The sequence below is a fragment of the Mycobacterium sp. C31M genome, from assembly GCF_053345865.1.
On record NZ_JBKFAX010000022.1, the window covers coordinates 55403 to 110922 of the forward strand.

General features: G+C 66.4%; 62 protein-coding genes. 33 read left to right on the forward strand and 29 right to left on the reverse strand.

Features of this window, described 5'->3' with window-relative positions:
- Positions 1-722 precede the first annotated feature (722 nt).
- The 8 genes from ACLBYA_RS27205 (at position 723) to ACLBYA_RS27240 (ending at position 11071) form a co-directional block, all read left to right on the forward strand.
- Positions 723-1832 (forward strand): tyrosine-type recombinase/integrase, encoded by a 1110-nt coding sequence (locus tag ACLBYA_RS27205; protein ID WP_447712580.1) that lies wholly within the window; start codon positions 723-725, stop codon positions 1830-1832.
- The gene (locus ACLBYA_RS27210) at positions 1829-2164 is read left to right on the forward strand and encodes a helix-turn-helix domain-containing protein (protein ID WP_447712581.1); all 336 of its coding nucleotides are present in this window, start codon (positions 1829-1831) and stop codon (positions 2162-2164) included. The genes ACLBYA_RS27205 and ACLBYA_RS27210 overlap by 4 nt, the downstream gene beginning before the upstream one ends.
- Entirely contained in the window at positions 2154-3641 is a 1488-nt protein-coding gene (locus tag ACLBYA_RS27215; RefSeq protein ID WP_447712582.1) for a recombinase XerD, read from the forward strand. Before ACLBYA_RS27210 ends, ACLBYA_RS27215 begins: the two co-directional genes overlap by 11 nt.
- A gap of 91 nt (positions 3642-3732) precedes the next feature.
- A complete protein-coding gene (locus tag ACLBYA_RS27220) occupies positions 3733-4470 on the forward strand; it encodes a hypothetical protein (protein WP_447712583.1) in 738 nt (245 codons plus the stop codon).
- 162 nt (positions 4471-4632) lie between these two features.
- On the forward strand, positions 4633-7200 hold the full coding sequence (locus ACLBYA_RS27225; protein ID WP_447712584.1) for an AAA family ATPase: 2568 nt from the start codon (positions 4633-4635) through the stop codon (positions 7198-7200).
- 147 nt (positions 7201-7347) lie between these two features.
- Entirely contained in the window at positions 7348-8826 is a 1479-nt protein-coding gene (locus tag ACLBYA_RS27230; RefSeq protein ID WP_447712585.1) for a hypothetical protein, read from the forward strand.
- Positions 8827-8853: 27 nt separating this feature from the next.
- Positions 8854-9837 carry a restriction endonuclease gene (locus ACLBYA_RS27235; protein WP_447712586.1) on the forward strand — a complete coding sequence of 328 codons (984 nt, stop codon included), beginning with the start codon at positions 8854-8856 and terminating at the stop codon, positions 9835-9837.
- Between the two features lie 256 nt (positions 9838-10093).
- Complete coding sequence (locus ACLBYA_RS27240; protein WP_447712587.1) at positions 10094-11071, forward strand: hypothetical protein; 978 nt, start codon at positions 10094-10096, stop codon at positions 11069-11071.
- Positions 11072-11431: 360 nt separating this feature from the next.
- Here ACLBYA_RS27240 and ACLBYA_RS27245 read toward each other — a convergent pair whose 3' ends face one another.
- Both ACLBYA_RS27245 and ACLBYA_RS27250 read right to left on the reverse strand, forming a co-directional pair.
- Positions 11432-11731 carry a type II toxin-antitoxin system PemK/MazF family toxin gene (locus tag ACLBYA_RS27245; RefSeq protein WP_447712588.1) on the reverse strand — a complete coding sequence of 100 codons (300 nt, stop codon included), beginning with the start codon at positions 11729-11731 and terminating at the stop codon, positions 11432-11434.
- Positions 11728-11964: a YlcI/YnfO family protein gene (locus ACLBYA_RS27250; protein WP_447712589.1), complete on the reverse strand. Its 237-nt coding sequence runs from the start codon at positions 11962-11964 to the stop codon at positions 11728-11730. Before ACLBYA_RS27250 ends, ACLBYA_RS27245 begins: the two co-directional genes overlap by 4 nt.
- A 130-nt stretch (positions 11965-12094) precedes the next feature.
- Between ACLBYA_RS27250 and ACLBYA_RS27255 the strand changes: the two genes are divergently transcribed.
- The 8 genes from ACLBYA_RS27255 (at position 12095) to ACLBYA_RS27290 (ending at position 17621) form a co-directional block, all read left to right on the forward strand.
- Positions 12095-12328: a hypothetical protein gene (locus ACLBYA_RS27255; protein WP_447712590.1), complete on the forward strand. Its 234-nt coding sequence runs from the start codon at positions 12095-12097 to the stop codon at positions 12326-12328.
- A gap of 105 nt (positions 12329-12433) precedes the next feature.
- Positions 12434-12592: a hypothetical protein gene (locus ACLBYA_RS27260; protein WP_447712591.1), complete on the forward strand. Its 159-nt coding sequence runs from the start codon at positions 12434-12436 to the stop codon at positions 12590-12592.
- Positions 12593-12634: 42 nt separating this feature from the next.
- The gene (locus tag ACLBYA_RS27265) at positions 12635-14305 is read left to right on the forward strand and encodes a GMC family oxidoreductase (RefSeq protein WP_447712592.1); all 1671 of its coding nucleotides are present in this window, start codon (positions 12635-12637) and stop codon (positions 14303-14305) included.
- A gap of 58 nt (positions 14306-14363) precedes the next feature.
- Entirely contained in the window at positions 14364-14660 is a 297-nt protein-coding gene (locus ACLBYA_RS27270; protein WP_447712593.1) for a nuclear transport factor 2 family protein, read from the forward strand.
- Positions 14661-14746: 86 nt separating this feature from the next.
- Positions 14747-15556, forward strand: coding sequence for an LLM class F420-dependent oxidoreductase (locus ACLBYA_RS27275; protein ID WP_447712594.1), 810 nt, complete (start codon positions 14747-14749; stop codon positions 15554-15556).
- 50 nt (positions 15557-15606) lie between these two features.
- A complete protein-coding gene (locus ACLBYA_RS27280; RefSeq protein ID WP_447712595.1) occupies positions 15607-16173 on the forward strand; it encodes a dihydrofolate reductase family protein in 567 nt (188 codons plus the stop codon).
- Positions 16174-16288: 115 nt separating this feature from the next.
- A complete protein-coding gene (gene thiD / locus ACLBYA_RS27285; protein WP_447712645.1) occupies positions 16289-17077 on the forward strand; it encodes a bifunctional hydroxymethylpyrimidine kinase/phosphomethylpyrimidine kinase in 789 nt (262 codons plus the stop codon).
- A gap of 121 nt (positions 17078-17198) precedes the next feature.
- On the forward strand, positions 17199-17621 hold the full coding sequence (locus ACLBYA_RS27290) for a hypothetical protein (RefSeq protein WP_447712596.1): 423 nt from the start codon (positions 17199-17201) through the stop codon (positions 17619-17621).
- A 54-nt stretch (positions 17622-17675) separates the two neighbouring features.
- On the opposite strand, the gene ACLBYA_RS27295 is transcribed toward ACLBYA_RS27290, so the two are convergent.
- Entirely contained in the window at positions 17676-18143 is a 468-nt protein-coding gene (locus tag ACLBYA_RS27295) for an SRPBCC family protein (protein ID WP_447712597.1), read from the reverse strand.
- 279 nt (positions 18144-18422) lie between these two features.
- Here ACLBYA_RS27295 and ACLBYA_RS27300 point away from each other — a divergent pair, with 279 nt between their 5' ends.
- Both ACLBYA_RS27300 and ACLBYA_RS27305 read left to right on the forward strand, forming a co-directional pair.
- Positions 18423-18731, forward strand: a complete 309-nt coding sequence (locus ACLBYA_RS27300) for a DUF732 domain-containing protein (RefSeq protein ID WP_447712598.1) — start codon at positions 18423-18425, stop codon at positions 18729-18731.
- 65 nt (positions 18732-18796) lie between these two features.
- Positions 18797-19678: a sialate O-acetylesterase gene (locus tag ACLBYA_RS27305; RefSeq protein ID WP_447712599.1), complete on the forward strand. Its 882-nt coding sequence runs from the start codon at positions 18797-18799 to the stop codon at positions 19676-19678.
- A gap of 1 nt (position 19679) precedes the next feature.
- On the opposite strand, the gene ACLBYA_RS27310 is transcribed toward ACLBYA_RS27305, so the two are convergent.
- Together ACLBYA_RS27310 and ACLBYA_RS27315 are read right to left on the reverse strand one after the other, a co-directional pair.
- Complete coding sequence (locus ACLBYA_RS27310; RefSeq protein WP_447712600.1) at positions 19680-19973, reverse strand: hypothetical protein; 294 nt, start codon at positions 19971-19973, stop codon at positions 19680-19682.
- On the reverse strand, positions 19973-20839 hold the full coding sequence (locus tag ACLBYA_RS27315) for a hypothetical protein (protein WP_447712601.1): 867 nt from the start codon (positions 20837-20839) through the stop codon (positions 19973-19975). Before ACLBYA_RS27315 ends, ACLBYA_RS27310 begins: the two co-directional genes overlap by 1 nt.
- A gap of 130 nt (positions 20840-20969) precedes the next feature.
- Between ACLBYA_RS27315 and ACLBYA_RS27320 the strand changes: the two genes are divergently transcribed.
- Positions 20970-21821: a phosphotransferase family protein gene (locus ACLBYA_RS27320; RefSeq protein WP_447712602.1), complete on the forward strand. Its 852-nt coding sequence runs from the start codon at positions 20970-20972 to the stop codon at positions 21819-21821.
- Between the two features lie 4 nt (positions 21822-21825).
- Here the strand turns inward: ACLBYA_RS27320 and ACLBYA_RS27325 are convergent, their stop codons facing one another.
- The 3 genes from ACLBYA_RS27325 to ACLBYA_RS27335 all read right to left on the reverse strand — a co-directional run bounded on the left by ACLBYA_RS27325 (position 21826) and on the right by ACLBYA_RS27335 (position 23989).
- The gene (locus tag ACLBYA_RS27325; RefSeq protein ID WP_447712603.1) at positions 21826-22659 is read right to left on the reverse strand and encodes an alpha/beta fold hydrolase; all 834 of its coding nucleotides are present in this window, start codon (positions 22657-22659) and stop codon (positions 21826-21828) included.
- Positions 22660-22717: 58 nt separating this feature from the next.
- On the reverse strand, positions 22718-23446 hold the full coding sequence (locus ACLBYA_RS27330; protein ID WP_447712604.1) for a cutinase family protein: 729 nt from the start codon (positions 23444-23446) through the stop codon (positions 22718-22720).
- Positions 23447-23560: 114 nt separating this feature from the next.
- A complete protein-coding gene (locus ACLBYA_RS27335; RefSeq protein ID WP_447712605.1) occupies positions 23561-23989 on the reverse strand; it encodes a type II toxin-antitoxin system Rv0910 family toxin in 429 nt (142 codons plus the stop codon).
- A gap of 528 nt (positions 23990-24517) precedes the next feature.
- On the opposite strand from ACLBYA_RS27335, the gene ACLBYA_RS27340 reads away from it, so the two are divergent.
- On the forward strand, positions 24518-25162 hold the full coding sequence (locus tag ACLBYA_RS27340; protein WP_447712606.1) for an FKBP-type peptidyl-prolyl cis-trans isomerase: 645 nt from the start codon (positions 24518-24520) through the stop codon (positions 25160-25162).
- A gap of 6 nt (positions 25163-25168) precedes the next feature.
- Here ACLBYA_RS27340 and ACLBYA_RS27345 read toward each other — a convergent pair whose 3' ends face one another.
- Positions 25169-25843, reverse strand: a complete 675-nt coding sequence (locus tag ACLBYA_RS27345; RefSeq protein ID WP_447712607.1) for a Crp/Fnr family transcriptional regulator — start codon at positions 25841-25843, stop codon at positions 25169-25171.
- A 210-nt stretch (positions 25844-26053) separates the two neighbouring features.
- Here ACLBYA_RS27345 and ACLBYA_RS27350 point away from each other — a divergent pair, with 210 nt between their 5' ends.
- Positions 26054-26731, forward strand: a complete 678-nt coding sequence (locus ACLBYA_RS27350) for a cutinase family protein (protein WP_447712608.1) — start codon at positions 26054-26056, stop codon at positions 26729-26731.
- An 87-nt stretch (positions 26732-26818) separates the two neighbouring features.
- A complete protein-coding gene (locus ACLBYA_RS27355; protein ID WP_447712646.1) occupies positions 26819-27490 on the forward strand; it encodes a nitroreductase in 672 nt (223 codons plus the stop codon).
- A 146-nt stretch (positions 27491-27636) separates the two neighbouring features.
- On the opposite strand, the gene ACLBYA_RS27360 is transcribed toward ACLBYA_RS27355, so the two are convergent.
- A complete protein-coding gene (locus tag ACLBYA_RS27360; RefSeq protein WP_447712609.1) occupies positions 27637-27924 on the reverse strand; it encodes a putative quinol monooxygenase in 288 nt (95 codons plus the stop codon).
- 143 nt (positions 27925-28067) lie between these two features.
- On the opposite strand from ACLBYA_RS27360, the gene ACLBYA_RS27365 reads away from it, so the two are divergent.
- From ACLBYA_RS27365 to ACLBYA_RS27375, 3 genes are read left to right on the forward strand one after another with little or no spacing between them, the layout of a single operon-like run.
- Positions 28068-28799, forward strand: coding sequence for a cutinase family protein (locus ACLBYA_RS27365; RefSeq protein ID WP_447712610.1), 732 nt, complete (start codon positions 28068-28070; stop codon positions 28797-28799).
- 60 nt (positions 28800-28859) lie between these two features.
- Positions 28860-29510, forward strand: a complete 651-nt coding sequence (locus tag ACLBYA_RS27370) for a cutinase family protein (protein WP_447712611.1) — start codon at positions 28860-28862, stop codon at positions 29508-29510.
- Positions 29510-29890: an RNA-binding S4 domain-containing protein gene (locus tag ACLBYA_RS27375; protein WP_447712612.1), complete on the forward strand. Its 381-nt coding sequence runs from the start codon at positions 29510-29512 to the stop codon at positions 29888-29890. Before ACLBYA_RS27370 ends, ACLBYA_RS27375 begins: the two co-directional genes overlap by 1 nt.
- 3 nt (positions 29891-29893) lie before the next feature.
- On the opposite strand, the gene ACLBYA_RS27380 is transcribed toward ACLBYA_RS27375, so the two are convergent.
- Positions 29894-30541: a hypothetical protein gene (locus ACLBYA_RS27380; protein WP_447712613.1), complete on the reverse strand. Its 648-nt coding sequence runs from the start codon at positions 30539-30541 to the stop codon at positions 29894-29896.
- Positions 30542-30729: 188 nt separating this feature from the next.
- Here ACLBYA_RS27380 and ACLBYA_RS27385 point away from each other — a divergent pair, with 188 nt between their 5' ends.
- Positions 30730-31857 carry a TIGR03364 family FAD-dependent oxidoreductase gene (locus tag ACLBYA_RS27385; RefSeq protein ID WP_447712614.1) on the forward strand — a complete coding sequence of 376 codons (1128 nt, stop codon included), beginning with the start codon at positions 30730-30732 and terminating at the stop codon, positions 31855-31857.
- A gap of 3 nt (positions 31858-31860) precedes the next feature.
- Here the strand turns inward: ACLBYA_RS27385 and ACLBYA_RS27390 are convergent, their stop codons facing one another.
- From ACLBYA_RS27390 to ACLBYA_RS27415, 6 genes are all read right to left on the reverse strand, one after another.
- The gene (locus ACLBYA_RS27390) at positions 31861-33444 is read right to left on the reverse strand and encodes a threonine/serine ThrE exporter family protein (protein WP_447712615.1); all 1584 of its coding nucleotides are present in this window, start codon (positions 33442-33444) and stop codon (positions 31861-31863) included.
- 49 nt (positions 33445-33493) lie between these two features.
- Positions 33494-34714: a serine hydrolase domain-containing protein gene (locus ACLBYA_RS27395; RefSeq protein WP_447712616.1), complete on the reverse strand. Its 1221-nt coding sequence runs from the start codon at positions 34712-34714 to the stop codon at positions 33494-33496.
- Between the two features lie 47 nt (positions 34715-34761).
- Positions 34762-35406 (reverse strand): dihydrofolate reductase family protein, encoded by a 645-nt coding sequence (locus tag ACLBYA_RS27400; RefSeq protein ID WP_447712617.1) that lies wholly within the window; start codon positions 35404-35406, stop codon positions 34762-34764.
- A gap of 133 nt (positions 35407-35539) precedes the next feature.
- Positions 35540-35743, reverse strand: coding sequence for a cold-shock protein (locus ACLBYA_RS27405; protein WP_447712618.1), 204 nt, complete (start codon positions 35741-35743; stop codon positions 35540-35542).
- A 168-nt stretch (positions 35744-35911) separates the two neighbouring features.
- Positions 35912-36346 carry an SRPBCC family protein gene (locus ACLBYA_RS27410; protein ID WP_447712619.1) on the reverse strand — a complete coding sequence of 145 codons (435 nt, stop codon included), beginning with the start codon at positions 36344-36346 and terminating at the stop codon, positions 35912-35914.
- The gene (locus ACLBYA_RS27415; RefSeq protein ID WP_447712620.1) at positions 36343-36675 is read right to left on the reverse strand and encodes an ArsR/SmtB family transcription factor; all 333 of its coding nucleotides are present in this window, start codon (positions 36673-36675) and stop codon (positions 36343-36345) included. Before ACLBYA_RS27415 ends, ACLBYA_RS27410 begins: the two co-directional genes overlap by 4 nt.
- An 81-nt stretch (positions 36676-36756) precedes the next feature.
- On the opposite strand from ACLBYA_RS27415, the gene ACLBYA_RS27420 reads away from it, so the two are divergent.
- Both ACLBYA_RS27420 and ACLBYA_RS27425 read left to right on the forward strand, forming a co-directional pair.
- Positions 36757-37458 (forward strand): DUF899 domain-containing protein, encoded by a 702-nt coding sequence (locus tag ACLBYA_RS27420; RefSeq protein WP_447712621.1) that lies wholly within the window; start codon positions 36757-36759, stop codon positions 37456-37458.
- 10 nt (positions 37459-37468) lie between these two features.
- On the forward strand, positions 37469-38923 hold the full coding sequence (locus tag ACLBYA_RS27425) for an AMP-binding protein (protein ID WP_447712622.1): 1455 nt from the start codon (positions 37469-37471) through the stop codon (positions 38921-38923).
- On the opposite strand, the gene ACLBYA_RS27430 is transcribed toward ACLBYA_RS27425, so the two are convergent.
- Entirely contained in the window at positions 38924-39286 is a 363-nt protein-coding gene (locus tag ACLBYA_RS27430; protein ID WP_447712623.1) for a DUF188 domain-containing protein, read from the reverse strand.
- Between the two features lie 31 nt (positions 39287-39317).
- Between ACLBYA_RS27430 and ACLBYA_RS27435 the strand changes: the two genes are divergently transcribed.
- Both ACLBYA_RS27435 and ACLBYA_RS27440 read left to right on the forward strand, forming a co-directional pair.
- Positions 39318-41702, forward strand: coding sequence for an ATP-binding cassette domain-containing protein (locus ACLBYA_RS27435; RefSeq protein ID WP_447712624.1), 2385 nt, complete (start codon positions 39318-39320; stop codon positions 41700-41702).
- A gap of 23 nt (positions 41703-41725) precedes the next feature.
- Positions 41726-42280: a DUF4334 domain-containing protein gene (locus tag ACLBYA_RS27440; protein WP_447712625.1), complete on the forward strand. Its 555-nt coding sequence runs from the start codon at positions 41726-41728 to the stop codon at positions 42278-42280.
- A 7-nt stretch (positions 42281-42287) separates the two neighbouring features.
- On the opposite strand, the gene ACLBYA_RS27445 is transcribed toward ACLBYA_RS27440, so the two are convergent.
- From ACLBYA_RS27445 to tpx, 4 genes are all read right to left on the reverse strand, one after another.
- Positions 42288-43115 (reverse strand): SAM-dependent methyltransferase, encoded by an 828-nt coding sequence (locus tag ACLBYA_RS27445; protein ID WP_447712626.1) that lies wholly within the window; start codon positions 43113-43115, stop codon positions 42288-42290.
- Positions 43112-44158, reverse strand: coding sequence for a M48 family metallopeptidase (locus ACLBYA_RS27450; protein ID WP_447712627.1), 1047 nt, complete (start codon positions 44156-44158; stop codon positions 43112-43114). The genes ACLBYA_RS27445 and ACLBYA_RS27450 overlap by 4 nt, the downstream gene beginning before the upstream one ends.
- A 46-nt stretch (positions 44159-44204) precedes the next feature.
- Positions 44205-44837, reverse strand: coding sequence for an NlpC/P60 family peptidoglycan-binding protein RipD (ripD, locus tag ACLBYA_RS27455; RefSeq protein WP_447712628.1), 633 nt, complete (start codon positions 44835-44837; stop codon positions 44205-44207).
- A gap of 247 nt (positions 44838-45084) precedes the next feature.
- On the reverse strand, positions 45085-45579 hold the full coding sequence (tpx, locus tag ACLBYA_RS27460; protein WP_447712629.1) for a thiol peroxidase: 495 nt from the start codon (positions 45577-45579) through the stop codon (positions 45085-45087).
- Positions 45580-45629: 50 nt separating this feature from the next.
- On the opposite strand from tpx, the gene ACLBYA_RS27465 reads away from it, so the two are divergent.
- Positions 45630-46523 carry an aminoglycoside phosphotransferase family protein gene (locus tag ACLBYA_RS27465; RefSeq protein WP_447712630.1) on the forward strand — a complete coding sequence of 298 codons (894 nt, stop codon included), beginning with the start codon at positions 45630-45632 and terminating at the stop codon, positions 46521-46523.
- Here the strand turns inward: ACLBYA_RS27465 and ACLBYA_RS27470 are convergent.
- Genes ACLBYA_RS27470 through ACLBYA_RS27480 form a run of 3 tightly spaced genes read right to left on the reverse strand, consistent with a single transcriptional unit; the run spans position 46520 to position 49877 of the window.
- Positions 46520-47770 carry a cytochrome P450 gene (locus ACLBYA_RS27470; RefSeq protein ID WP_447712631.1) on the reverse strand — a complete coding sequence of 417 codons (1251 nt, stop codon included), beginning with the start codon at positions 47768-47770 and terminating at the stop codon, positions 46520-46522. The two genes, ACLBYA_RS27465 and ACLBYA_RS27470, sit on opposite strands and share 4 nt — an antisense overlap.
- A gap of 4 nt (positions 47771-47774) precedes the next feature.
- Positions 47775-48701, reverse strand: coding sequence for an enolase C-terminal domain-like protein (locus ACLBYA_RS27475; RefSeq protein ID WP_447712647.1), 927 nt, complete (start codon positions 48699-48701; stop codon positions 47775-47777).
- Positions 48702-48722: 21 nt separating this feature from the next.
- Complete coding sequence (locus tag ACLBYA_RS27480; protein ID WP_447712632.1) at positions 48723-49877, reverse strand: alkaline phosphatase family protein; 1155 nt, start codon at positions 49875-49877, stop codon at positions 48723-48725.
- A 22-nt stretch (positions 49878-49899) separates the two neighbouring features.
- Between ACLBYA_RS27480 and ACLBYA_RS27485 the strand changes: the two genes are divergently transcribed.
- Complete coding sequence (locus tag ACLBYA_RS27485) at positions 49900-50559, forward strand: MOSC domain-containing protein (RefSeq protein WP_447712633.1); 660 nt, start codon at positions 49900-49902, stop codon at positions 50557-50559.
- A 121-nt stretch (positions 50560-50680) separates the two neighbouring features.
- On the opposite strand, the gene ACLBYA_RS27490 is transcribed toward ACLBYA_RS27485, so the two are convergent.
- The 4 genes from ACLBYA_RS27490 to ACLBYA_RS27505 form a co-directional block, all read right to left on the reverse strand.
- Positions 50681-51988 (reverse strand): DUF222 domain-containing protein, encoded by a 1308-nt coding sequence (locus ACLBYA_RS27490; protein ID WP_447712634.1) that lies wholly within the window; start codon positions 51986-51988, stop codon positions 50681-50683.
- Positions 51989-52232: 244 nt separating this feature from the next.
- On the reverse strand, positions 52233-52943 hold the full coding sequence (locus tag ACLBYA_RS27495) for an Rv0518 family GDSL lipase (protein WP_447712635.1): 711 nt from the start codon (positions 52941-52943) through the stop codon (positions 52233-52235).
- A 69-nt stretch (positions 52944-53012) separates the two neighbouring features.
- Positions 53013-54200: an acyltransferase family protein gene (locus tag ACLBYA_RS27500; RefSeq protein WP_447712636.1), complete on the reverse strand. Its 1188-nt coding sequence runs from the start codon at positions 54198-54200 to the stop codon at positions 53013-53015.
- 176 nt (positions 54201-54376) lie between these two features.
- A complete protein-coding gene (locus tag ACLBYA_RS27505; RefSeq protein ID WP_447712637.1) occupies positions 54377-54976 on the reverse strand; it encodes a hypothetical protein in 600 nt (199 codons plus the stop codon).
- 267 nt (positions 54977-55243) lie between these two features.
- Here ACLBYA_RS27505 and ACLBYA_RS27510 point away from each other — a divergent pair.
- Positions 55244-55520, forward strand: a 277-nt coding sequence (locus tag ACLBYA_RS27510) for an MmpS family transport accessory protein (RefSeq protein ID WP_447712638.1), incomplete at its 3' end; no start/stop codon positions are given.

Here is a 55520-nt window from a genome sequence, read left to right on the forward strand (position 1 = left end):
GCGATGAACCGGCTACAGCCTCAAGGCCGCCGGAGCGAACATTCGGACAGCTCCCAGGTATTTCTGTCTCAGACGAGTTCGATGAACCACTCCCAGATGTGGAAGTCGCTTTCTGGGAAGCTGATTCAACAGACTGACTCGACTCGAACGCGCGCAAACTATTGGGGGAAGCAGAGGCAGGCAATCGTCAATACGTCACAGTGACGAAATATGTCGGCGGCGGGGAGGGTTGGGTAAGTGCGCCGAAAGTGAGCGTGCTGCTGTCGGACTCGGCACGAAAGCCGATCACGCCACAAGCGCGGAAGCGTCACGAGAAGTACAACTTGGTAGGCGAAAGACTGAAAAGCTCTGTGCGCTGGTTAGCGGACTGGTGAAAAAGTCGGAGATCAACTGCAAACCGACAACAGTGTCCGATCCGGGCGGCAGCCACTTCAACCCCAGGTCAACATTTCGCCGATAATCTACATTATGTCAGGTGAAGTACTGCATATTGCATCAGGTGAATCAACGCCGGGCCGCTTGCCGGCCACCACTCCTCCCGTCGTTTTCGGCAGCGTCGCAACACTTTCCGCCCACCGTCCCCCCTCTGCGGACTCGTATCGGCAGCCATCCCCGCTACGCCCGTAGCCGCTCCGGCGACACGCTGACCTGGGGTCTTGACTTGATGATGCAACAGATGAATCATTGATTCATCTGTTGATACCAGATGGCAGGAGTTTTGGGTGGCAGTCGACGACGTCGGACGTGCATATCTCGTTGACGCGGTCAGGCCCCTGCACCCCGAAGAACAGACAGTCGCCGAAATGCTCCAAGGCTGGCGCAACCAGCAGCTCAGCCGCAATCTGCAGTTCGAGACTATCGACGCCCGCATCAAGCAGGTGCAGCGCTTCATCGAGCACTCGAACGAGTTCCCATGGACCTGGACCGTCGCCGTGGTCGACGAGTTCTTCGGCGATCTTCGCAGTATCCACAAACTCGCCCAGTCGTCGATCCGTTCGTATCAGGTCGGCCTGCGACAGTTCTGCTCCTATGTCAGCAGTCCGGACTACGGCTGGGACCGCGTCTGCGAAGCACTATTCGGGACCCACCCATCCCAAGTCTTCTTCGACTGGAACACCGCTCGACACGTCCAGGAGAACGAGGCCCAACCCGAGAAACGCGCATTCACCAAGCGCGAACTGCAAGACTTCTTCGATCATGCCGACGAGCAGGTATCTGCCGTCGTAGCTTCGGGCAGAAAGGGTTGGCTGCCCGCATACCGCGACTCCGTGATGTTCAAGATCGCCTACTCGTATGGGTTGCGGTTCAACGAACTGGCCCACTTGCAGACGGTCGACTTCGCAAGGAACCCCCACGCTAAGGAGTTCGGAAAGTTCGGCCTGGTTCATGTGCGGTACGGCAAAGCGAAGAAGGGCTCCCCGCCAAAGCGGCGCAGCGTCCTGACAGTCTTCGACTGGACGCCCGAAGTGCTGGTCGACTGGCTGGAGAATGGTCAGCCCCATATGGACGACGGGATCGACCTGTTCCCCAGCGAACGCGGAAATCTCGTCTCGGAAACCACACTCATCAGGCGGTTCCGCCGCTACTGTGACGATCTCGACCTCTCGCCCGGCCTCGATCTCCACTCGTTCCGACGGTCCTATGCGACGCACTTGCTCGAAGCCGGCTGGGATGCGATGTTCGTTCAGCACCAAATGGGTCATGAGCACGCGTCGACCACAGCGATCTATAGCTGTGTCAGCAGCGACTACCGCACCCGGACACTGCGAAACGCGCTCGACGCCACCATCGCTGCCGCGCTGTCTCCGACGCAGAACGGTGGCGCCGGATGAAACGCGATGTCGATTACCAATGGCGCCTCGCCGAGCTCATGGCAAGCGCCCAGATGCACAACAGCACCGATCTCATGCCTAGGCTGAACGAACGCGGGATCACGCTGTCACGGCCACAGGTCTACCGGCTCGTCCACCAACGACCCGAACGAGTTTCTCTGAAGCTCATCGCCGCGCTCTGCGACATCTTCGACTGCGGCCCAGACGATCTCGTCACGGTTACCGCTGCGGACGCTCGCAAGAAGGCCGCCAGCGCTGGCCGAGAAAACGTCGTAGAACTTAATAAGGCCATCCGCCCCAAGCGTGCTCGGATTCTCAGCGATGACGATTGAGCCGCAACGCCGGAATACCGTCCGCGGACGACCAAAAGTCACCGACGGATCAATGGAGTGCGCTCGCTGCCACCGCGAGATGCGGCGCACGGCAGCAACATGGCCAGACGGCCGCATCTGCAATTCCTGCTACTACGAAGCAACCATCCTCTATGGCGACTGCCCCAGCTGCGGATTCCACCGCCTCCTGCCCGGCCGACTGGACATCGGCGATCAAGCGGTGTGTCGAGACTGCGCCCGTATCCGCCAGAACTTCTATTGCACGTCATGCAACGAGGAGCGACGACCCTACCGCGGCAACGTATGCGCACGTTGCCGCGTCCGCGAAGACCTTGAGCGGGCGTTCCTCCACCCGGACTCTCCCACGAGCTTCACGCAACTCATCGACGCCCTGTGCGCAGCTGATCGCGCCGAGAGCATCATCACGTGGAAGCGATCGGACAAGGTTCAAGGACTCCTACGCTCTCTCGGAGATGGCACCACTCCCCTCACCCACGACGGCCTGGACCAGTACGAGCCCGCGGGCCGGCACGTCGACCACCTACGGGCTATCCTGCAGCACCATGACGTAATTCCCGCACGTGACAAGTATCTCGCCTACTTCGAGCGGTGGATCGAGGACAAGCTCCACCCAGTCTCAGATCCCGAGATTGCCACGCCATTAAGGCAATTCGCCACATGGCACCACCTCAGGCGGATCAACGACTTGGCACTTTCTGGGGTTTCAACCCGAGGGCCCGTTCACGCCTCGAAGCAGGACATCACAGAAGCACTGAAGTTCCTCGAGTGGCTTCGCGCCGAACACGGACGAACGATAGCCAACTGCACACAGCAAGATGTGGACCTCTGGGTCACCACCGGTCCAACAACGCGGCACCTCATCCGGACGTTCATCATTTGGTGCCAAAAGATGCGGGTGAACCGATCAATCACGCTCGGACATCGTCAGGCAAAATTGGTCCGGGTTCTCACGCAGGACCAGCGACTTGAGTGGATCCGCGAGCTTCTGTCCGGCGACAGCGAATCACTCCCCTATCGCGTAGCAGGAACGCTGCTACTGCTCTACGCCCAGCCACTCGTGAAGATCGCAGCCATTCCGATGAGCAAGGTGCTCGTCGCTCCCGATGGACTGTCGATTGAGCTCGGCGTCACGCCGTCGCCCGTTCCCGAGCCATTTGCTGAACTAGTCAAGAGCCACATCACCAACCGGCCGAATCTCCGCACAGCAGGCGCAGACAATCCCTGGCTGTTTCCGGGATATCGATCTGGCGAGCATCTGCACCCCAACACACTGATGGATCGTCTTCGGTGGCTCGGCATCGACCTATTGGGGGCGCGTAACACTGCACTGCAAGAACTGGTCACCCAGGTGCCTCCTCCTGTCGTGGCCGAAATGCTTGGCTACAGCGACCAGGTGGTCCATCGGCACGCAACGTTGGCCGCACAGCCATGGGGCCACTACGCAGCCGGCAATTGATGAACCCGCGGACACCGCAGTCGTCTGAAACCAGAACTGTCGGTGCCCGTGGCTAACGTGTTGAGTCCCGAGAACGGAGCAGGAGCTACAGATGTTCGATGCCGAGGTCGATTACCCCACGGCTGTGGCCAGCTATGACGACAACGGTGTAGGTGAAGCCATTCGCTGGTGCGCGTCTCATATGGAAAAAGGCGACACCCTCACAGTGTGGACCAAGCTGAAGTCCAACCTGCGAAACTGCAACGCACTGGACAGACTCGTTAGCCGCCACTCCTATGTCGAGCACGTGACCGGCAGAGGCGGCGCGTACGTGCCTGGCCATGGTCCCGTGTTGATGGCCTGGCCGGACATGGACGACATCGGCGAGCTGCTCCGGTTCAGCAGCCACATGATCCGGGGCCTGTGTGTAATCACTTGGAACGCCGACCGGATTAGGCCGTGGGTGACACAGATGCGGCCCGACGTCCTCGGCGACGGTTCCGAGTGGGAGGACCTCACACCGCGGCTGAACCCCGTGGTTATCGAGGCGATGAAGAGCGTCACGCTGACGATCAACCACAACAATACGATCGGGGCGGGCTATGAGAAGGACGACGTCGTTAGCGTGCTCCTCGCGCTCCACGACGCGAGCATCCCCATGAACGCTGATGCTATGCAGGGATGGGCGCTTGCCAATGGCTGGTCCGGCCAGAACCCGGCCTTGCTAGCCAAGTACGTCAAGGACATCAACAGCGGCAAGCGTCCTCGCTGTAGCCGAGTGATCAACTCCGACTACGTCGATCACCTGAGGGAACAGGTGGCCGGAGGCTTCGAGGACGGAGAAGCGTGAGCGACTTGATACCGAATCTGGAGGACCTCCGCGCGCAGTTGCCAACTGATGGCACCGCGGAGGACGCCCATCAGTTCGTTGCAGAGTTGGCAACAGTGGCGTCCGCCGAAGACGTGAATACGAGTATCGACGGCCTAGTGGATCGTTGGTTGGAGGTGCCCCATGGCCACAGGGTGTGAGGGCGGGGACGGTGACCCAGTTCGGATTCTCCGCCTACGCATCCGAGGGTTCCGGTCGTACGGCACTGAAGTGCGCGAGGTCGAACTCGACACACCGCTCACTGTCATCAAGGGTGACAACAGTCAGGGTAAGACTGCAACCGCGGAGGCGCTCGAGTTCCTCTTCACTGGATGCAGCAGTCGCAGGGACCTCTTCGGTGGAGCAAAGGCGGAGTATGACCGAATGCTCGCCAACGTCCACCTGCCGGCGGGGGATGCCGAGGTCTGGGTAGAGGCGGACATACGGTGCGCCGATGGCGCCGTGCGGACCGTGCGGAGGGTACTCACCGCCGACTACTCGGCGACTTCTGACTGTACGAGCGACCTGACCGTTGACGGCCAACGGGCAGCGGATCTCAACGGCCTGGACATTCCCTTTGGTGACCCGCCGCTCGCGGCCCCGGTGCTGCTGCAACACAATCTGCGCTACGTGCTCTCAACCGAACCGAACAAGCGGGCGGCATATTTCCGTTCTTTGCTCGACCTGACGGATCTCGACATCGTTAGAAGTGCTGCAACACGAGCGAAGGAGCGAGTGGCGAGCCTGCCCCCGCTGCCTAGAATCACAAGCTTGGCGACCCTGGGCAGCCTCGCCGAGGGCAACGTAGGTGCTTCGGCAGCAATCAGCAAGGCATCCAAGGCCGATGACCAGCAGACGCTTACCGGGGCTGTCGTTTCAGCGGCCACTGCCCTGATTCCGGAAGTGCCCGGTACGACGGCTGAGGAAGCGATCGCTGCCTTGCGGCGTGTCATCGCTCGTGCAGAGGAACAGGTCTTTCCGATCGGCGCGCTTACCCCCGACCTGGAACGGTTGCCTGAGGCTGTAGATGCCAACGAACTGACGCAGAGCATCACCTCGTACGTGGAGTTGCTCGCAGCCGTGGATGCCGAGGTCGCACGACTGACTCCGATCTTCGCCGCTGTCCTCAACCACCAACACTATTCCGACCTCACGGAGCCAGCGCCGTGTCCTGTTTGCGACGAAGGAACCCTTAATCCGGACCGCATAGAGCAGATCCGCATGCAGCTTGGGGCTTCCTCGGATGTGCAGGAAGCAGCTCGGACAGTCATTGCGCGATTGAACGCCGCCCTCACCGCCGTGGATCGAGTCGGTACAGCGCTGCGAACTGTCCTTCCAGATGCTCAGCGTTGGCAGGACCAACGATGGGCAGACGTGTCGAGGCACCGCGAAGTTCTCACTACGGCCGAGCACAACGATGGACCGGCTCTGGATTCCAACGACTCAGCTCGTGGGTATGTGGCGCGAGCCGAAGAAGCACTGCAGCAGCTGGAAGAGACCCGGATGAACATCAAGGTCTCGATCGACACAGCAGTGCGAAAGGTCGAGCAGCGCGTGGCAATCCAGGACGACCTCCCGTCGCTGCTTAAACAGGTCAGCGACTGCGGTGCCGTTGTGTCGAAAGAAATGCATGGGCTGAAGAAGCTGGTCGAAGAGTTACATGAGGAGCTCGGCGAGAAGCTGCAAACCGCAGTACTGCCAGTCGGGACGCGCGAGGTACTCAATCTTCTTGAGCATCGCGAAGACCTGCTTCACGAACAGCGAGTTCAGGCTCAGCGGAAGAAGGTCAAGCAACGGGTAGATGCAGTCGGCCGGGCCATCCAAAAAGCAGAGCAGGCGCTCCTCGATGACCGTTTCGAGACTATGGGCACTGAGATAGGGCGATGGTGGGCAACGCTCCGCCCCAACGAACTTGTACGATTTGGTGGCGTCGACCGCCGCGCATCAGGCCGGCGATTCGTGAACCTCACTGCAAAACTTGCGGTATCGGAAGAAGCGTTGCCGCAAGTGCGAGACGCCGTCGGGGTGTTCAGCGATAGCCAACTCAACGCACTAGGACTATCTGCTTTTCTTGCTCGCCAGCAGCTTCTTGGCAGTCCGTTCGTCATCCTGGACGACCCCCTGCCGGGCTACGACCCAGACCACCAGGTCACATTTGCCGCGAACACCATCGATACGCTGCTTGACGAGGGAGTGCAGGTCATCCTGCTCACCCATGACCCAAAGGTCGAGGCTGAGTTAATAGGACGACATCAGCACCGCGAGCCGCTCCACTATCGGGTTGAGCTACCTCCCGGCCTGGAAGGTAGCCAAATCACTAACCAGCACGACTTCGTTGGTCGCAAACTGGCCGAGGCTAAGGCACATCTGACGAACACGTCCGTCGCAGGCCGCAAAGCGGCAACAAGCGCACTCCGCGATGCAGCAGAGCGTCTAGGCAAGCAAATCGTCGCTGCGGCACGGACCGCGAATGGCACGCCGACCACTGTGGTATCTCTCGGCGGCAAGATGCTCGGCGACCTCATCCCAGAGATCTCGGCCCATGTTCAGTCCCAGGACGAGGCTGGCAAGTGGCAGTCAATCAAGGGGATTCTCAACCCGGGATCACACGACGATGAAGTCGCCTCGACGCAGTCGCTCGGGGTAGCAGTCGGAGACCTCAGGAGGATCCGTCAGAACCATGAGAAGGGGTGGGGAGGGCTACCCAGGTGAGAATTCCATCAATCGAAGCAGACCATCCATCATGACGACCTCATCCCAGGGCGCCATCGACGACCTCTACGCGCCGGCTTTGAGCGGGATCCCGCGTTGGTTCGCTAGCCAGGCTAACCGAAGCTCGTATGAAAGCGACGGGCCAGCATGAGGATTTCTGTCCCGCAAGAAATGTTCGGCAACAATCCAGAAGGATTCATCGACCACTTGGGCCTCGTTGTCCAACAGCGCCCCTCCGGTGTGGATACGGAATGGGAGGTTTCCGCCAAAAACACGGACCTGGTCTACGCACAGACGCTGCATGGTCCGGCTCTAAAACGCAGCAGGTTCGATGTATCGCCCGCGCCTACCCCCGAGGTGCCGGGTGGAATGCCGGTCAGCATGTTCGAAGCCTTCGAAAAGATTACCCAAACCCTAGACGCGAATCCCACTCTGGCGGCGCGTCTTGACCGCATCATCACCACGCTGATTGCCGTGCCCGACAACCAACTCCCTGCCGCGGTCCAATGGGGCAGCACGGTGCTCTCCGCTATACCGTTGGAGCGGGCCGATGGTACGACTGAGCCGCTGTTCCCCCGCCACTCCGTCCACGACGTGCGGATTGCCCCTCTCGCCTATCGCTGGTCCAAATTGCCTCAAGTGCTTCTGCGTCTTAGACACACAACCGCCGCCGAGCTAGTCGAGGAGTCCAAGAAGGATCCCGACAAGGCGACATTTCAGTCGTCGGGAGCGCTCTTGGAAGGCACCGTCTTTGGGGGCCTTTACTTCGCTCCGCTACTTGGCAGTCAAAGCCCATCAATGTGGGGAATCGGCGTACCACGAGTCGGACAGGTCATCGTCTACACCTTCGGCCGGCTGATTAGTGGACGAGGATTCGACGCAAGCCGCGATCAACTCGACTGCCTACAGGTGCTAATCCATCACTCTCCCACCCACGACTTCGCCGCAAAAATTGCCGATGCGTCCACCATGCACAAGGCGGTCTTCTCCGAGACCATCGACTGGTGGGCCTCGCGTGTAGATAAGACGATACGCGATATCTTCTCTCCCACAACATATCTCGATGGCAACAACTACTACGTCCCGGAGGCCCATCAACGCTGGATGCTGAACCTGGAACAACTCTTTACCCGTATCGGGGCGATCGTCAACCATCCCCGCGACCGGTCAGCACAACTCATGCTTATGTTCCCAGCCATGGACATACTTGCTGACAGTTTCACCGGCGCCAACGGCATCGGCCAGCTCATGACACCGGCGCGAATCCGAAAGCGCATCAAAGCAATCGAAGAACGTGTACCCACTCGGATCCAACCGCTAGTCATGGCTCCGGCCTATCGCGCACTGGCAGCAGCGCAACAAGTTGCCGACGAGTTCTTCGCTCCCAGCCCGAACCCCGACGCGACAATCGAGTCGCGACTCATTCACCTATGGAATGCTCGCCGCAATACTACCCACGGGTTCAATGAAAACGCAGAGATCCTCGCGGAACATACCGGCCGTCTACCTGCGGACATCGTGATGATTCCCATGGTGTATCTGCTCGACATCCTGACTGACCGCGACCGGTTATTACAGCGCATCGCGCGAAGTTGCCGCACCGCCCACCCCGGCCGCACAAGCTAGTTGAGTCGACATGAGATCCTCGCGGTTATGACCTCGGTACTCAATTGGCGCGCAGAATTTGCTGATCTCGATGCGCTGCCCCCTGACTCCACCCCGGCGGAGAAAGCCAAGCGGGGGCGCCGGCTCGAAAAGATCCTGCACGCGATGCTCGACGACGCCGGACTGTCTCCCCGCCTCGCGTATCGCCCGAAGGGCGAAGAGATCGACGGCTCCTTCGTCATCGCCGAGCGGACCATGCTTCTAGAGGCGAAATGGACTTCGGACCCTCAGCCGGCCTCCGCGCTCTACCAATTTACCGGGAAGATCAGTGGCAAACTCGTTGGGACCGTTGGGCTCTTCGTCAGTATGAGCGGAGTATCTCCCGACGCAATCGACGCCCTCATCGCAGGCAAGCAACTCAACCTCATCCTCATGGATGGCGACGATCTGCGGGCTATCGTGCGTGACGACATCACCATCGACGCGGCAATCCGCGCCAAACTGCGCGTGGCTGCGGAAACCGGAGCGCCGTTCTTTGCGGTCGACCCGGGAGTGCAGCGTCGTCGGGCCGAAGACACTCGTGAACTTGTCCTCGTCGAAGGTCGTATAGATGAGAGTATCCTGTCCGCCGTAATCGGGTCTTGGGGTACCCGGGCCGAGCGTCAGAGTGTCGTGCCCGTGGGCGGACCATCGAACTTCGCGCGAACCGCCGAAGCGCTGCTGGCACAATCGGATAAGGCTCAAGAACTCTTCGTCATCGCGGACGGCGACCAGAACCTGGTAAGACCGCGAATCCAGCAAGGCCTGGACGAACGTGGGATCAAAGCGAAAATCGTGATAGTCCAGCCCAGTCTGGAAGCCGCCCTCGGCATCCTTGAACCGGGTACCGAACAGCTACAGCGGCGGAGGCTCCTAATTCTCGAGGATCAGGAGATACTGTCGCGCATTCAGTACTCCCTCGGAGCAGGGAACGTCCCCGAACAGGTAGATAAGTTGTTCTCCCTCCTCGGCATCAGGATGCCCCGGGCGTAGCGACTGGCATGATCCGTCGCTCCCAGCGCTGAGGAATATGCAGGAATCGAATATGCAGGGTTACCAGTAAACCACATCGCGCCGATGTCGATCGCACTCGTTCCCGTCCGCCGTTCATGCAGCGCCACCGACACCGCGGTTTCGATACGATGAGAACTCCCCCATGCGGCGAAGCGCCGGGCGGAGCGCGGCAAAACCAGGCTCCTCTGCATCTCAACCCCGGCGATAGGCGGCAGCGACAGCACTTGGAGCGCACATGGACCGACTCGTCGGCAAGCGCCCCATCCTAGAATCCGACTCGCCAGAAACACTCAAGGTCATCGCGTACTTTGACGGACTCGCTGTGGCCCGTGTCAGCCTCGAAGGGCTTTTACGTGCAGCATCCGCGCTTGCTGATGCAGTCGCCGGCGCAGAGCGGCACGGTCACATCAGCCGATATGATTCTGTCGGAAAGCGTCTGGACGCCGATGAAGCGGCGACGAGGTACCCTGAGCGCACCTGCGGCGATACACGGGTATGGCTCGAGAGGCATGGTGAGCCGCGCGCCAACGACGAGATCATCGTCGAGCGTCTGGCTTTGGCGGTCGAGCTCCTAGAGATCCGACGATGGGCCGGCTGCGGCCTGGACATCGCGATCGACGCCGCAACAGAGCGAGACACGCGCAAGCAGTCACTTGCCCTTCTCGGCATCGACACCACCGCACGGATCCGTATCCTCGCCACGAGCGTCGGGCAGCCGGCACCCGACGCAGTGACGACCGCCGTACCCACGCGCTACGGGATGATGCGCGCGACGGTCGACACGTCCGGAGACATCTATCCCTCGAGCCGCACCGGTCTTGGCACCTGGGTGCGCGCGGATCGTGCACCAGAGTCATGGGAAGCAGCTCTCATCGCCTATCGCCTCACCGATTCGGCCGATCCTGTCGTCGATGCGACCGATCTCGGCGCCGCGTTGCTGGTGGTTCGTGCCCACGATCCCGACCTTCCGCATGACGACGTGACGAAACTCGCCAACTTGGACGCTCTCGGATCGCGGGTCCTACGCACCCTGGTCGAAGCGGACAGCATTCGATCCGCTGCATCGCGCCTCGGTATGCATCACTCCAGCATTCAAGCCCGATATGAGGCACTGATCGGGGAAATCGGCTATGACCCACGCACTCCCCTCGGCCGACTCCGGTATTCCGCCGCCGTGCTCCTGCTGCGTCTGCAACACGCTGACGACCAGTAAGCGCTCAGACCGCCGTGCCACCTCCCCCTGACCCAGATGTGGCCTAGGAATACGACGGAATCGAATACTGAGGGTTACCGGTATCCCATTGCATATTGCTCTGCGCAGCAAAGGGTTTCAATCCCACACCGTGACCTGACCTAACTGATACTGCCCCGTTCCCACGCCCGACGGCCGGTTAGAAGTAGTGGTGCGCGGCCGTGACGAATACAGCCTCGCGGGAGAACTTGCCTGGCTCGCCGAATCGCTCGAAATCACTGCAACGCACGGCGTTCGCGACCACCTCGCTTCGATCGGCGCTGCGCTGGTACTGCGGTACGGCTGAGCCGAACGCCAATCGCGCGGGCACGGCATTGCTTGTCAATCCAGATCGAAGGCGTGACGGATCGCCGTTGTCAGCATTTCCTCTTGGTCAGGAAGAAAGAACCCGATCTGACGCCCCAACGCTGAAACCGGGATCGTCACAATGCTGTCCACGCTGACGACGGAACCTTTCTCGAGCCCGTTTCGCTCACCCACGGGAACTTCAGTCGACAGCCCGCGAACTGTGCCGGTGATCGGTGCCACCGTCACTCTGGTCAGGTGGGGCCGCACGAGTTCCCGAGTGAGGATCAGAACCGGTCGCGCCTTATCGAGTCGGGCGACGTGAATCGGTCTCAATCGATATCCAGTTCGAGGCTGGAAACATGGTCCGCAAGCGCATTGAAGTCATCGTCTTCTGGAGTCGACTTGGCGAGAATCGCCGCGTCGCGGGCAGCGATCAGCCGGCGTCGCTCACGTTCAAGCGCCTTCAGCACGAATGCTGCCCGGCTCTCGACGTGCCGCTGATCCACTTCCCGGTCGATGAAGTCAACGACCTCCTCTGGGAGGCGGACGGCGATCTGCTTGCTCACAGCGAGTACGGTACTGATCTGGGATGCGAAACGCTACCACCTGTTGGCGACGCCGCGACGTGGCCCGCGGCAAACGGAAAACATGGCCCAACCAGGTTTGAGGAACCACCCCGTCGGGCAAGATCAACCTATGCAAAAGATTCTGGTCCGCTCGACCATCGCCATCATTGCCGCCGCTCCCATCGCTGCCGCGTCGTTGTTCGGTGCCGGCATCAGCTCAGCGGAGCCCCTCAACTGCGTCAACGGTCAGTTCTGGGACCCGATCACGAACACCTGCCAGACACCGCGTCCGGCGGAGGCCTGTGCGCCCGGCCAATACTGGAACGCACTGTCCAATGTCTGCCGACCGCTGGGCATGCTCTAACTGCTCTGCACCCCAGCAGTTTTGGGCGAGTGCATGTCGGCCTCAGAACCGGCCGATCGATCGATTTCCCCCCAGACTGCTTGCCCGCAGGCGGACAATGGTCGTATGTCCACTGCGCTCTGGATCCTCGTCGGCCTGCTCGCCGTCGGCACCATTGCCGGCGGCCTGGTTCGGATGCGGGCCTGGCTGCAGAAACCGGCCCCGCCGGAGGTGATCGAGGCCGCGCGTCGCCGCAACGAGGAAGATGAGAACTCCCCCGATTGACACTGGACGCGCGACCGACGCCTTGGAGGACCGATCACACAGATGAGCCCCGCCGCCGAATTCGACTTCGTCATCGTGGGGGCAGGCAGCGCGGGGTGCCTGCTGGCCAATCGCCTCAGCGCCAATCCTGATCACCGGGTGCTGCTGATCGAGGCCGGTGGTAAGGACAACTGGTTCTGGATCAAGGTGCCGGTGGGCTACCTGTACACCATCGGCAATCCCCGCACCGACTGGTGCTACACGACCGAACCGGACCCCGGACTCGCCGGCCGCAGCATTCTCTACGCGCGCGGCCGAGTCATCGGCGGGTGCTCGTCGATCAACGCCATGATCCACATGCGGGGCCAGGCCAGCGACTACAAGCTGTGGGCCCAAGCCACCGGCGACGACCGCTGGCTCTGGGACGGCGAGACACTGTCCATCTACAAGGAGTTGGAGGACTACTTCGGCGGTGCCGACGAGTGGCACGGCGCCGACGGCGAGATCCGCGTCGAACCGCCCCGGGTGCGCTGGAAGATCCTGGATGCCTGGCAGGCTGCCGCAGCCGCGGAGGGCATCGAGCCGATCGACGAGTTCAACCGCGGCGACAACGCCGGTAGCTCGTACTTCCACGTCAACCAACGCCGCGGCCGACGCTGGTCGATGGCCGATGCCTACCTGCATCCCATCGCCCACCGACCCAACCTCACGGTCTACACCCACACCCAGGCCCTGAAGCTGTTGATGGACGATCAGGTCGCCGAAAGTCAACGCCAGGGTGCGTGGACCACGGCCGCACACCGCGCGAGCGGCGTGCGACTGCTCAAGGACGGTCAGGTCGTCGATGTCCGGGCCCGGCGCGAGGTGATCCTGAGCGCCGGAGCAATCGGGTCGCCGCATCTGATGCAGACCTCGGGCCTGGGCCCGGCCGCGCTGCTCACCGAGCATCAGGTGCCCGTGACCGTCGACCTGCCGGGAGTGGGTGAAAACCTCCAGGACCACCTGCAGCTGCGGACGGTCTTCAAGGTGCGCGGCGCCCGAACCGTCAACACCCTGTACCGGAACTGGATCACCCGGGCGGGCATGGGAATTCAGTACATGTCGACGCGTTCCGGACCGATGACCATGCCGCCCTCGACACTGGGAGCCTTTGCCAAGAGCGACCCCACACTGGCCAGCCCCGACCTGGAATGGCACGTGCAGCCCTTGTCGCTGGCCAAGTTCGGCGAACCGCTGCACCCCTTCGGAGCGATAACACCCTCGGTGTGCAATCTGCGTCCGAGCTCACGCGGGCACGTACAGCTGGCCGGTGCTGATCCGCTGACCTACCCGAAGATCTCCTGCAACTATCTGTCGACCGAGGCTGATCACCTGGCCGCCGTTCGGGGCCTGCGGATGACGCGGCAGATCATGGCGGCCGCTCCCCTGGCCCGGTACCACCCCGAAGAATTGCTTCCCGGCCCGCAGCTGGTGAGCGACGACGATCTGCAACAGGCGGCCAGTGAACTCGGCACCACCATCTTTCATCCGGTGGGCACCTGTGCCATGGGAGCTTTCGACGCACACGGTGTGCCGCAGTCGAAGGCCACGGTGCTCGACACCGACTGCCGGGTGTACCGCGTCGCCGGCCTTCGTGTGGTCGATGCCTCGGCGATGCCGACCATCACGTCCGGGAACACCAATGCGCCAGTCATGCTGATCGCAGAGCGGGCGGCGCGGGCGATCCTGCGATAGCAACGATGACCTCGCAGGTAATGGCTCGGCGCACCGCGGAATGCCAAACTCACGTCGTGTGTACGCGGAGGTACTCCCCTGGATTCAGCAGCGCATCACCCGCGCCGGCGTCGAGGATCACTTTCGCCTGATCGCCGACAATCACGTGGCGAAACTCAGTTCCGCGCAGGTCAATTGCGTGTTGGTGGACGGCGCTGACGCCGTCGTCCGCGGCGAGCTGCACAACACCGCCGGATCCACCGGGCGTAGCTACGACGCCGCCTTTGCCTTGCATCTAACGGTTGCGGACGGGCTCATCACCCGACACCACGTCTACGAGGACAGCCTGTCGGTCTTTCGAGCGTTCACCGGTTGAAAGACCGAGAATCGCCGCCGCGGAATAAACTCGCACGCGACGAACTTGGCTCAGAAGTCGCCCTTTCCACGACTCAGGAGCTTCCAATGACCCGTCCCGTCCGCGTCGCCGTCCAGATCCAGCCCGGCGGCACGCCCGACTACGCCACCTGGCGCGACGCCGTCCTGGCCGCCGATGACCTCGGCGTCGACGTGATCTTCGGTTACGACCACTTCCACCGCCCGGCCATGAAGGGCATCGTCGACGGCAAGCCTGTCATGTACGACGAGCAACCCGATGTCGCCAACTTCGAAGGCTGGACGGCACTGGCCTCGTGGGCCGAGATCACCTCACACGCCGAAATCGGCCTACTCGTCACCGGTGTCGGCTACCGCAACGCCGACCTGCTCGCCGATATGGCGCGCACCGTCGACCACATCAGCGGTGGCCGGTTGATCCTCGGACTCGGGGCCGGCTGGTATGAAAAGGATTACACCACCTACGGTTACGACTTCGGCACGTTCGGCTCCCGCTTCGATCTGTTTGACGAGAGCCTGATCCGCATCGAGAACCGGCTTGCGGCACTGATTCCACCGCCCGTACGCAAACTGCCGATCCTCATCGGCGGCACCGGCCCCAAGCGTTCCCTGCCCGCGGTGGCCCGGCACGCCGACATCTGGCATGCGTTCCAGGAACTCGACGCCTTCCGCAAGTCCAGCGATCGCGTCGACGAGTTGGCCGCGACGTTCGGCCGCGACGGCGCCGATATCGAGCGCTCGACACTCTGGGAGAACGCGCAGAGCGCCGATGCTTTCCGCGAGGCGGGCGTGACGCTGTTCCAGACCGAGCTCACCGCCGACAACAACTACGACCTGGGTTCACTGAAGGAGGTCATCGCCTGGCGGGACAACAGCTGATCGGCTGACAACACGCGATGAGTCCTGCCCACTGATGCAGTCTGATCTGCATGGGCAGACTCATCTACGGTTTCAACGTCTCGGTGGACGGATACATCGCCGACGCACAGGGCAATATCGACTGGTCGGATCCGAGCGAGGAACTGCACCAGTACTGGAACGACTTCGAGCGGGACACCGCCCTATCGCTTTACGGGCGGCGACTCTACGAGCTGATGTCTGCGTACTGGCCGACCGCCGATCAGGCGCCGGATGCCACCCCGATGATCGTCGATTACGCCCGCGTCTGGTGCAACATGCCCAAGGTGGTGTTCTCGCAGACCCTGGAATCGGTCGACTGGAACTCCCGTCTGGAACGCGGCGACCCGGTCGCGGTGGTGTCGAAACTGAAGGTCGAAACCGACGGCCAGCTGGAGATTGCCGGCGCGACGCTGGCCGCACCGATCGTCCAGGCCGGCTTGGTCGACGAGTTCCGGATCGTGATCGCACCCATCGCGGTCGGCGGCGGCCTGCCGTTCTTCCCCACTCTGCCGTCCTGGATCTCGTTGCGGCTGCTGGAGAACCGCACCTTCCCCGGCGGAACGGTCCTGCTGCGTTACGAGGTCAAGCACGACTGATCAGGCAGGTGCGGGCCAGCGGTACCATTCTGCCAACCGCATACCGCCGACAGACAACGGAATCGTGACCGACAACCTGCCCCTGGCACCGCCCGGCGATACCCCGCGCCGGGTCATGACGATCGCCGGCTCCGATTCCGGTGGCAGCGCAGGTCTGCAGGCCGATATGCGTGCCTTCGCGATGCTCGGCGTGCACGCCAGCGCCGCGGTGACCGCCGTGACCGTGCAGAACTCTTTGGGCGTCAGGGCTTTCCACGAGGTGCCGGTGGAGTTCATCGCCGGGCAGATCAGTGCCGTGGTCACCGACGTCGGTATCGAGGCGGCCAAGACCGGCATGCTGGCGTCTACACAGATCATCAGGACCATCGTGTCGACCTGGCGCGAGGAGGGCCTGGACGGCACCGTGCCCCTCGTCGTCGACCCGGTGTGCGCGTCCAACGTCGGCGAGCCGCTGCTGCACGCGAGCGCACTCGACGCCATGCGCGACGAACTGATCCCGATGGCCACACTGGTGACGCCGAACCTCGACGAGGTGCGACTGCTGGTCGGCATCGATGTCGTCGACGACGACACCCAGCGCGACGCCGCCCGGGCGCTGCATACCCTGGGACCGCGGTGGGCCCTGGTGAAGGGCGGTCACCTGCGCACCTCCCGTGTCAGCTCCGACCTGCTCTTCGACGGCGAGGAGTTCCACAAGTTCGCCGCTGTCCGGGTGGACACCCGCCACGACCATGGGGCCGGTGACACTCTGGCCGCGGCCATCACCGCGGCACTGGCCCACGGCCGCTCGGTACCCGATGCGGTCGGCTTCGCCAAGGTCTGGATCACCGAGTGCATCCGCAGCGCCTATCCCCTAGGCCAAGGACTCGGCACGGTCAATGGTCTGGCCCGGCTGACGCGGTGACACCACACAAGCACGGCCCCGCTTAGGCCGCGCGAAAACCGGGTATCTCTGCTGCGCCCATTGCCGCCGGTTCGGACATCCCGTCCGTTCTGGTGGTCGTACCAGCAGAATCGAGCAGCAGATGACCGTCATTCGTATCGCCCGCCGTTTGCCCCTCGTCGCCGCCGTATCGGGCGTCGTGCTTCTCGGCGGTCTCACCGCCTGTAGTTCCGACAGCGAGGCGCCGGACACCACCACGACGACGGAGACCTCCGAAGGGACCATGACCACGACTCCGTCCACCGGTGCGGTCACCACCACGCTGGCCCCGACCTCGCCGATGGCGCCGGCACCCGGTGGCGACGCCGGCCCGGGCGGAGCCACGGCGAGCGTTCCCGGTGCCAGCGCCGGCGCGGGTCCGGGCGGCGCTACCGCGGGCGTGCCGGGAGCAGGTGCCGAAGCGGGACCCGGTGGTGCCACGGCGGGCGTGCCGGGGGCAGGTGCCGGAGCCGGGCCCGACGGCGCCGGTGCATGCGTCGGGTCCATCTGCGTGCAGACGCCGTAACGACCTACGCGCGACCCGTGACGGCGCCGTCACGGGTCGCGCGCAGCAACGTTCTTACGACGAGGCGACCTCGGTAGCCAGCCGGGACAACGTGTCGTTGAGTTGATCCTCGGTCACCAGCGGGAACTTCACCTTTTCCAGCAGCTTCTTGTCGGTGACCTTCGACCAGTCATAGGTATGCCGTACAACCGTCTCGTTCGGTCCGGCAGATTCCAACTCCCACAACCACTCCCAGCCCGGCGGCTCGGCGCCGGCCGGTGCGGTCTTCCACGCCAGCAGTTTGTCCTTGGCGTATCCGGACACGTGGTTGTCGGTCTGATAATCGCCGCCCATGTGATCGCCGTGCATGTTCATGGTGAACACCTCACCGACCTGCTGGATGCGATCCGCATGGTCGACGCTGCGCACGAACCCTGAGCCATCCAGCGCCTGGTGACGGTGGGGATTGGACAGGACGTCGAAGATCGCGTCGACCGGAGCGGCAATGGTGCGTTCGACTGTGACTTTTCCGTTCTCACTCATACGTTCACACTGCCCAAAGTTCGCGCCGTGGAAACGCTGCGTGGTCACGGCGCTGCCGTGCGGGGGTTGAATGCGCCGCGGACTGGGAACTCCGATTCGTGCGCTGGATCACCGTCATTGCGGCGCCGGTCGCGCGGAGGTGGCGATGAGCGAGGAGAAGACCGAGATCGTCAAGTGGGAGCCGTGGTTGACGCGGTCGAATTGGGGCGCCACAGGTTGGCGTGGCCTTCTGCGCCACGCACACCGGACTGCAGATTCACCAGGCACTAGGCTGATCTCATGCGCATGGTGGTTCTCGCTGCAGCCCTGGTCACCGCGATGGCCACGGCCGCGCCCGCAGCCGCCGATGACGCGTACTTCGTCGATGTCCTCGACCTCATGGACATCACGGTCGGTGACGCTCCCACCGCCGTCGCCATGGGCCGCTCGGTCTGCGCGGATTTCGATCTCGGCACCCCACTTGCGGCCGTGGTCGATCGGCTCGCCGGTACGCACGGACTGTCGGCCGAGGATGCCGCATTGGTGGCTGGGTTCTCCGTCGCCGAATACTGCGACCAGCACGAACCCGCACTGCGCCCAGCCTCCTGATCCACCACGCGCGGTCGGTGCTCGTTCGATCGTGCGCCACGGCAAGCGGTTGTACTGTGCAGGGCATGCGTGAGCTCCGCAACCCCGACGGTGATGCCCCGCTGTGGAAGCGGTTGGCCTTCGAACTGATGTGCTCGGTCAAACGGCTGATCGCCGGCAAAGGTGTCCCGGTGTCACCGCCGGAGCAGCCCTATCTGATCGTGCCGATCCTCGGCCAGTCGAATGCGTTCGGCATGGGTCTGCCGCTAGATCCCGACGGCGCCGACAAACCGCACCCGGACGTACACCAGTGGGCCAACAGCGGACCCTCGAAGAACACCGTGGTGCTCGGCGCGGATCCGCTGGTCCACGAGACACCCTCGCGCAGAGTCGGTTTCGGTGTGACGTTCGGCAAGGCACTGACCGCGGCCACCAACCGTGCGGTGCTGCTGGTGCCGGCCGCCCGCGGTGACACCTGCTTTCACCCGAAGAACGGTTATACCTGGAACATCGCCGATACCAAGACCCGGCGCAACCTGTACCGCGAGGCGGTGGCCTCGATCGACGCGGCACTGGCGCACCGGCCGGGCAGCACCGTGGCCGTCATCCTCTGGCATCAGGGCGAATCCGACGTACCGCTGACATCGGGCCCGGACTATCAACGCATGCTCGACGCACTGTTCGACGATCTGCGTTCCCGGTACGGCGCCGACGTCCCGATCATTCTCGGCGGCATGGTCCCCGAGGAGATGGAGCTCAGCGGCAAGGACTACACGGTGATCAACGCGGTGCACGAGGACACCCCAAATCGCAAGGCGCGCACCGCTTTCGTGCGGGGCAACCGGGATTCGTTCAACAGCGATGTCGACCGGCACTACAACGCCGAAGGTGTCCGCGCGCTGGGGCGCGACATGTGGCTGGCCTATGAGCGACTGGCCGCCGATACGCTCGCCGACTACCGGCGCTGATCTATTCGGGTTCGGCCACCTCGGCCTGCCAGCGGTTTCGACGCTCGGCATCGGTCTGCTCCCACCACGGCGGTTGGCCACGCTCCCCCAGCGCCACCTTCGCGGCGTGCACACCGGCGCGGGCCACGGACTCCTCCGCGGCGCCCTTGCACCGGCGCACCTCGCGTCGCCACGCCATCAGGATGTCGACGAGCTCCTGCCGGCGCGGTTCGGGTATATCGGGATCGGTGGCCCGCCACCGTCGGCCATCGACGACGATGTGAAGCCCGTCGGCGGTGCGCTCCGGTTCGGCCATCATCGCCGCCGGGCGCTGAACTGATTGCCGCCCGGCTCACCTTCCACCGCGAAACCCCGGTCCGCCAGCAGCCTTCGGAAGAACTCGGCGCTGATCGAGCTCTTCAGCCGGCCGCCGTACTCACGGGAGAACACCCGGTACTGCGGCAACCGTAGCGCCGGCGGACCGTCGGGCGGCGGGCTGAAGGTGATCGTCATGCCGTCGGCGACCACGCCCGCGTACTGGTACTCCAGCAACGGTTCCCAGCCGTCCCCCTGGCGCACGCTCACCGAACCGTCCGGGGCGACGGAGAATTCACGACCGCGGCTGACGAACGGAATCAGGTTGAACCACAACAGGAAGAAGCCGGGGATGACCAGGAACATCAGCGCGTAGGCATGCGTCTTCTCCAATTCGGCGTCATAGAGCCGGAAGATCAGCTCGGTGATCCAGCCCTCGACGAATATCGTGATATCGCGGAACACGTCACCAACGGTGGCCCGCCCGGTCGCGACGTCGTAGAGCGCCGCACCCAAACCTGCTATCCCCGCCACCGACAGGAACACCCCGAGCAGTACCAGACCCCAACTGGTCCGTGACACGAACTCGCCGAACAGTTGTTGCGGGTCGGTCAATTCGACCTTGGGCCCGCCGAGCGGTCGGGCCATGCACCAGATGCTGATGGCGATCGCGGCAACCAGCGTCACCCCCTCCAGCGGCGAGAAGGCCACACTGACCGACGTGGCGGCACCCCAGATCGCCGCGGCCAGGAACGCCAGCCATGCTGCCCACCGCAACGCGCGCTGCCACCACGTGAGCCGGCGCTCGGCCGTCCGTTCGGGCCGCTTGCGCGGCTGCCCCATCGTCATGGCCTTCGCCGCCCGCACATCACGCGAAGATCCTAGCGCCGCAGACGCCGACAGACGCCTCGACAGCAAAGAGTGCGATGTTGTCCACCCGGATCCGCCGACCCGTGCGGGCAATACGCGCTGTCGTATTCCCGTTACCGTGGCGGGCATGCAGTCTTGGCACGGCGGGCGGCTCAGCGCCGCGCAGCAGGACCGCCTGCGGCAGTGGCTGCCGGGGGCGCGACTGCGCGCCGACATGAGCTGGCAGCAGTTCGACACCGTGGTGCTCGACGTCGACTCACGCATGGGCCGGGTGGTGGTGAAGGCCGCCGGGCGCGGCAACCACCACATCGGCCGGGAGATCACCGCCTATCAGGAGTTCACCGAATGCCTCTCGTGCACCGGGCACGCCCCGACGCTGCTGTTCGGGGATCGGGCGGCCAACCTGGTGGTGTTACGCCATCTGCCCGGCCTGCTGGTCCAGGGGTCGACTTCCGAATTCGCCGACGACACCCATCGGCAGGCGGGCCGGCTGGCGCGGACGCTGCACGATCAGGGCGCCCGCAACGATCCGGACTGGGACTCCGCCTCGGTCACCAAATCCCTTGGCTGGCTGGACAAGCCGCACCGGATCTCGCCAGGAGACGAATCCGCGCTGCGCAGGATCCTGACCGCTCATCGGGCGCGGCCCGTCACCGTGGTTCCCACCCACGGCGACTGGCAACCACGGAACTGGCTGATCGACGCCGGCACCGTCCGGGTCATCGATTTCGGTCGCTTCGCCTGGCGGCCCGCGGTCAGCGATTTCTGCCGACTCGCCGCGCAACAGTGGCGCCACCACCCCGCCCTGGCGACTGCGTTCTTCGACGGTTACGGTGACGACCCGCGCGATCCGGCACAGTGGCGGATGTTCGCGCTCCACGAGGCGGTCGGCACGGCGGCATGGGCGTTTCAGGTCGGCGACGAGGCGTTCGAGCGGCAGGGGCACCGCATGATCGCCGAGGCGCTGGCCCTGTTCTGAAGGCTCAGAACAGATCCGGTACCGGCGGGGCCACGTCGTCGAGAAACGCCGTGACCATCGGCACCAGCACAGCCGACGCACCGGACAACCCGATATGTGACATCGCGGGCAGCACCACCAACTGCGCATCCGGAACCCTCTGCAGCAGGCCGGATGCCGCCGCCTCGTCGTCGACACCACCACGCAGCCGGAACAACCGGACCGCGTGCTCGAGGGTCAGCGAGTCGGCATCGCCGACGATCACCATCGTCTTGGCTCCGATCGCCCGGATCTGCGCCTCGGGAATCTCCTGGTCCTCGGCATTGAGGACCTTCATCTTCGCGATCCAGGCGGCGAACGCACCGTCACCGGGATTGTGCTGGGCGAAGATCTGCGGCAGCGGCGTCCCGGCGAAGGCCTGCGGGTCGAGTTGGTCGATCGCCGGTGCCATCGAGGGGTGCCAGCCGTCGCGGTGGAAGCTGGCCGACATCGCCACCAGCTTGCCGACTCGGGCCGGATGACGGATCGCCAGTTGCAGTGCGACACCGCCACCCTGCGAATAGCCCATCACATCGGCGGTATCGACCCCCAGGGCGTCCAACAGCGCCGCGGCGTCGTCGGCGAACTGTTCATAGGACATGGCGCGGTCGGTGTCCGGGGTGCGGCCGTGCCCCTGCTGGTCGAACACGATGACCGCCCGCTGCGCAGTGAACGCCGCGACCCAGTCGGGCATCGAATCGGCCGCCATGAACGCACCGGGGATCAACAACAAGGGTGGTGTGCCACCGCCGAGTGTCCCGTGCACCTCGTAGTACAGCTGCAATCCGTTGATCGGCAGCTGACCGCTCCGCATCTGCATGGCTGGCTCCTCGTCGTCCGGTATCGGTACTGACCGCCGGACGACAGGGAACTCATCGTCAGCCCTGGCCGGCCGCCAGGTCCACCGTTTCCCCGACCTCGGCGCCACCGATGCGGCCCGCCGCGTAGTCGGCGGCCTGATCGACCAGACCCCGCACCGCATAGGCGTTGTGCGCGTTGCCGTCACCGCCGCCGGGCGCGCACACCGGATCTTCCGGGATGCACAGGTCCAGCGTCTTACCTGCATACCGCGCACCCACCGTGATCGGTGGCGCTCCGGTATAGATCATCTGCAGGAATCCACTGGAGGGCTTGCCGAACAGTGCCACCGCGGAGACATGATCGGCCACCGAATCCGGCATCGGACCGGTGAGCCCGGGCGGCAGCGCGAAGCCCTGCGGCACCTCGTCGGCCGTGATGTAGGCGGCCACCGCGGCACCCTGGGAGAACCCACCCAACACGACCTTGGTGTCAGGGCAGGCCGCAGCGGTCTGCTGAACCTTGTTGCTCGCGTCGATGACGCCATCCGCGGCCGTCGCGAAGTTCAGTGATGCCGGATAGTTGACGGCGTACACATCCACCGATTTCGCGGGCGTGCGGGCCTGCAGTGCGTCGACGAAAGCCTGCCCGGTGCCGCCGACGCCGGGCGGCTCAAAGGTCCCGCGGGCAAACACAATCTGGACATCCGGACATTCCTGGGCAGAAGCTTGACCGGCCACCGCCACCGAACCGGCACCCGCAAACACTGCAACCGCCACCGCGCCCAATAACGAATCGATTCTGTTCATGAACCACCATTTTTCGTTCCGACCGGCGGTGGCCGCGCTGCCCCGCACCACGCGAAGTGGGTGTACCCACCGTGGCTCAATTCAATCCTCGAGTTCGGTGATCCGCAGCGCGAATCAGCGCAGGGCGCCGAGGTTCTCGACGGATCGCCGCACATCGGCGGTCAGCATCTTCGCCACCAGTGAGCCGATGGGTCCGCTCAACAGGCCGCCCGAGAAGTGGGCCACCAGATGTAAGGCTGATCCCGGCTTTTCGTCGTCGACCGTCATCTGCAAACTGATGTGCACGCCGCCGCGACCGGTCCCACGAAGGCCGATCAGGCGGGGCTCGTCGTAATCGGTGACCTGCCAATGGATGGTGTTGCGAAATCCCTTGACCTTGATCAGCGACGATACCTGGGTACCGATCTCGATGACGTCCGGCGGCGGACTGCGCCAGCCGCCGAAGATGGTGAGCCACTCATCGAATCGCTGCAGATCGGAGGCCAGCTTCCAGGCGTGCGCGGGTGACAGCTCCGAAGACACCGACACGTCGACTTCAGCCACGCCGGTCGATTACCCCACCCACCGACCGCCAACACCGTGACCTGGATCACATCCTGGTGCTACAACGCCGAATCGGTCTGCTCCCCCTCAGTGGCTCCTTTCGGTGCAGGCGTCACATCACCGCGCCTAACCCGCACGTGAAAGCGCTTGGTGCCCCATGTGTCAGCAACCGTGAAGTGCACTCGTTTCGGCGTGCCGAACAGCGTCGTGGCCGCGACCGTGCCGACCGCTCCGGCCGGCACCACAGGTACGTCGACCCCCTCGATCCGACGCCGCGCAGCCACTACATCACCCGCACGAAACATCGTCATCTGCTTCCCCCTGGTATCGCCTGACATCTCCCCACACCCATGCTGACCGTCAGGCATCCCCGTTGCAACCCATTAACGTTCGGCGCGTTCAGCTTTGGCGTCATACCCGGACGCCGGCAACGACAAACCAACCGGCCCAAAGTGTTCCGTCGACACACGTCACCAGGGTTTGCCCGGTACGGACCTGTCGGCGAGCGCCGGTGTCGGCGAAGGTAGCGTGGCCAGGGTGAACACTTCCCGCCTGTCCTCTGCCATCACGCTGGCCGCCTGTGCCGCGGCGCTCACCACCACCCTGGCCGCGTGCGGTTCCGAATCCGACACGCCGGCCGCCGGCAGCACAACCGCCTCAGATGTGTTCAGCCCACCGACCGCCCCCGCCATCGAACCCACCGCCACCGAGCAGGGGTGCCCGACGGCCGCGCCGCAGGCCGGCGCCCCGGCCGAATGGACGCTGCCGGGCTCGTCCGGCAGCGTCGCGGTGACCGGTTCGACCGATACCGCAGCGCCCCTGGTGACCGTCGAGGGACCCTTCAGCGTGACCGAGACCCAGGTGCAGACCCTCAAGCCCGGTGACGGTCCGGTGGTGGCACCGAACGCGACCGTGCTGGTCTGCTACATGGGTGTCAACGGGCGTGACGGTACGGTGTTCGACAGCAGCTACCAGACCGGCGCGCCGGTCGACTTCCCGCTCGACGGTGTCGTCCCCGGTTTCCAGAAGGCCATCGCCGGGCAGAACGTCGGATCCACCGTCGCGGTCGCGATGGTCCCGGCCGACGGCTACCCCGAAGGCCAGCCGGCCGCAGGCATCCAGCCCGGTGACACCCTGATCTTCGCGATCAAGATCCTCGACGCGATGAGCTGAGCCGGCTCAGCGGGCCCGTCGCGCCAGCTTGGCCGGTTCCAGGACGAAGATCGTCTTGCCCTGCTGGCGGATCCACCCGCGATTGGCGAACTCCGACAACGCCTTGTTGATCGTCTCGCGTGACGAGCCGACCAACTGGGCGAGTTCGAGCTGGGTCAGTTCGTGGTCGACCCGCAGCCCGCCGCCGTCTTGGCGGCCGAACCGCTTGGTCAGATCCAGCAACTGTTTGGCCACCCGACCCGGCACATCGGTGAAGATCATGTCGCACAGGTCGTCATTGGTGCGCCGCAGGCGCCGAGCCAGCACCCGCAGCAGCTGCTCGGCGATCTGCGGGCGGTCGGCAATCCACACACTGAGCGCCTGCCGCGGGACCGCGGCCACCCGCACCTCGGTCAGCGTCGTGACGGTGGCGGTGCGTGGGCCGGGGTCGAACAACACCAATTCCCCGAAGGTGTCCCCGGGACCCATCACGGCAATCAGGCTCTCGCGGCCGTCGGTCGAGCGCCGCCCGACCTTCACCTTGCCCTCGACGAGCACATACAGCCGGTCACCGGGTTCACCCTCGACGAAGATCGCGTGGTTGCGTGGGAACGTCAGCCATTCCAGTTCCTGGGTGAGAGTGGCAATGGCCTCCGGGTCGACGTCCTGGAAGATTCCGGCGCGCCCCAGTACAGCGTCCAACGCGGTTCCTCCCCAGCGTACGGTGACATGACACCCTGCCCAGCAGAACCGGGACGGCCCGGCAAGCTCTGGGCGAGACATTACAGGTCCGACATATTCTGCAACCCCGTGGCCGCTCCGGCGATCCCGGTCGATCCGCGAAGTAATAACATCGAGTGTATTCATGTTCCGCCGATTCGCGCCCTTTGCCGTGCCAGGAGGCCCGAGCTGATGACGATGACCCTGCGCCGTTGCGCCGCTGCCGCGGTGTTGCTGACCGTGACCGGTCTGTTTCCCGGGCTCGCCCCGACCGCGTCGGCCGAACCGGCCTGCACCGATGTGGAGGTTGTGTTCGCCCGCGGCACCACCGAGCGACCGGGTGCCGGCAGCGTCGGCACCGCGTTCGTAGACGCCCTGCGCAACCAGGCCGGCGGCCGCAGCGTCGAGGTCTACCCGGTGAACTATCCGGCCAGCCAGGACTGGCCCACCGTGGTGGTCGGTGTCAACGATGCCGGCGCCCGGATCCGTCAGGTGGCCGCCGACTGCCCCGACACCAGCGTGGTGCTCGGCGGGTTCTCCCAGGGCGCGGCCGTCGCACAGCTCGTCACCGCCGATCCGCCCACGATCCCGCCGAATTCGTTCGCCTTCGGCACCACCGCCGGGCTGCCCGCCGATGTCGCCGACCACGTCGATGCCGTGGTGCTGTTCGGCAAGCCCAACAACCGGATGCTGTTCCTGATCGGCCAGCCCAATGTGCCGATCGGCGCGTCCTTCCTGCCCAAGACCCTTGACCTGTGCGCCATCAACGACCCGGTCTGTTCCGGCGGACTCGATCCGGTGGCGCACAACCTGTACACCGCGAACGGGATGATCACCGAGGCTGCCACGTTCGCCGCCGCCCGAATCTGACCGACGCGAACCACGGAGTTTCAAGGGCTCGCCCACGACGCAACGCTGCCAGGCTGGTGATACACCAACCGAGAAAGGCAGATGGCAGTGAACGTTTACGAGGCGGTCACGAGTCGACGGGCGGTCCGCGGTTTCACCGACGAACCGGCTCCCACCGAGGTGCTCGAACGTGTGCTGACGGCCGCCGGCTGGTCGCCCTCGGGCGGCAACCTGCAGCCCTGGCGGGTCTATGTGATGACCGGTGAGCCGCTGGCCCGACTCAAGAAGATCGCGGTGGCCAGGGTGGCCGCAGGCGATCCCTGGGACGAACGCGAATTCCCGCTCTATCCAGACGATCTGAGATCCCCGTACCGCGAACGGCGGTCCCGGTTCGGCAAGGAGCGCTACACCGCCCTGGGCATCGCCCGGGAGGACTGGGAGGCCCGGCAGCGCGCCGCGATCGGCAACTGGGACTGTTTCGGCGCCCCGACCGCGCTGTTCTGCTTCATCGATCGCGACATGGGTCTGCCGCAGTGGGCGGACCTGGGCATGTACCTGCAGACGGTGATGTTACTGCTGCGCGCCGAAGGGCTGCACAGCTGCCCGCAGATGGCATGGTCGCAAGTGCGCCGCAGTGTGGAGGAGACGCTCGACCCGCCGGCGGAGCTGATGTTGTTCTGCGGCATGTCCATCGGCTACGAGGACCCCTCGGTCGAGTACATCCGCACCGGACGCGCTCCGCTGGCCGAGACCGTGGCCTTCGTCGGCGATGTCGCCTGAGGGTAGTGCTAGCCGGTAGCCGGCGGTCGCGCCTGCGGCGATGCGCCGCAGGCACCAAGGTCGTGATGGGTGGCTACTCGCAGGGCGCGGCGGTCGCCGTCCAGGCGGCCGACGCGCCGGCCGGGGCGCCGGCAGCGGACTGAGCGTCAGCTCAGTGGCCGGGTTGCGGCGGTGTCGTACTCCGCCACCGCCGCCGACACGATGGCGGCACCCTGCTCGGCATCTGGGCCGCTACCCCGGAACGCCTCGACCGCCGACTGCGACTCCCACCGCTCGAAGATGTTGATCCGGCCGGGGTCCAGCAGATCGGCACCGATCGCGAAATCCAGGCACCCGTCGGCCGCGCGGGCCGCCCGCACCACCTTCTCGCAGCCGGCCAGATAAAGCTGCCGGCCGGCCGGTTCGACATTGATATGACCCGCGACGATGACCATCGGAGCGCTCCCTACTGTTGACCGGTTGTGACTCCGCGCTTGCGGAAAACTCATCGCGGCGGTTTGGCCAGCAAACCGTGCGGGTACTGCTGCAGCGGCCCTGGTTGCGATATCTGGTCGCATCGGCCGAAGGGAGTTCAGCCATGAGGCTGCGTCATACACCCCGGTTCGTCGCCGTTGGCGCCCTGTTCGGCGCGGCGCTGTCGCTCGGCAGCGCTCCGGTCGCATCGGCCGAACCGTGTCCCGATGTGGAGATCGTCTTTGCCCGCGGCACCGGCGAACCACCCGGCGTGGGCGGTACCGGGCAGGCCTTCGTCGATGCGCTACGCGCCCAGGCGGGCCCGCAATCCGTCGCGGTCTATTCGGTCAATTACCCGGCCAGTAGCGACTTCAACAACCGGATCGCCTTCGCGGGCACGGTGGTCGACGGTGTTCGCGATGCCGGAAACCGACTCCAGACCATGTCCGCGAACTGCCCTGATACCGATATGGTGCTCGGCGGGTTCTCCCAGGGCGCGGTGGTCGCCGGGTACGTGACCGCGGCCGACATCCCCGACGGTGTTCCCGACGAATACCTGTCGCACGTCCCGAATCCGCTTCCCGTGGAGGTGGCCGACCATGTCGCCGCGGTGGTGCTACTCGGCAATCCGTCGCCGGAGTTCCTGAACCAGTTCGGCGCCCCGGTGGGGGTCATCGGACCGGCGTATGCGGGCAAGACCCTCGAACTGTGCGCTCCAGGAGACACCATCTGTGACGGCACACCCGGAGCGATGCCGTCGATGGCGCACGCCATGTATCCGTTCAACGGGATGGTCAACGAGGCCGCGTCCTACGCGGTGGGCAAGTTGACGCCGGCGCCGGTGGCCGCCGGATAACCCTCGGCAAATCGCTGCGCACCGCTGTGAACAGCGAACGTGGCGGGTAGTCTCGGGCGCATGCGTGTCAGCCATCTGCGCCGGTTGGCCGTCGTCGGTGTGCTGGTTGCCTCGACGCTGGCAACCGCGCCGGTCGCCACCGCCGAACCGTGCCCCGACGTCGAGGTCGTCTTCGCCCGCGGCAGCGATGAGCCGTCCGGCATCGGCACCACCGGCCAGGCCTTCGTCGACGCCCTGCGCTCGCACATCCCGGGCAAGTCGGTCGGCGTCTATGCGGTGAACTATCCGGCCACCGGCGATTTCGACAACTCGGCCGTCTTCCCGTCCACCATGTTCGACGGTGTCGGCGACGCCAAGGCACGTATCCAGGCCACGGCCGCCAACTGCCCGAACACCAAGATTCTGCTCGGCGGGTACTCCCAGGGCGCGGCGGTCGCCGCGTATGTCACGACATCGGATGCCCCACACGACCGGGTCGCCGGACTGCTGCTGTTCGGTAAACCCACGCCGGCCCTGCTGTCCAGATACGGTGCCCCGGCCGCGAACATCGGTGCGCCGTACTCCGGTAAGTCGCTCGATCTGTGTGCCCCTGGCGACAGCGTCTGCGACGGCTCCCCGGAATCGTTGCTGTCCACCCTGGCCCACGGCCTCTATCCGCTCAACGGCCTGGTGGCCGCGGCCGCCGCTGCCGCCGCCGGCCGGGTCACGTAGTGGTAACTGGGGCAGCAGAGTCGACGCGGATCGACCGCTGGCTGTGGGCGGTGCGACTGACCAAGACCCGCCCGGACGCCGCGACGGCCTGCCGGGGTGGCCACGTCCGGATCAACGACCGCGTCGCCAAACCGTCGACGATGGTGGTCCCCGGGGATCGGGTGCAGGCCCGGATCGGTGACCGCACACGGATCGTCGACGTCGTCCGGGTGATCCAGAAACGTGTCGGTGCCCCCGACGCGATCACCTGCTACCTGGATCGGACACCCGCTCCCCCGCCGATTGCCCAAGCGGCCGTGGCGGTCCGGGACCGCGGCGCGGGCCGGCCCACCAAACGAGAACGGCGCGCCCTGGAGAAGTGGCGCGCCGGTCTGCGTTGACGGCTACTGGTTCGCGATGATCGTGGGCGGCAGCTCAGCCGCCGGCGGGGCCGGTGGTGGCGGCGGCGCCGCGGGATGCGGAACACCCGCGGGTGCCGCTCCGGGCGCACCGACCGGCAGCACCTCCGGCGGCGGCGCGGGATCCGACAGCGAGACGAACCCCGGCGGCAGCGCCGGGCCGCCGACGATCTGAGCCGGATTCAGCGCCGGGGTCGAGGACTCCGGTGCGGTCAGCGAGGTGTAACCGGGTGGCAACTTGGGTGCCGGCCCGGCACCGGGCGGCGGGCCGACCGGCATGCCGCCCGACTGCGCCTCGGCGAAGGCGGACACCGGGTCTGGGGACCGGGCGGCACGCCACAGATCCCGAATGTAGCCCAGTCCGCCACCATTGGCGCCCTGCCCGTACTCCGGGTTGACCATCTCCGGCACGGGCGGCGGACCACCCGGCAACGGCGGGGCCACCGGGGCGGACTGCAGGCTGGCCGGGTCGATGGCGACCGGCTGACCGGGCGGTATCGGCTGGCCGGGAGCAGGGATCGGCACGCCGGGGGCCGGCTCAGCGGCGGCCACGCCGGAACCGGCCAGCGCACCTCCGGCCACCATCGCACCGGCGATCGCCAGTCGGACCCCTACTCGGCCTCGTTCGGTCATCAAAGCTGTTCGTCCTCTCCGGCCATGCGTCCGGTGATCATCCATCGCGCATACCTGCCGAGAAGGCTAGCGCGTCACGGCCGCCACGTCACTCGAAGCACATTCGTCACCTGTCCAACCGGAAAACACCAGGTGAACGAATTCCCCCCGGGTGCGCTCGGATTCAGCCGGCACCGAAGGATGTCGGCGTGGACGCACAGATATCCGATCTCGTCATCGTCGGCGCCGGCATCATCGGCCTGGCGCACGCCGCCGAGGCCGTGCACCGCGGGATGTCGGTACAGATCGTCGAACGCGACACCGTGGCCGTCGGCGCCTCGGTGCGTAACTTCGGGCACGCCTGCATCACCGCGCAGGGCGACGACCTGCTGCCGACCGCGCAGCAGTCCCGGCGCGGATGGTTGCGCACCGCGGCGCAGGCCGGCTTCTGGGCGCCCGAGACCGGCGCCGTCGTGCTGGCCCGCAGCGCCGGCGAGGCCGCGCTGCTTGAGGAGTTCCGCGCCGCCCGCGGTGACGAGGCCGTGCACCTGCTCACCGCATCCGAGGCCGCCGCCCGGCTCGGCGGGCCGGACCGCGCCGCCGACCCGGACATCGTCGGCGCCGCGTGGTTCCCGGCCGATCTGCGGGTCGACCCGCGCGTCACCGTCGCATCGATCGCCGACTGGCTGGCGGCACAACCCGGGGTGCGCTTCCACTGGCGCACCGCGGCACTCGGCTGCGCGGACGGCACCGTGCACACCAGCCGCGGCCCGGTACGCGGCCGGCAGGTGCTGGTGTGTGTCGGCCACGACCTGGACAGGCTGTATCCGGTCACCGCCGAGGAGAACGAGGTCCTGCGCTGCCGGCTGCAGATGGCACTGGTCGCCGCGCCCGCGGGTTACCGGCAGGATGCCGCGGTGCTGACCGGCACGTCGATGCTGCGCTACGCCGGACTGGCCGGGTTGCCGTCGGCCCCGTCGGTGCGGGCCGAGCTGGAACAGACCCGCCCGGAACTGTTGGAGCTGGGCGCCAACATGATGTTCACCCGTCGCCCCGACGGCACCCTGCTGGTCGGCGATTCGCACCATTACGGCACCGCCGCCGACCCGTTCCTCGACGAACAGGTCACCGGGCATCTGCTCGACGGGGTGGCCCGCATCCTCGGTGTGCCGAACCTGCAGGTGTTGCAGCGGTGGCAGGGTGTCTACGCCTCCAGCGGCCGCACCGATGTCCTGCGCGCCCGGCACGAAGCGAACGTCGGCTCGGTGACGGTCACCACCGGGCTGGGCATGACGCTGGCCTTCGGGCTGGCGGCCGAGACCCTCGACGCGCTGTAGCCATCAGCCCTTTTCGGGTTCGGCCGGATCGTCGAGGAACTGCGCCTCGGCCGTCTCCGGCTCCAACGCGACACTTCGTGATCCCACCGCACCGGACCGCGATGTCCTCGGCGCGGTCGGGCGCAACTGCACCACCCGTCCCACGGCGCGGCGTAACCCGGGCGGCCCGTCGATCCGGACCATGTCACCGACCCGGCCGGCCCGGTAGCGCAGCGGTGATCCGAACAGCTCACCCATCACCACACCGCAACCGATCGCCAGGGCCACGGCCACCGCGGACAGCAGTTGGGCGATGCCTTCAAGGAACTGTGCGTCGACGGCGAGGAAGTAGACGCTGCGGAAGACCGCGAGCCCGGGCAGCAGCGGGGTGATGCCTGCGGTGGCGGTCACCAGTGCCGGGGCCTGCCGGCGGATCGAAATGAGGGTGGCGAGCAGGCCGACCACGACCGCCGCGATCCCGGTGGCGAACACCTGCCCGAACTGGGCGTGCCCCAGCCCGATCATCACCAGCTGGGCGACCGCCGCGGCGAAGCCGGCCGGCACCACCGACCGCAGCGGGGCGTAGCAGGCCAAGGTGAGGCACACCCCGGCCAGCGCCGCACCGAATACGGCGATGAAGATCGGCAGCGGCGCGCTGGGCAGCACGAAGGACTGGGTGGCATCGACGTGCAGCTCGATGGTGATCCCGGCAACCGTCGCCAACTGCAGTGCGGCCACGATGCCGACGACGATCCCGGCGGTCAGGAAGAACACGTCGCCGAGCCGGCCCGTCGCGGTGATCATGTGCCCGGTCAGCGCGTCCTGCACCGAGCCGACCAGTGTCATACCCGACAGCAGCATCACGATCCCGGTGGCCACCAGCGCAGTCGGGTTCTGGTCCGCCCATCGATAGGCGGCGACGGCCACCAGGGTGGCGATACCGGCACCGACGGCGTGCTGGAAGAAGAACGGGGTGCCGATGCGGTTGAGCAGTCGGCCGGCTCGGTCGATCACCGCGGAGGTGACGAAGGCCAGTAGACAGATGATCCAGGTGCCGCCCAGCAGCATCGCGATACCGAGGGCGAAACCCGCCCAGAACACCGTGGCCATCCACCGCGGGTACGGGTGCGGGCGTTCGCTGAGTTCGTCCATGGCCTCGTGGGCCTGCTCGACGGTGACACCACCGGAGGTGATCCGGCGGACCAGCCGGTCGAGTTCGGCCAGCCGGGTGTAGTCGGTGGCCCGGTTGCGGACCGAGCGCACGATGGTCAGCGGCGGGCTGTCGGCGGTCGGCAGCGCGGACACGATGATGGTGGAGAAGGTGATGTCGACGACGCAGTCGGTCAGCTGGTAGGCCTGCGCGACGTCCTGGGCGGTCGCCACGATATCGGCGGTGCCCGATCCGGAGGACAGCATCACCTCCGCGAGCCGGATGGTCAGGTCGAGCACCTTACGGGTGTGCGCATCCCCGACGTTGGCGGTGCCCCGGCGTCGCTGACCGGCGATCGGCGCCGGGTCGCGGCGGCCGCGTAGCGCACCGCGCAGCCCACGACGGGCGCGGGCCGTGTCGGTCGCGCCGGTCTTGTCGTCGGGGTATTCGGGAGCCATCGCCGCCACCATACTGACGCCAGGAAACATTGCCGAAACACCCCGGCGGCTATCCGGTGGTCAGGCCCAACCCCGGGTAGATCTGGTCCAGCACGGCCGGCAGCATCGCGTTCGCGGTGGTCCGGCCGTCCGGTGCCACCGTGAGGTTGGTCCAGATGACCAGCGTGACAGCGTTTTCCGGGTCATGGCCCATGAACGAATTGAAACCGGGCAATTCGCCGCCGTGGTAGAACATCGCCGCGTCCGGGCCGAACCGCTGATGGGCGATGCCGTAGCCGTACTGCTGGCCCTCGGGGTGGGCCGGGTCCTCCGGTTGCAGACCGGCCACCCACTGCCGGTGCGTCTCGGCGTCGAACACCGTCCCGGTGACCAAGGCCTCGATCCAGGTCGCCAGGTCGGCGGCGGTGGAGATCGCGCCGCCGGCAGCGATCGCATACGACGGGTTCTGGTGGGTGTAGTCGACGGGCGCCAGGGTGCCGGCCCGTGCGGCGTCGGCCATCTCGGCCGGATAGGGGTCATCGCGTAGCGCGTAGGCGGTGCCGCCGTACATGTAGCCATGCGCGTACGGAGCGGCGATCGTGGTGTCGTCGGGGCCGGGCAGCGAGGTCGCCGCCAGCCCCAGCGGGGCGAACAGTCGGCCGCGGAACTGCTCGGCAAGTGGTCGGCCACCCACCTGCTCGGCGACCAGTCCCAGCAGTGCGTAGTTGGTGTTGCTGTACTGGTAGTCCGACCCCGGCGGGAACTGCGACGGGTGCCGGTAGGCGATGGCCAGCACGTCGGCCGGGGTGTAGCGGCGCGCCGGATCGCGGTCCAGTTCCTCGGCCAGCGCGGGGTCGTCGGTGTAGCCGTACAGGCCGCTGCGCATCGCCAAAAGGTCTGCGATGGTGATGTTCTCACCATCCGGCACACCGTCGACGTAGCGGCTCACCGGATCGCCCAACGCCAGGCGGCCGTCCTGCACCAAGAGCATCGTCAGCGCGGCGGTCATCGTCTTGGTGTTGGAGGCGATGCGGAATCGGGTGACGGGTGTCGGTGTTAGCGATTCACCGCGCACCGTGGTGCCGACCGCCGTCTCGATGGTGCCGGCCGGGGTGCGCACCAACACCATCGCGCCGGGCACCAGCATCTCGGCCGCGGCCTCGGCCACCACCTGACGCAGGGCCGACGGGTCTATCACGCCGACGGTGGGTGGCTGCGCCTCGGCGGTGTATCCGGCGGTCGACAGCACCGCACATACCGCGGCGATCGCCATGCCTCGTAATGCCCACATCCGCACCACCGCCCCGGGTCAATCGTGAGCCTAGACCCGGGCTCGCCTCAGCGTCGCCAGAACAGATGGTGGGTGACCCCGCTCTGGCTGGGGACGATATCGAGGTGGTACCGGTCGAGGAGATCCTGCGGCCCGTTCCACAACCGTTCGCCATCGCCGAGATCCACCGGGGCGACGGCCACATGCAGGGTGTCCACCAGGTCGGCCGCCAGAAAATCGACCACGGTCTGGACGCCGCCGCCGAGCCGGACATCCTTGCCCGCTGCCGCCGCCCGCGCCTGCTCCAGTGCCACCGCCGGTTCGGCATCGATGAAATGGAAGGTGGTGTCCGACAGCGTGAACGACGGACGCGGATGGTGGGTCAGGACGAACACCGGGGTGTGGAACGGGGGCTCGTCACCCCACCAGCCCTGCCATTCGTGGTCGGTCCAGGGTCCGCGCTGCGGGCCGAACTTGTTGCGGCCCATGATCTCGGCCCCGATGTTGCGGGCGAAGTCCCTGGTGAAATAGTCGTCCAGGCCGAGGCTGCCGCCCGGATCGGTGCGGTTGGGCCAGTGCGCCGTCGCACCCGCCCAGGCGAACAGCTGTGCGGGATCGGCGTGACCGAACGGCCGGTCCAGACTCTGTCCGCGGCCGGTTCCGAAACCGTCCCGCGACACCATGAAATTCTGCACCCGCAGTAGCTGGGACATCTGTCTCCGATCAACCGGTCACCGATACTCCGATCAGACCACCGTCGACGCGGAAACTCATCGCGCATCCCGCCAGAACGCACGAAACCCGCCACGCCGGAGAGCGGCGTGGCGGGGTGTCGACCGGGACTGTCTAGATCGGGGTGACGGCGACAGCCTGGGGGCCCTTGGCGCCCTGCGTGACGTCGAACTTCACCCGCTGGTTCTCCTCCAGGTTGCGGAATCCGCTGGACTGGATCTCGGAGTAGTGCACGAACACATCTGCCGCGCCGCCGTCAGGAGCGATGAAGCCGAAGCCCTTTTCGCTGTTGAACCACTTGACGGTTCCTTCTGCCATGCTCTTACTTCTTTCTTCTTTTCGAAAATGGATGCGTCATGCAGCCACGTTGGGGAGCCGACCATTGTCGGCCGATTCGGGGAGGGAGTTGGGGGCGTCCGGGTCCAGACACATCGGACATGCATTCACAGGTATGCCGCGAACCTTACCTGGCTGGAGTGCCGCACCCTAATCGGCGATCGCGGCGGCGAGTTGTTCGACCGTCTGCAGCCAGCCGCTGTCGTAACTCTCGGACTCGTTCGCCGGCAGCAACGAGTGCTCGACCGACATCAGCGTTTCGTCATCACCGAGGGGCTCGAAGCTGACCGCGACGATGCTGACCCGGGTGGGATCTTCCCAATCGGAACTGGTCCAGGTGAACCGCAGCCGCCGCGGCCGGTCGATCTCCAGGAACTGCCCCGAGATCAGCACGGCGGCACCGGAGTCGTCGAGGTCGAGACGCAGCGCACCACCGATGCGCGGGTCGACGCTGACCGCTACGCAGTACACCGGTCGTGGACACATCCAGTCCCGCAACGCCTCCGGGTCGAGCCACTCGTCGAACACCGCGTCGGGCCCTGCGGGCATGATCCGCTGCACGCGGACGGTGGCGGTCTCGGTCATCGGGTGGCGGACTTCCGACGCAGCCGGGCGGCCAGCGCATCGGCCCGCGACGACCAGAACTCGGACTGCTGATCCATCCAACGCGCGGCCGCGGTCAGCCCGTCGGGCTCCAGAGACAACCAGTGCTCGCGTCCGCGCACCTCGCGGCGGACCAGACCTGCGGACTCCAGTACGCCGATGTGTCGGGAGACGCCGGCGAAAGTCATCGGCAGCGGCGCGGCCAGATCGGTGATCCGGGCGTCGCCGTCACGTAACGACTCCAGCAACCGCCGCCGGGTCGGGTCGGCAAGCGCCGCATAGACCCGGTCCAACACCTGATCTTCAACCATGTTGTTGACCTTAGCCGGTGCGGTGTGTTGTGCTCGAGCGGTAATCATTAAACGCATCAGTTGAATATTTGGGAGCCCAAGATGCATAAGCCACCGGTCGTCGACGCTGCGGCATGGACCGCGGCGCGCGACGAACTCCTGGTCAAGGAAAAGGAACTCACCAAGGCACGCGATGCCATGGCCGCGATGCGCCGGCGGATGCCGTGGACCGCGGTGCAGCAGTCCTACGAGTTCGACGGGCCCGACGATCGGGTCACCCTGGCCGACCTGTTCATGGGGCGGCGCCAACTGATCGTCTACCGCGCCTTCCTGGATCCCGACGTAGCGGGCTGGCCCGAACACGGTTGTGTCGGATGCTCGTTGATGGCCGATCACATCGGCAACCTCGGCCACCTCAACGCCCGGGACACCACCCTGGTCTACGTCTCGCGCGGCGAGCAGGCCGATATCGAGCGCATCAAGGCGCGGATGGGTTGGAGTCATCCGTGGTACACGATCGCCCCCGACAGCACCTTCGACGTCGACTTCGACGTCGACCAATGGCACGGCACCAATGCCTTCATCGCCGACGGTGACGACATCTACCGCACCTACTTCATCGACAACCGCGGCGACGAGGTGTTCGTCAATACGTTCGCCCTGCTGGATATGACCGCGCTCGGCCGCCAGGAAAACTGGGAGGACTCCCCCGAGGGTTATCCCCAGTCACCGCCCTATGAATGGTGGCGCTGGAACGACGCCTACGAACGACCCGCCGACGGCTGCGGGTCGTGTTCCGGCTGAGGCATCGGCGATGATCGCTCAGGTGAACTCTCCCCTGACGATCCCCGCTCTGCTGGCCCACCGGGTGCACTACAGCGGCCCGGACGACTATCTGGTCACCCCGTCCGGGCGGTTGTCCTACCAGCAGGCCGATGAGCATTCGGCCGTTCTCGCACGCCGGTTTCTCGGTGCCGGCGTCGGCAAGGGCACCCGCGTCGGGCTGTTCGTCCCGAACGGCGTGGAGTGGATCCAGTGGTGGTTGGCCTTGTCCCGGATCGGGGCCGTCGTGGTGCCGTTGAGCACACTCTATGCACCGGTCGAGGTGGCAAAGGTGTTGCGACTGGCCGATATCGGCGTGCTGATCGCGCCGCCGCGGGTGCTCACGATCGATGTCGAGGAACTGTTCGAGACGGCGCTACCCGGACTCGGCGGGCAGGACCGGTCCGCGATCGCGTTGCCGGCCGCACCGTATCTGCGACGCATCGTGCTCACCGGGGATACCGAGCGGCCGTGGGCGACGTCGCTCGACGAGCTGCCGGCCGCCGTGCCGGTCGAGGTGCTGGCTGCCGTCGAGGCCGAGGTGTCCCCCGCCGACCTGGCGATCATGGTGCACACCTCCGGATCCACCGCCGATCCCAAGGGTGTGCTGCACACCCATGGCACGCTGGTGCGGCAGACCTCGGGCTGGCCCGACGCGATCCGCGCCGTCACGCGGGGCGAGCGAAGCGACGGGGAATGTTCCGGGGTACCGGACCGGCCGCGGATCCTGTGCGCCATGCCGTTCTTCTGGATCGGCGGACTCCTGGCCGCGATGGGCGCGTTGCACGAGTCGATCACGCTGTTGGTGCTGCCCCGCCTGGAGCCCGCGACCGCGCTGGATCTGGTCGAGGCCGAACGCGCCACCGGACTGGTGGGCTGGCCGGCCTTCACCCAGCGACTGCGTGAACATCCGAGCTTCACCGAGCGCGACCTGAGCAGCGCCCCGACGCTGCGTGACGGCCCCCTCGACATCGCCATGACAAATGTTCCCGACGGATTCCCGGTGCACCGCACCATGTCCGAGACCGCCGGCGGGTTCGTGTGCACCGAGATGGCGATCGTCGACGAGGACGGTGCTCCGGTCGGCGAGGGTGCCGTCGGCGAGCTGTGGGTCCGCGGTGTCGGGGTGATGGCGGGCTACAACAAGCGCGAGCGGGCCGAGATCTTCGACGCCGACGGCTGGTATCACACCGGTGACCGGGTGTACCGCCGCGGGGTCGAGCACCCCGAGCGTGGCGAGGAGGTCTGTGCGGTCATCGTGCCGGCGGGTCAGTCGGTGAAGGTGGCCGGCCTGCGCGAGCAGACCCGGGCGCAGTTGTCGGCGTACAAGGTCCCGACCCGCTGGGTGCTCGCCGACGCTACTGACATCCCGACGCTGCCCAGCGGGAAGTTCGATCGAAAAGGGTTGCTGGCCAGGGTCGTCGACGGGTCGCTGGCGACGCTGTGATCAGTCGAGCAGAGCCCGGAATCCGCCCGCCGGGCGGGTGGCCGCGCCCGCCGCGTGCACCCGGGCGGCCAGCCCGGCATCCGAGGTCACCACGGTGATCGCGGCCGGATCCTCGGCGGCGGTCACCAGCGCGACGATTTCGTCGTCGGCGGAGTCCGGTGCGGCGGCCGGCGCACTGACGACGGTGATACTCGCCGAGGCGATCGGCAGCGGTTTCTCCAGCACCACGGTCACCTCGGCGCCCTCGGTGTCTGCCCAGCGTTCCAGTCGGTCGACCAGGGTTCGGATCGCACCGGTGCGGTCGCGCCACCATCCGTCGGGCCGGGAGCCGATCACGTTCATGGCATCGACGATGTAGCGCACCCCGGGAACGGTACGTGGCAGCATCGCAGGGGTGCACACAGCCGACAGTCATGACCTGATCCGAGTCACCGGGGCACGGGAGAACAATCTCAAGAACGTCGACATCGAACTGCCCAAGCGCAGGCTCACGGTGTTCACCGGGGTGTCCGGCTCGGGCAAGAGTTCGCTGGTGTTCGACACCATCGCCGCCGAATCCCAGCGCCTGATCAACGAGACGTACTCCGCGTTCGTGCAGGGCTTCATGCCGAACCTGGCCCGCCCCGAGGTTGATGTCCTGGAGGGCCTGACCACCGCGATCATCGTGGACCAGCAGCGGATGGGTGCCGACCCGCGCTCCACCGTGGGCACCGCCACCGACACCGGCGCGATGCTGCGAATCCTGTTCAGCCGCTTGGGCGAACCGCATATCGGCTCACCGCAGGCGTTTTCGTTCAACGTCGCCTCGATCAGCGGGGCCGGTGCGGTGACCTTCGACAAGGGCGGCCGCACGGTCAAGGAACGGCGTGATTTCAACATCGTCGGCGGTATGTGCCCGCGTTGCGAAGGCCGCGGTGCGGTCAACGATATCGATCTGACCGCCCTGTACGACGACACCAAATCGCTGAACGAGGGTGCACTGACGATCCCGGGTTTCAGCATGGAGGGCTGGTACGGGCGGATCTTCAACGGGTGCGGCTTCTTCGACCCGGACAAGCCGATCAACACGTTCACCAAGAAGGAACTGGACGCCCTGCTGCACAAGGAGGCGACCAAACTGAAGATCGACGGGGTGAACCTCACCTACCTGGGGTTGATCCCGCAGATCCAGAAGTCCTATCTGTCCAAGGATGTCGAGGCCATGCAGCCGCACGTCCGGGCCTTCGTCGAGCGTGCCGTGACGTTCACGACCTGCCCGGAGTGCGCCGGCACCCGGCTATCCGAGACGGCGCGGTCGGTGACGATCGACGGCACGGGCATCGCCGAGCTGTGCGCCATGCAGATCAGCGATCTGGCCACCTGGATCGCCGATCTGGCGGGTAAGCCGGCGGCGAAATCGGTGGCACCGCTGCTGGTCGCCCTCGGCGAGACCCTGGACTCGTTCGTCGAGATCGGGTTGGGCTACCTGTCGCTGGAACGTCCGGCGGGCACGCTGTCGGGCGGAGAAGCGCAGCGTGTCAAGATGATCCGCCATCTGGGGTCGGCGTTGACCGATGTGACCTACGTGTTCGACGAGCCCACCATCGGGTTGCACCCGCACGATATCGCCCGGATGAACGATCTGCTGTTGCAGTTGCGCGACAAGGGCAACACCGTCCTGGTGGTCGAGCACAAACCGGAGACCATCGCGATCGCCGACCACATCGTCGACCTCGGACCGGGCGCGGGCACCGCCGGCGGCGAGGTGGTGTTCGAGGGCACCGTCGCCGGTCTGCGCAAGAGCAAGACCGTCACTGGACGACACCTCGACGACCGCGCCGCGTTGAAGGACTCCGTGCGAAAGTCGAACGGAGCCCTGAAGATTCGCGGGGCGGGCACCCACAACCTGCAGGATGTGGACGTCGACATCCCGCTCGGCGTGCTGGTGGTCATCACCGGGGTCGCCGGGTCGGGCAAGAGCTCGTTGATCGACGGGTCGGTGGCCGGTCGCGACGGGGTGGTGTCGGTGGACCAGACCGCGATCCGCGGGTCGCGGCGCAGCAACCCGGCCACCTACACCGGGCTGCTGGAGCCCATCCGCAAGGCGTTCGCGAAGGCCAACGGTGTCAAACCGGCGTTGTTCAGTTCCAACTCCGAGGGCGCCTGCCCGGCCTGCAACGGCGCCGGGATCATCTACACCGAACTCGGCGTGATGGCCACCGTGGAGTCGACCTGCGAGGAATGCGAGGGCCGCCGTTTCCAGGCCGCGGTGCTCGAATACACCCTGGGCGGAAGCAATATCGCCGAAGTACTGGCCATGCCGGTCGCGGCGGCCGTCGAGCATTTCGGCACCGGGGAGTCCAAGGTCCCCGCCGCGCAGAAGATCCTCGGCCACCTGGCCGATGTCGGGCTGAGCTACCTGACGCTGGGCCAGCCGCTGACCACACTGTCCGGTGGTGAGCGGCAACGGCTCAAACTGGCGGCCCGGCTGTCCGACAAGGCCGCCGACGCCGGGACCTTGTTCATCCTGGACGAGCCGACGACGGGTCTGCACCTGGCCGATGTGGAGCAGTTGCTGGGCCTACTGGACCGACTGGTCGATGCGGGCCGATCGGTCGTCGTGATCGAGCACCATCAGGCGGTGATGGCACATGCCGACTGGATCATCGATCTGGGGCCCGGCGCGGGGCATGACGGCGGTCGCATCGTCTTCGAGGGCACCCCGCGTGATCTGGTCGCCGCCGCGGACACCGTGACCGGCAGGCATCTGGCGGGCTACACCGGCAATTTGAGAACTTGACACCTGTCAAGTAGGGTGGCGGCATGCTTGCCCAGGACGTCCTGACCACCGTGCCGACCACCACTGCCGCCGCGTTGGACGTGTTCGACGCGGCCCCCGCCGTGGAGCCGGAGTTCATGTTCGGTACCTGGCAGGGCGCCGAATTGCCGACCGCGCACCCGATGGACGGGTTGCTGGAGACCAGCGGGTGGTGGGGCAAACAGTTCGTCGACGCCGAGACGGTGCATCCGCTGCTGTTCCCGAAAGACGGCGGCACCGCGCTGTGGGCCCTGAACCCGGTACTGGCCTTCGGCGGGCTGGGGCTGGCCACCAAGGTGCCCGCGGTGCGCAATTTCTCGTTCGTGCAACCCATTTCGGCGTTGCGACCGGCGCTGCGCACCAAGTCGGCGAAGGCACGGCTGCGCACCACCCGGTACCGCGGCGTGGACAGCGCCACCATGATCTACGACAACCTGCCGATCAACGATGTCTTCCGCCAGATCGACGAGGAGACCGTGATCGGTGCCATGGACTACCGCGGGGCGAAGCGGCCGTACTTCTTCGTGCTGCGACGCAACAACTCGCTGCCCGTGGAGTAGTTCGCCGCTACTTGGTGGCCACCACGAAATAGCCGCGCGGCACCCCGGGAACCTCCAGCGGGACCGCCGCGGTGTTCCAGCGTCCCCACGCGTTGCCCGGCTCCGCGATATCGGTGACCACGGCCGACCAGCCGTGCCGCCCGGCGAGGTCACCCGGATCATCGGTGCCGAACAGCCACGGTGAACCCTGATCCGCCATCGCCGTCACAACGGGGGCCATGAATGGCGACTCCAGCAGAACCTTGCCCACCACCTCGTAAAGCAACGATGATCCGGCCGCCGAGAGCCGGTCGACGTGATCGAACAACCGGCGCACCGCCGCCTCGTCGAGATACTGCAGCAGCCCCTCCATCAGCCACACCGTGGGCATGTGCGCGTCGAAACCGGCCGCCGTCAAGGCCTCCGGCCAATCACCAGCCAGGTCCACACCGATGCCGACCCGTCGGCACCGCGGGCTCACCCCGTCGAGGAGCTCGGATTTGGCGGCCAGCACCGATTTCTGGTCGAGCTCGTAGACAACGGTGTCCGCCGGCCAGTCCAACCGGTAGGCCCGCGCGTCCATGCCCGCGGCGACCAGGACCACCTGCCGCGCCGACGTGGCGGCATGTGCCAGCGCCTCGTCCCAGAACCGGGTCCGCACCACGATCTGCACGACGGACTGCTCACCGGAGGCGGCCAACGACTCCTCCAGCGCGCGCCGACCGGTCTCGCCGGCCAGTCGCGCCGCGAAAGGATCCTCGAACAGCGCATCCGGGCGGGCCGACTCGCGGGCTCGGATCGCGGCGACCAGCAGGGCCGTGCGTGCGACGCCGTCGAGGGCCGGTTGCGCGCTCACCGCTCCCGCGCCCGCCACTCGGTGATCTTGCGGCCCAGGTTGTCTGCCGCCGTCGTCGCAGCCTGACCGACACCGTCGACCAGCCCGCCCAGACCGTCGCGGATCCCACGGATCAACGGATCGTCGGACTGATCGAATCCGTCCTTGTACTGCCGCGCAGCGGCACTGACATCCTCGGTCCAGCCGACCCTGTCGTCCTCGGAGCGGCGCGGATAGTTGCCGGCCAGAATGGCCCCGTACTCCCCGCTGTCCACCCAGTCGGTCAAAGCAGCCGCCCGCAGCACCGAGAACGGGTGCGTCTGCATCTCCAGGTTGAGCAGCTTGAGCACCCCGTCACGCAGGTCCCCGGACCGCTCGTACTCGCGGGCCTGCGCCAGAAACGCCTGCGAGTCGAGTTTGTCCAACCGGGCGCCACCGGCGAGCTTCATCTCCACCCGGATCGCCGCATCGAAATCCTGGGCGCACAGCAGGCCGGCACGATCACCCGAAAGTTCGGATTTGCGTTGCCATTCCATCAGCGCCGCGACGATCGCCCGCAGTGCCCAACCGCCCACCGGGATGACCCCGAAGGACTGGGCCAACCGCGTGAGGTGCATCAGCATCGTGCGGTACACCGCGTGACCGCTCAGGGCGTGGCCGAGTTCGTGGCCGACGACGACCCGCATTTCGTCATGTGTCAGCAGGTCGTAGAGCGCCGAGGTGACGACGATGAACGGTGTGTCCATCCCGATGCAGTAGGCGTTGACCTTCGGGTCCTGGGTCACGAACATCTCGGGCCGCACCGGCGCATCCAGCACCTGGACACACTCGTCGAGTAGGGCGTCCAGATCGGCGAACTGGCGTGGTCCGACCCGCGCCGAACTGGCCAGGTACAGCAACCGGTGCTGGCGTTCGCGCAGTATTCCGGAGATCAGCTTGAGCACCTGATCGAAGCCCCGCAGCCGGCGCAACGCCGTCAGGGCCGTCCGGTCGGCGGGATGCTCCCAGGCACGCGAACTGATATCCGGGAACTCGATACGGGTCGTGGCAGGTGTCTGCTCCACCCGAGTCACCTCCTCGTCAAAGGGTGACTCCAGCCTACGAGGCGACTCAGGCGATGATGCGCACCAGATACGGCGTCATGCTCGCCGTGCGCACCGGTGACACCGCCACACCCTTGTCGCCGGTCTCCAGCATCTGGCCGTTGCCGACGAACAGCGCCACGCTCTGGGTGCCCTCGGGGCCGAAGAAGATCAGGTCGCCGGGCAGCGCCTGGGCCGGCAGGACCTTCTGGCCGACCTTGTACATCTCGCCGGAGGATCGCGGCAGTTTAACGCCGACCCCGGCGAAGGCGTAGACGATGATGCCCGAGGCATCGAAGCCGACCACATTGGCCGCCGGGTCCGGCACGGTGGGCAGCGCGGGCACGGTCGGCACCGCCGCGGCGGGCGGCGCCAGGCCCGGGAAGTTCAGGCCGGGGACGCCGCCGGTCAGCGGGGCGGCCACCGGGTCGGTCAACGGGTCAGCCGGCGGAGTCTCGCGGACCACCCCGCGGGTGGGTCCGTTGGCGTCGCCGCCCCCGTAGGTGAACGGCACCCCGACCTGCGACACCGCCCGCTTGATGACGTAGTCGACCGCCTGCTGATTGCGGGCCGGCCGAGCGTTGAACGTGTCCGCGGAAGCAACACCCGGGCTCACCACGAGCACGACCAGGCCGAGCACCAGGGCAACGAAGCTTCTCATCGGGACGTCAACTCTTTCTGCGGGCGACTACTGCACGAACGTCGAATTGACGCTCGCCACAAGTATTTCTACCCACATCAACGCTCATTTCCCAATCCAGCTGCGGCACAACAGCAATGAGATACGGATCCGTAACCCAACGGTGACCCTGGAGACTGTTCGTGACCGTGTCGAGGCCGTCTCGAGGCCGAAAAAGCAAGCGGGGCCGGGGGGGATCACCCCCCCCGCCCCGCTGGGAATGTTCGGGTTACTGCAGCGCGGCCAGCGCGGCGTCGTAGTCGGGCTCCTGGGCGATCTCGGGAACCAGCTCGGTGTAGGCGACCTTGCCGTCGGCACCCACGACCACCACGGCACGACCCAGCAGGCCGGCGAACGGGCCGTCGACGAGAGTGATGCCGTAGTCCTCGCCGAAGCTGTCACGGAACGCCGACGCGGTCACGACGTTCTCGAGACCTTCGGCGCCGCAGAACCGCTTCTGCGCGAACGGCAGATCCTTGGACACATTGAGCACTGCGGCGCCGGTCGCGGCGGCACGCTCGTTGAAGGTCCGCACGCTGGTGGCACACACCGGGGTGTCCACCGACGGGAAGATGTTGATCAGGAGCGGCTTCCCGTTGTACTGGTCACTGCCGAGCGCAGCCAGGTCGGTGCCGGTCAGGCTGAACGACGGAGCAGACGCGCCGACAGCGGGCAGGTCACCGACGGTGTTGATGGGGTTTCCCTTGATCGTTATCTGTGCCATGGGACAAGTCTGTCACAGGGGCCGATGCGCGTCCGTGGCAGCATCGAGACGTGATCGTCCTGCCCGACGGGGTCGCCGCGATGGGCGCCCGCGGACCCGTATGGCAACGCTGGATCGAGGCCCTCCCGAAGCTGACCGATGCCATGGTGGCGGACTGGAGCCTGACCGTCGACGGCGCTCCGCTGCACGGATTCTGTTCGATCGTGCTGCCGGTGCGCACCGCCGAGCGGGTGCCGGCGATGTTGAAGATCGCCTTCCCCGACGACGAGTCCGAACACGAGCATCTGGCACTGCGTCGCTGGGACGGGGCGGGCACCGTACGTCTGCTGCGAGCCGAGCCGCACCGCCGGGCGCTGCTGCTGGAGCGCCTGCAGCAGCGCAACCTCAACCACGTCTGGGATATCGAGGCCTGTGAGATCGTGGCCGGCCTCTACGGGCGCATTCACGTCCCGGCCATGCCACGGCTACGACCGCTGGTCGGGTTCATCGAGAAATGGAACGCCGACCTGGCCGCGTTACCGCGCAGCGCGGCGCTCCCGCACCGCCTGGTGGAGCAGGCGCTCGGCCTGGGTGCTGATCTGGTGGCCGACCCGGCCAGCCGCGGCACCCTGATCCACGGCGACCTGCATTACGAGAATGTGCTGGCCGCCGAGCGGGAGCCGTGGCTGGTGATCGACCCCAAACCGATGGACGGGGACCCGCACTACGAGATCGCGCCGATGCTGTTCGACCGGTTCGACGAGCTGGCCGGCTATGTCCGCGAGGGGGTGCGCCGCCGGTTCTACACGCTGGTCGACGCCGCCGGCCTGGATGCCGACCGGGCACGCGCCTGGGTGATCGTGCGGATGATGCACGACGCGATGTGGGAGCTCACCGAAAATGAGGTCCCCGATACCCGGTATCTGACCACCTGCGTGGCGATCGCCAAGGCCGTCCAGGATTAGACGCTGACCGGAAGGGACAGCATGCCGCGCAACGTGACGTTCGGTTTGTACTGCGGTTCGCCGGCCAGTTCGGCGTTCGGGAATCGGGCGGTCACCGCGGAGAGCGCGATGGACGCCTCCAGCCGGACCAGCGGTGCGCCGAGGCAGAAATGCGCGCCGTGGCCGAAGCCCAGGTGCCGGATGACCCGGCGGTCCGGGTCGAACACATCCGGATTCTCGTTGGCCGCCGGATCGCGATGTGCGGCGGCCAACAGCACGATCATGGTGTCGCCCTTGGGGATCCGGGTCTCCCCCAGCGTGATGTCCTCGGCGGCTACCCTCCCCAGCAGCTGCGCCGCCGGATCGAAGCGCAGTGTCTCCTCGATGACCCGCAGCGCGCGGTTCGGGTCCGCACCCAGGGCGGCCCACTGCTTCTTGTCGCGCAACATCGCCAGCACCGCGGTCGCCATCATGCTCACCGTGGATTCATGCCCGGCGATCAGCAGCAGATTGCAGGTCGAGATGATCTCGTCCTCGGTCAGCTGATCCCCGGATTCCTCGACGGCGATGAGCGCCGAGATCAGGTCGTCGCCGGGGTTGCGGCGGCGGCTGGCGATCAGGTCGCGGAAGTAGGTGCGCAGCCATTTCCCGGCCTCGATGCGGTCGGTGAACCCCTCGGGCACCTCGCCGGTGGCGCTCAGGAACGGGTCGACCGTCTGCGCCAGCAGCGTGGAGGCAATGCCGAACTTCGGTTCGTCCTCGACCGGCACACCCAGCAGTCGGCAGATCACCGCGACGGCGATCGGATAGGCCAGACCGGAGACGGCGTCGAACTCGCCGCGCTCCTGCGCGGTGTCCAGCAAACTGTCGACGGTGGCCACGATCTCGCCGCGGAGTTCGTTGATGACCCGCGGCGCGAACGCCTTGGCCACCAGCTTGCGCAGCCGGGTGTGGTCGGGCGGATCCAGGAACAGAAAGGCCGGGGTGCGCCGCTTGTCGACCAGGCCGGCCAGCCCGAACGGTCGCGGCTGCTCCCCCGCGGCGATCTGGCGCTGGGCGATCGCCGACTTCATCCGGTCACTCGCCGATGCCGGATGACGCAGCGCCCCATAGCAGTCGTCAAACGATGTCAGCACCGTCAGGCTGATCTCCGGCAGGTGCAACGGACCGTATTCGCGCAGTTCGCGGTAGACCGGGTAGGGGTCGACCCGGTTTGCCGGAGACAGCGCCCGGCCGAGCAGAACCTGCGGTGTGGACACGGAGGTCATACGTTCATTGTGCAATTGCGGTCCGCAGCCGTCTCCGCCACCACCGAATTCGGTCCGGATCTGTCTGTGTGTACCGATCCAGGAGTTCGCTGGACGGCGCCGCCGACATCGGTGCAACCGGCAATGTCCCGTCCGTCGGGACCAGCGTCCGCGACGCTCCCACCAGGTCGGCCGCCAGCGCGCTGCCGGCGGCCAACGCGCAGGCATACCGCAGCTCGGGAAGGGCACCGGCCAGCGCGACACCGACTGCGGCGCCCACGCTGGTCTGGGTTCCGGAGGTGACCACACACGGCAGCCCGACCTTCTCCGCGACGCGCAGCGCACGGCGGGCGCCGCCGAGCACCCCGCAGTGCAGGATGGCGATATCGGCGGCGGCCGACAGGTCAGCGCCCGGCCTCGCATCGACCGCGATGGGCACGGCAACGGCCCTGCGGACGGCGGCCATCTGATCGAGATCCCGGCACGGGTTCGCGACGAACTCCAGGCCCCCCGCGGCACGGTCCAGCGCCGCGATCGCCTCGATCGCCGTCTCGGGCGCCCACGACCCTCGTGCGTCGATGCGGATGGCACCGTCCGGGCCGAGGGCGGCGCGGACGGCTTCGATGCGGGCGATGTCCTCTGTGATCGGCACGCCACCCACCCGGACCGCCGCCGTGTGGCATCCCGATTGCGTCGTCGCGTCGTGTGCGGTCTGCGGGCCGGCGGCGGTGACCTCCACGACGACCGGGACGCGGCCGCGGACCGCATCGGGCCAGCCGACAGTGCCGGCCTCGGTGGCCGCGGTGAGCCACCGGCCGAGTTCGCCGTCGGGGCATTCCGGTGGCGGGCTGAATTCGCCCCAGCCCTGCGGGCCCTCGAGCAGGATCCCCTCGTGTACACCGCCACCGCGCAGCGGAACGGCGAACACCGGGGCGGTGTCCAGATCGATCATGGTCTGCACAAGCAGTGGACGCTAGCCGACCTCGCCACGAAACGTGTACAACGGCACCAGCATTTCCGCGGCGGTCAGCGAACCGTGATGGCCGATCAGGTTGGACTGCAGTGGTTCGGCGGCCGAGCGAATCACCGACCGCTCGGTGTTGGCCACCACGACGATATCGCCGATCCGCGACGCGGCGGTGTCCCTGATGACCGGGCCGAACCAGCCCGCCGCGGTGACGTCGTCGCGGGTCTGCACCGTGAAGTCCGGGCCGAGCGCCTCGCGCCAGGCGGCCGCCACCTCCGCGGTCGCCCCGGGTTCGACGTACACGTGCCGGGCACGCGGCTCACCGCCCACGGTGCGCACGCCGGCCTGTAGATCCGGTGTGGTGTCGAAGTCCACCGGATCGGCGACCTGCACCATGCCGTGGTCGGCGGTGACGATCAGCGCGGCGCCGGCCGGCAGCCGTTCGGCGATCAGCCGGACCGCCAGGTCGATCTGCTGCAGTTCCAGCGCCCACGACTCCGAATTCGGGCCCCGCACATGCCCGGTCATGTCCAGGTCACCGTGATAGGCGTAGACCAGCGTCCGGTCCCCGGCTGCCAGCGCGGTCAGCACCCCGTCCACCAGGTCCCCGGTCGAGAAGCTGGGCCGGAACTCGCCCCCGCGCAGCGCCGCCCGGGTCAGCCCCGAGCCGGCCTGATACATCGGCGCCACCTGCGTCACGACGACACCGTCGGCGGCGGCCCGTTCGAACGCCGTCCCGGCCGGCTGGAATTGCTCGGGCACAAGCTCTTTGAGCAGATCGACCTTGGGCCCCTCACCCATCAGTCCCCACTTCAGTGGGTTCATCAGCCGGTCATGGCCCGGTACGGCCAGCAGGTAGCCGACCAGTCCGTGTTCACCGGACGGCATCCCGGTACCGAGCGAGGCCAGGCTGGCGACCGTGGTGCTGGGAAAACCTGCCGTCAGCGATCGACCCGACTGACCCGCGAGCAGTGGTGCCACGTCGCCGCGTGCCGCCACCAGTTCGGCACCCATCCCGTCCACCAGCAGGACGGCCACCCGACGCACACCGTCCAGACCCAGACCCACCCGATCGGTCTCCCCCTCGACACCCAGCACCGCGAGTACCGACGGGATCAGATCGGCCAGGGCACCGTCGCCGTAGCGGGGAGTGACGAACATGCAGCCAGACTAGGCTTGGCTCATGTCGAGTGTGCTGACGGTCAACATCGCCCATCCCATGACCAATCCGGACACCAAGAAGAAGCCGACCGGGATCGACAAGCGTCCTACCGATGAGCCCGTCGGTGTGCGCGCACCCGGCCCGATGCAGGGCGGACTGGGCAGCGGGCTGATCGGCGACCTGGTCAGTGAGCAGAAGCACCACGGCGGCGACGATCAGGCCGTCTACGCCTATGCCCGTGAGGATCTCGACGACTGGGAACGTGAACTCGGCCGCTCGATCGGCAACGGCGCGTTCGGCGAGAACCTGACGACCGCCGGCGTCGACGTCACCAATGCACTCGTCGGCGAGCGCTGGCACATCGGGTCGGACGGCCTGATCCTGGAGGTGACCCGTCCGCGGACGCCGTGCCGGACCTTCTCGGCGTGGCTGGAGATCGACGGCTGGATCAAGACCTTCACCCGGCAGGCCGTGCCGGGCGCCTATCTCCGGGTGATCTCGGCCGGCACCGTTCGCACCGGCGACACCATCGAGGTCGTCGAACGCCCGGACCACGATGTGACGATCGGCATGGTGTTCCGCGCGATGATGACCGAACCCGCGTTGTGGCCCGAGCTCCTGGCCGCCGACGCGCTTCCCGAGCCGTTGAAGGAGAAGGCTCGCAAGCACCGGGTGTCCTGAGCCGCCGAACCGGCCGCAGTTGGGCTGTCCGCCAACACAATCTGTGCCGGATCAGCGACTCAGGACACTGAAGGCCCCGCATTTCACTGTTGAGTTGTCAAGGTGCTATTGAGCTTTGGGGTTATGCAGCGGTAGGTAGATCTGTCATGGTTCTTCGGGCGTGTGATCGCAGATGCTCTGTTTCGGGTCCTGCCGGGTCGTGGGGTGGGATGAACCACGGGTGGCGGTCGGGGCCGAGGTAGACCTGCCACCCGCTGTGGTGGATGAGGGTGTGGTGCATCCGGCATAACAACACTCCGCCGTCCAGGCTGGTGGTGCCGCCTTGGCTCCACGGGATGATGTGGTGGGCATCGCACCAGGACCCGGGTCGCCCACACCCCGGGAACGCACACCCGCCATCCCGGATCCCCAAGGCTTTACGGATGTACGGCGGGAACAGGCGTTCACTGCGCCCCACATCCAAAGGGACATGATGGTGGTCGACGACCACCGAGCTCAGCGTGCTGTCACACGCGATCAGATCCGCGGTCGCCGCACTGACCGGGCCGGTGAACCCCAGTGCGTCCACGGCACCAACCTGGGCCGGGCGGATCAGGGTCACGTGCGGGAGTACCCCGCCGGACATGGGCCGGTCCGAGTGCGACAGGTAGGTGTGCACGATCTGGCCCATCGCATCCGCTCGGCGCCGCCCCGCCGGTCGGGGGTCTGGGGAGCCGTCCGGCAGCGGCACCGGGCGACACAGCGGATCCAACGCCGCGAGCAGCGCTTCTGCCGTCAGCGCGTCCAGGTCCATGGTCGCGGTGGTGCGGCCTTCGGCGTTCTGCACCAGGGCCATGTCGTTGAGGGCGGTGTCCTCGGCCACCGGGACTTTTCGCTCCTCGGGTGGTTGTTTCGCGGTGCGATCAATCGCGATCGCCCGCGCCTTGTCCTTCACCTGCGCCGGGGTGGTCTTGACCATCAACTTCGTGACAACCGCCGCCTGATCGGCCTCGGACAACGGCACTCGGCTGTGGATGTGGGCGACCCCGAGCACGACGGCGTCGGCGAACTCGATCCCCACCCCACCCAGGCGTAGCGCCCGCGTCAACGCCGCCAGATCCGGTGCCGCCCGCCCGACCCGCGCCGCCCGGTACGCCGCACCAGGCGACATCCCGATCGCGGTGAGCAGATCAGACCCCGACTTCAGGCGCTTGCGCGCCGGCACCCCCAACCGCTCGGCCGCGGCCACCGCGGACGCGATCACAAAGTCGAACACATTCCGCGCCGTCACCGCAGCCACCAACACCGACAGAACCGCCGGCTCATCCACCACCCGCGGACACTCCAACAGATGGAACAACGTCCGCCCCACATCCGCATCCGGCGCAGGAGACGGCGTGAGATCGTCGATCAACGCATTCAGAAAAGACTCAAGACAAGCGGCGTCCATCGCGGGACCCACCTTCCCCACCAGGCCATCACAACCCGATCCAGCCAGCACCGCCCAACCGCCCCGACGGGTACGGTCGAACCTTGTCGACGACCGACGTCGCCGGCGCGTGCTCACCGAACCGGGAGCAATAGCAATTCGAACTTGTGTTCGATTCTATGTTCGAACACAAGCGCTGGCAAGGGAAATGCTTAAGAAATTCCTGAGTGTTTCGGCGGGCAGCGAACGCCGCGAAAGCTGGGGACTACCGACTCGGCGTCAACTGTGCACCCATCAACCGCGCAATCTTCTCGGCCAGGTACTGGTGGCCGGCATCGGTCGGATGCACACCGTCGGCAGCGATCAGGTCCGGCCGCCCGACGAACCAGCGCTCTTCGAGCGGGTCGACGAACCGCGCCCCCGACGAACGCGCCACCGATGCCAGCGCGTCCCGGATGCGCAGGATCGACACCGGCACATCAGCGGCGGGCCACGGCGGTCCGATGACGAGCAGACGGGCATTGGGCGCGATGACGCGCACCAGATCGAACGCGCCGCGGGCCTGGTTGACCACCTCGGTGACGTCGACGGGCTGGTCGTTGCGAGACCCGAAGAACACCACCAATCGGTCGTCGGGCCGCACCGCGCGGGTGGTCAGGTCCCAGAACAGGCTGCCTCGGTCACCGCGCACGCCGTACCCGGCGCGCCCCTCGGCCGCCACATCGGGCACCACCGGGCGGCCCTGACCCGCCAGGATGTCCCACGCCCGCGCCGGCCAGCCGGCCGCACCGAGACCGCCCCAGTCGGTGCCGTTGGTATAGGAATCGCCGATCACTGCCACCCTGCTCAGCGGCGTGTCGATGGTGAGCGGCCGCACCCGGCCGGGATGCGCGGGAACGACCGCAACCACCAACGCCACGGCAACCACAGCCACCACCAGGTGCGCGAACCGTCGCACCAGATCATGCATGCTCATCGGGCGTCAGCCTACTCTAGGAAAGGGGCGAGATACTGTGCGGCGCAGTGCTATTGAGATATCCGCGACTCAGGCTGACAACCTGGTGTCAGGTTGGTCGGAGTCGACCCGGCGCACCCTGGGCACGGAACGGGGCGGACCGACCATCTGGCGCATCCAGTGCCGGGCCGGTTCCTCGACGGCGTGATAGAGGAGGACCGACGCCGCGAGCGTTACCGCGAACACCGCGACCAGCCACCAGACTCCCCCGGGCGCGGCCATGGTCAGCTCGAATTGCTTTGCCGCCCAGATCCACGCGGTGTGCACGAGTTCGTGGACCATATAGAGGCTGAACGAGATCTGCCCGCCGTAGACCAGCACCCGCGCGGACAGCAGCCGCGGCAGCGTGCCCGCGCCGATGGAAAGCGTCACCACCAGGGGCACGAACAACAGATCGACCACCCCGCCACTGTCGATCACATCAGGGATCGGATGCGCGTCCAGCCAGTACAGGCTTCCCACAATCGTGGCGGCCAGGACAATCGATGCGACACCCGCCGCGGTGCGGGCGCGGTCGCTGGGATGCAGTCTGCGAACCGCCGCGCAGGCGATGACGCCCGCGGTGAACTGCATCAGGATGCGCGGCAGCCAGCTCCACGGCGTGTAGAACTGCCCGCTGGCCAACAGGAACATGACCGGCGGCAGGGTCGCCGCGAAGGACAACAGCAGCAGGCTGCGCGCCCGGGTGGCCGAGGCCAGCCGGAAGACAACGAGCGCCAGGAAACCGAAAATCAGATAGGCGAGCCACTCCGCGCTGATCGACCAGGCAGGTCCGTCCCAGCTCGAACCGTCGAAGTACGGCTGGTACCACAGCTGCACCAGGAACAGCTGGCGGATGTAGCTGGTGGCGGTCAACGTGTCGGCGACCTCGGAGGGAAACCGCCCGACGTAGAGCGTGAAGATGATCCACAGGGCGGCCAGGTGCAGCGTGACCAGGTAGACGGGCCACACCCGGGCCAGGCGCATCCACAGGAAGTGCAGGGTGTCCCGGGTCGACCACGTCGGCCCCATCCGGTCCAGATAGTTCCAGGCGAGCACGAACCCGCTGAGGATGAAGAACAGGTCGACACCTTGGGCGCCGCTGTTGAGTGCCGGGGCCAACGCCTCGGTGACGCCGGGCGCCGCTTCGTAGAGCATCGGCCGGAAGTGGAACAGCACCACCCAGATGGCGGCGAAGAGGCGAAGTCCCGTGAGGGCCTTTATCTCTCCGCTGCGCACAACACTCTTTCCGCGTTCCGATTACGTCTGCGCTCCGACGCGCACCAGCGGGCGGTTACGTCCGGGATCAGACAACCCCGTCACCCCGGCTCGCCCACCCACAGACTCCCGGCCGGTCACCGAAGGATAACAGCGCCGACGACCGGCGTCGGGGAAGCCGGAAGCGTCTGTCGCCGCTACGGCGTCGGTGAAGCGGGCGGTGCCGCGGGTGCGGGCGGCGGCTGATTCGCCTCGAATTGCTGGGCATTACGGTTCAGCGCGTCGAGAAAACCGCGCACCTGCAGCCCGGCCAACAACGGACCCATGCCCGGGGCCGGCGGCGGCTGATTGGTCAGCGTCCAGGTCTGGCACTCGGTGGTCTTGAACGAGCCGTCGGTCGGCAGGATCTGCACCACCTGCGGCTGTTTGGTGAACGCCCGGTCCAGCGTCTCTCCCTGCTCGGCACCCCCGATGGGAGCGGCCATCCGCCGCCACGAGCAGGTGCCCTCCGGGAACGGCCCGGCCGACGCGTACACACCCGGCACGATGTCGACGCCGACGGTGTACGTCCCGTCCTTGTCGATGACGCTGACCGGCGCGGCAGGCGGTGCCGCCGGGTCGGCCGCGGGTGCCGGCGGGTCGGCCGCGGGTGCCGGCGGACCGGCAGGTGCCGGCGGACCGGGAGGTGCCGGCGAGGGCGACGGAACGGGTGCCGGCTCGGCCCCAGCCACACCGGCGGACCCGCAAACTGCCAGCGTCAACGCGACGGCAGCCACCGCCGGAAATCTGAACGGCATGTATCCAGAGTAAGCGCGCGGCAACCATGCCCGGAAACGGCCGAAGATCATCGCGGCACCAATTCCGCGTGAAACTGCTGGTAGAGCCCACGCCGCAGGTGCTCGTGATCCTCGTGACAGTTGACGACAAACCCGGAAGACGTAACACAGTTATATGAGCTAAGCTCCTATTTACCTTAGCTAAGTGTGGCGACGGTAACAGTTCCCCAGCGCGACCGTTCGGGTCACGCCGGGGTGAGACAACACGGTGGGGGATCTCGATTCTCGATGGCGACTCTGAAGCGGATCTGGATCCCGCTGATCATTGTGGCGGTGGTACTGGTGAGTACGTTCACGGTGCTGCGGGTGCGTACGTTCTTCGGGACAGGCCCGGGTTACATCTCCACCGAGAACAGTGCCGCCGACGACACCGAGCCGTTCGACCCCAAGGTGGTCAAGTACGAGATCTGGGGTGAGCCGGGCGCCACGGCGAACGTCAACTACATGGATCTGGATGCCAAGCCGGTGCGTGCGGACAATGTGACGCTGCCCTGGGAGATCACGC

What these genes read in the sequence shown, in the direction of transcription:
- ACLBYA_RS27210 (WP_447712581.1), top strand. Translation starts at nt 1,829, where the DNA reads ATGAAACGCGATGTCGATTACCAATGGCGCCTCGCCGAGCTCATGGCA.
- ACLBYA_RS27215 (WP_447712582.1), top strand. Translation starts at nt 2,154, where the DNA reads ATGACGATTGAGCCGCAACGCCGGAATACCGTCCGCGGACGACCAAAA.
- ACLBYA_RS27220 (WP_447712583.1), top strand. Translation starts at nt 3,733, where the DNA reads ATGTTCGATGCCGAGGTCGATTACCCCACGGCTGTGGCCAGCTATGAC.
- ACLBYA_RS27225 (WP_447712584.1), top strand. Translation starts at nt 4,633, where the DNA reads ATGGCCACAGGGTGTGAGGGCGGGGACGGTGACCCAGTTCGGATTCTC.
- ACLBYA_RS27230 (WP_447712585.1), top strand. Translation starts at nt 7,348, where the DNA reads ATGAGGATTTCTGTCCCGCAAGAAATGTTCGGCAACAATCCAGAAGGA.
- ACLBYA_RS27235 (WP_447712586.1), top strand. Translation starts at nt 8,854, where the DNA reads ATGACCTCGGTACTCAATTGGCGCGCAGAATTTGCTGATCTCGATGCG.
- ACLBYA_RS27240 (WP_447712587.1), top strand. Translation starts at nt 10,094, where the DNA reads ATGGACCGACTCGTCGGCAAGCGCCCCATCCTAGAATCCGACTCGCCA.
- ACLBYA_RS27255 (WP_447712590.1), top strand. Translation starts at nt 12,095, where the DNA reads ATGCAAAAGATTCTGGTCCGCTCGACCATCGCCATCATTGCCGCCGCT.
- ACLBYA_RS27260 (WP_447712591.1), top strand. Translation starts at nt 12,434, where the DNA reads ATGTCCACTGCGCTCTGGATCCTCGTCGGCCTGCTCGCCGTCGGCACC.
- ACLBYA_RS27265 (WP_447712592.1), top strand. Translation starts at nt 12,635, where the DNA reads ATGAGCCCCGCCGCCGAATTCGACTTCGTCATCGTGGGGGCAGGCAGC.
- ACLBYA_RS27275 (WP_447712594.1), top strand. Translation starts at nt 14,747, where the DNA reads ATGACCCGTCCCGTCCGCGTCGCCGTCCAGATCCAGCCCGGCGGCACG.
- ACLBYA_RS27280 (WP_447712595.1), top strand. Translation starts at nt 15,607, where the DNA reads ATGGGCAGACTCATCTACGGTTTCAACGTCTCGGTGGACGGATACATC.
- thiD (WP_447712645.1), top strand. Translation starts at nt 16,289, where the DNA reads ATGACGATCGCCGGCTCCGATTCCGGTGGCAGCGCAGGTCTGCAGGCC.
- ACLBYA_RS27290 (WP_447712596.1), top strand. Translation starts at nt 17,199, where the DNA reads ATGACCGTCATTCGTATCGCCCGCCGTTTGCCCCTCGTCGCCGCCGTA.
- ACLBYA_RS27295 (WP_447712597.1), bottom strand. Translation starts at nt 18,143, where the DNA reads ATGAGTGAGAACGGAAAAGTCACAGTCGAACGCACCATTGCCGCTCCG.
- ACLBYA_RS27300 (WP_447712598.1), top strand. Translation starts at nt 18,423, where the DNA reads ATGCGCATGGTGGTTCTCGCTGCAGCCCTGGTCACCGCGATGGCCACG.
- ACLBYA_RS27305 (WP_447712599.1), top strand. Translation starts at nt 18,797, where the DNA reads ATGCGTGAGCTCCGCAACCCCGACGGTGATGCCCCGCTGTGGAAGCGG.
- ACLBYA_RS27310 (WP_447712600.1), bottom strand. Translation starts at nt 19,973, where the DNA reads ATGGCCGAACCGGAGCGCACCGCCGACGGGCTTCACATCGTCGTCGAT.
- ACLBYA_RS27320 (WP_447712602.1), top strand. Translation starts at nt 20,970, where the DNA reads ATGCAGTCTTGGCACGGCGGGCGGCTCAGCGCCGCGCAGCAGGACCGC.
- ACLBYA_RS27325 (WP_447712603.1), bottom strand. Translation starts at nt 22,659, where the DNA reads ATGCAGATGCGGAGCGGTCAGCTGCCGATCAACGGATTGCAGCTGTAC.
- ACLBYA_RS27330 (WP_447712604.1), bottom strand. Translation starts at nt 23,446, where the DNA reads ATGAACAGAATCGATTCGTTATTGGGCGCGGTGGCGGTTGCAGTGTTT.
- ACLBYA_RS27350 (WP_447712608.1), top strand. Translation starts at nt 26,054, where the DNA reads ATGACGATGACCCTGCGCCGTTGCGCCGCTGCCGCGGTGTTGCTGACC.
- ACLBYA_RS27360 (WP_447712609.1), bottom strand. Translation starts at nt 27,924, where the DNA reads ATGGTCATCGTCGCGGGTCATATCAATGTCGAACCGGCCGGCCGGCAG.
- ACLBYA_RS27365 (WP_447712610.1), top strand. Translation starts at nt 28,068, where the DNA reads ATGAGGCTGCGTCATACACCCCGGTTCGTCGCCGTTGGCGCCCTGTTC.
- ACLBYA_RS27370 (WP_447712611.1), top strand. Translation starts at nt 28,860, where the DNA reads ATGCGTGTCAGCCATCTGCGCCGGTTGGCCGTCGTCGGTGTGCTGGTT.
- ACLBYA_RS27380 (WP_447712613.1), bottom strand. Translation starts at nt 30,541, where the DNA reads ATGACCGAACGAGGCCGAGTAGGGGTCCGACTGGCGATCGCCGGTGCG.
- ACLBYA_RS27390 (WP_447712615.1), bottom strand. Translation starts at nt 33,444, where the DNA reads ATGGCTCCCGAATACCCCGACGACAAGACCGGCGCGACCGACACGGCC.
- ACLBYA_RS27395 (WP_447712616.1), bottom strand. Translation starts at nt 34,714, where the DNA reads ATGTGGGCATTACGAGGCATGGCGATCGCCGCGGTATGTGCGGTGCTG.
- ACLBYA_RS27400 (WP_447712617.1), bottom strand. Translation starts at nt 35,406, where the DNA reads ATGTCCCAGCTACTGCGGGTGCAGAATTTCATGGTGTCGCGGGACGGT.
- ACLBYA_RS27405 (WP_447712618.1), bottom strand. Translation starts at nt 35,743, where the DNA reads ATGGCAGAAGGAACCGTCAAGTGGTTCAACAGCGAAAAGGGCTTCGGC.
- ACLBYA_RS27410 (WP_447712619.1), bottom strand. Translation starts at nt 36,346, where the DNA reads ATGACCGAGACCGCCACCGTCCGCGTGCAGCGGATCATGCCCGCAGGG.
- ACLBYA_RS27415 (WP_447712620.1), bottom strand. Translation starts at nt 36,675, where the DNA reads ATGGTTGAAGATCAGGTGTTGGACCGGGTCTATGCGGCGCTTGCCGAC.
- ACLBYA_RS27420 (WP_447712621.1), top strand. Translation starts at nt 36,757, where the DNA reads ATGCATAAGCCACCGGTCGTCGACGCTGCGGCATGGACCGCGGCGCGC.
- ACLBYA_RS27425 (WP_447712622.1), top strand. Translation starts at nt 37,469, where the DNA reads ATGATCGCTCAGGTGAACTCTCCCCTGACGATCCCCGCTCTGCTGGCC.
- ACLBYA_RS27440 (WP_447712625.1), top strand. Translation starts at nt 41,726, where the DNA reads ATGCTTGCCCAGGACGTCCTGACCACCGTGCCGACCACCACTGCCGCC.
- ripD (WP_447712628.1), bottom strand. Translation starts at nt 44,837, where the DNA reads ATGAGAAGCTTCGTTGCCCTGGTGCTCGGCCTGGTCGTGCTCGTGGTG.
- tpx (WP_447712629.1), bottom strand. Translation starts at nt 45,579, where the DNA reads ATGGCACAGATAACGATCAAGGGAAACCCCATCAACACCGTCGGTGAC.
- ACLBYA_RS27470 (WP_447712631.1), bottom strand. Translation starts at nt 47,770, where the DNA reads ATGACCTCCGTGTCCACACCGCAGGTTCTGCTCGGCCGGGCGCTGTCT.
- ACLBYA_RS27475 (WP_447712647.1), bottom strand. Translation starts at nt 48,701, where the DNA reads ATGATCGATCTGGACACCGCCCCGGTGTTCGCCGTTCCGCTGCGCGGT.
- ACLBYA_RS27480 (WP_447712632.1), bottom strand. Translation starts at nt 49,877, where the DNA reads ATGTTCGTCACTCCCCGCTACGGCGACGGTGCCCTGGCCGATCTGATC.
- ACLBYA_RS27485 (WP_447712633.1), top strand. Translation starts at nt 49,900, where the DNA reads ATGTCGAGTGTGCTGACGGTCAACATCGCCCATCCCATGACCAATCCG.
- ACLBYA_RS27490 (WP_447712634.1), bottom strand. Translation starts at nt 51,988, where the DNA reads ATGGACGCCGCTTGTCTTGAGTCTTTTCTGAATGCGTTGATCGACGAT.
- ACLBYA_RS27495 (WP_447712635.1), bottom strand. Translation starts at nt 52,943, where the DNA reads ATGAGCATGCATGATCTGGTGCGACGGTTCGCGCACCTGGTGGTGGCT.
- ACLBYA_RS27505 (WP_447712637.1), bottom strand. Translation starts at nt 54,976, where the DNA reads ATGCCGTTCAGATTTCCGGCGGTGGCTGCCGTCGCGTTGACGCTGGCA.